Genomic DNA, 57,671 nt, shown 5'->3' with positions numbered 1-57,671 from the left:
TGCTAGTAGGCCTCCAACAGCAGCAAGGTCGTCGCCAGAGGTGTTGGAAACTGGCCAAGCACCAACGGGTCATGTCTACCGTGGGTCCATGGCGGGGCTATCTGCTGCGCTTCCACCAGCTTCGGTCACTGCTGCCCCAAGCGCACCGGCAATGCCGGTGAGTCCGATAGGCTCGCCAATGTCTTCGATCGTTGGCGGTCGTACTGTTCTTCCCGAAGCGGCCGTCGCCCCATCTCCCCCCACGCCAACCATCTCCCCCACCGAACTAGCCCAAAGCTTCAACAAAGGCATGGAGTCGGGCGCGCCATTCTCGGCAGCCGCGCACGCAACGCCGTCTGTCCCGATCACATCGACCGAACCGCAGATTTCCCATGCCGCGCAGACAATCCCGTCCGCGGTCGCGAGTTCACAGGTGCACGTTCCAGTAGTTGATTCTCCGCCGCCGGTACACCACGCGCCGGCCGCTGAAGCACCGCCTACCCCGATAGTCGCTGCACCACAACAAATTTCGCCGCCCGTATCGCCGCAGGCCGTAGGTCCGTTGCCGACCTACGGCTCCGATTTGCGGCCTCCCGTCGCAACGACGATCACCGCGCCGACACCACCGAGCACGCCGCTCCCCCCGTCGGCCACGCCAACCTCCGCGCCGGTGACGCCCTCTGCCGGCCAATCCCCCACCAACCAGCCGGCTGTCGTGCGTCAAACCGTCCCCGCCAATACCCCGCTGCCCACTTCAGCGCAAGGAACCCAGGCCGTCACCGCCACCGCAACCGGAGCCGCGATCGGAACTGCTTCGGCCGATTCCACTGCGCGAAAACGATTGCAGCGCTTGATCAACGCCGTCGCCCGTCAACAACCTCGGCTGGCCTGGGCCGCCGGAGACCGCGCCGATAAGACGACCCTGCTGGTGACCGATCTGGCCAGCGGATGGATCCCTCCCGGCATCGACCTGCCGTCGGCGGTAACCCTGCTACCGCCTGCACGGCGCCGCGGCAACCTGGAAGCCCTACTCGGCGACGCCACCGTCATCGCCAGCTACACCCCAATCCATCTCCTGCCCGACGACGCTGAACCGAACCCCACCTCACCGCGACCTCGGTCCGTCCCAGACGTCAGCGACCTCGGCTGGGAACTCAGCCAAGCCACCCAGTGGCGCGACGGCTTACCACGATTGGCACACACCCTCGCGAAAGCGACCTCCGCCGGCACCGGCGTGCTGGACTCAGAGATCGACCTTCTGCGCGAGCATCTGGCGACAACAAGCAAGTGCGTCCTGGACAGTTATCCCGACCATGTCGACGCACACCAAGTGGGCAACTGGCAACTGCTCGCTGCTATCGATGCGCTGGTGGGCGGCGACAAGGCGACCGCCAACTACCACCTCGCGTGGTTCCTTCAGGCGCAGATCTAAAGCCCGTGATATCGCATGCGATATCGCTTTTCAGCCGGAGTCATGCCCCGGAATTCCGGTACAGATGTGACGGCTGAGGCCTACGAGACCGGCACCACGACAAGCTCATGCGGCTGGTTGTTGACCGACACCGCTCCGTCCGGCGTCACCACCACGATGTCCTCGATGCGGGCACCCCACCGCCCCGGAAAGTAGATGCCCGGTTCGATGGAAAACGCCATACCCGTGGCCAGCGGCAGTTCGTTGCCGGCAACGATGTAGGGCTCCTCATGCACGCCCAATCCGATGCCATGCCCGGTGCGGTGCACGAAATACTCCGCCAGGCCGGCCTGGTCCAACACGTCGCGGGCCGCAGCATCGACCTGCGCCGCCGTCACACCCGGGCGGACCATTTCGACCGCGGCGCGCTGAGCCCGCTGCAAAACCGAATATTGTTGAGCAACAGTAGAATCCGGGTCACCAAGACTATAGGTGCGGGTCGAATCCGAGTGATAACCGGGCGCATACACGCCGCCGATGTCGACGACGACGATGTCGCCCTGCGCCAGCACACGATCCGAATACCCGTGGTGCGGGTCGGCGCCGTGCGGGCCCGACCCGACGATAACAAACGCCACCTCTGAATGTCCCTCTGCGACAATCGCTTCCGAGATATCAGCGGCGACCTCGGCCTCGGTCCGGCCCGGCACCAAGAACGAGGGCACCCGCGCGTGCACGCGATCAATCGCGGCACCGGCCGCCCGCAGCGCGTCAATCTCGGCCGTCTCCTTGACCATCCGCAACTCACGCAACACTTCGGTGGCCAACACCGGCAATACACCCAACTCGGCAGCCAACGGCAACAGGTGCAAGGCCGGCATCCCATCGGCCACCGCCACCGCGCCGACGCCGCCCAGAGCACCGGAAACCAACGCATACGGGTTTTCCCCGTCGACCCAGTCCCGCACGCTCAGACCCAGTTCGAAGGCCGCGGAATCCTTCAATGACGCCAGCTCGAGCCGCGGCAGCACCACCGTCGGCTCGCCGACGGCAGGGACCACCAAGGCAGTCAACCGCTCGAACGTCTCCGCGCGTGACCCGAGCAGATAACGCAGGTCATAGCCCGGCGTGATCACCAGCCCGGCCAGGCCGGCGCGGGCCGCCAGCGATGCTGCGGCACCCAGCCGTCGGGCGTACACCTCGGCCTCGAATCGGTCAGCGTCCATGGCAGCCAGGCTAACCGGACGGCCTGGCAGGATTGGCAGCATGCCCGCACCCCTGTTGTTGCTGGACGGCGCCAGTATGTGGTTTCGCTCGTACTTCGGCGTGCCGTCATCGATCAAGGCTCCAGACGGCAGACCGGTGAACGCCGTGCGCGGATTCATCGATTCGATGGCAGTGGTGATCACCCAGCACAAACCGAGCAGGCTGGCCGTGTGCCTGGACCTGGACTGGCGCCCACAGTTCCGGGTGGACCTCATCCCCTCCTACAAAGCGCACCGCGTCGCCGAAGAAGAACCGGCCGGCGAACCTGACGTGGAAGAAGTTCCCGACGACCTCACCCCCCAGGTCGACATGATCATGGAGTTGCTGGACGCCTTCGGAATCCCCACGGCCGGCGCCCCGGGCTTCGAGGCGGACGACGTGCTGGGAACCCTAGCCGCCCAGGAACGCAACGACCCGGTAGTGGTGGTCAGCGGAGACCGCGATCTGCTGCAGGTGGTCGCCGACGAACCCGTCCCCGTGAAGGTGCTCTACCTGGGCCGCGGCCTGTCCAAGGCCACCTTATTCGGACCCGCCCAGGTCGCCGAACAGTACGGGGTCCCGGTCGACAGGGCCGGACCGGCCTACGCCGAACTCGCGTTGCTGCGCGGTGATCCGTCCGACGGCCTGCCAGGCGTGCCGGGAGTCGGCGAGAAGACCGCGGCCACGCTGCTCGCCCAGCACGGCTCGCTGGAGCAGATCGTGGCGGCGGCCGAAGACCCAAAGTCCAAAATGGCCAAAGGGTTACGCACCAAATTGAAGTCCGCGACCGACTACATCGAGGCGGCTGAAAAGGTGGTGCGCGTAGCCACGGACGCGCCAGTCACCATCTCCACACCCACCGACGAGCTGCCGCTGCACGCGGCCGACCCGAAGCGCACCGCCGACCTTGCCACCCGCTACGGCGTCGGATCCTCCATCTCGCGCCTGCAAAAAGCGCTCGACGCCCTGTAACTTACTGAGGCCTGCCGACCTCGTACGTGCCCTTGTCGTCCTGGAAGGTCACCGTCACGTGCTTGTTGGCGCCGTCGATGCTCACGGTGCAGTCGAAGGTGCCGCCCTTCTTGACGACCGGGTCCGAACCGCCGTTGCACTTGACGTCCTTGACGTTCTTGGCGCCGTAGCCGTTGGTCTCGTCGGTCAGAATCGACTGCACATCGGTATTGGCCTTGTTGACGTTGAGCTTGGTGGTGACGAAAAACCCGGGCACGACGAAACCGAGCACCAGGATGACGATCACGAAAAGCAGCGCGATGCCGCCGATCACGGCGCCAAGGAAGGCTTTGGAACGATTCTTGCCCTGCGGCGCCTGAGCGTAAGGCTGCTGCGGGTACTGGCCCGGCTGTCCGGGCTGACCGTACTGCTGCGGCTGCCCGTATTGCTGCGGCTGACCGTACTGTTGTGGCTGACCGTACTGCTGCGGCTGACCGTACTGCGGGGTGGCGCCGTACTGGGTCGCCTGCGAACCGAAGTCTGAGCCATACCCGGGCGACTGCTGCGGGTATGCGGGATCAGCCGGCTGCTGGTAACCGGGATACTCGGCGGCGGGGTACGACTGGGCATGCCAGGTAGCGTCCTGACCCCCCGACTGCTGCTGCCATGGCGAGCCCGCCACGGTCGGGTCCGAGGAACCCCCTGGCGGCTGCCATGACTGGTTTGGCCCCTGCGGTCCACTCATCGTTGCTCCTCAGTCTGATTTATCCTCGCCACCGTCGGCCCCTGGTGGCCCCTGTACGCGTTCCGGATGTAACCGTAGCTCCGGCCTAGCCTACCCGGCGTCAACTGCGACGACGCCGCGCCGAATGTCATTGATAGCGCGCTTGGCCGTCGACCGCACGTCAGGGTCGGGCGCCGCGTTGCGCACCTGGTCCAGCAAGTCGAGCACCTGGCGGCACCAGCGCACGAAATCCCCCGCTGACAGCGGAGATCCCGACCCGTACGCATCGGCGGCCGCCAGCGTCGCGGCCAGGTCGCCGCTACGCGCCCAGCGGTAGATCACCTGGACGAAGCCGTCGTCGGGTTCGCGGGTCTGACCGATCCGATGGGTCTGCTCGTCGGCGCGTAACGCCGCGGACAACCGCGCGGTCTGCCCGAGCGCCTGCCGCAGCCGCGGCGTCGGCACATCAGTGCCGAGGGGGCCCCCGGACCGTCACCGCCGCGGGCCTCGTAGAGCACGGCCGACACCACCGCGGCCAACTCGGCGGGCTTCAGCCCCGCCCATGCGCCGGTGCGCAGGCACTCTGCCACCAAAAGGTCGCTCTCGCTGTAGATCCGGGCCAGCAACCGGCCGTCGTCGGTGACGTGCGGGTCCGTCGGCGGCCCCTGGATGAACTCGCGTTCGGTTAGCAGGCCGACGATCCGGTCGAAGGTGCGAGCCAGGGAATTGGTGGCAGCGGCCACCTTTCGCTGTAGCTGCGCGTTGTCGCGTTCGATGCGCAGGTAGCGTTCGGCCTGGCGGACCTGCTCCTCCAGACCGGGCGAATTGTGGGACGGGTGCCGGCGCAGCTGCTCGCGCAACGACGTCAGCTCCGGGTCGTAATGGGAATCGTCCTTCGGACGCCGGCCTGCCGGAATCGTCAGGCCCTCCACCGCTGAGCGCAGCGCGGAGGCCAGATCACGGCGCACCCGCGGCTGGCGGTGTTCGACCCGCTTGGGCAGCGTCATCGACCCGACCGGGGGCGTTGTACCCGAATAGTCGGCCGAGGAGATGCGGCCGGCCCAGCGATGTTCGGTCAGCACCAGGGGTCGCGGGTCGTCGCGGTCGCGTGCGGATTCCAGGACCACCGCCAAACCACCCCGCCGCCCGTGGTTGATGTTGATGATGTCACCGCGCTTGAGGGCAGCCAGGGCATCACTGGCAGCCTGCCGTCGGTGCAGTCTGGACGCGCGGGCCTGGGACCGTTCCACCTCGCTGATCTGTGCCCGCAACCGGGCATATTCGAGGACCGGAGCCTCATGCCCGCCCAGCTCGGCCGCGATCTCGTCGAGCATCGATTTGCCGCGGTCGATGCCGCGCACCAGACCGACGACGGAACGGTCCGCCTGATACTGGGCGAACGACTGCTCGAGCAGCCGGTGCGCCTGTTCCGGGCCCAGCTGGTGCACCAGGTTGATCGTCATGTTGTAGGACGGCGCAAACGAGCTGCGCAGCGGGAATGTGCGGGTCGATGCCAGGCCGGCGACCTCAGACGGCTCGACGTCCGGGTGCCACAGCACGACCGCGTGGCCCTCGATGTCGATTCCCCGGCGCCCGGCACGCCCGGTCAGCTGGGTGTACTCCCCCGGGGTCAGCGGCACATGCTGCTCACCATTGAACTTGACCAGTTTCTCCAGCACGACCGTGCGGGCCGGCATGTTGATGCCCAGCGCCAGCGTTTCGGTCGCGAAGACCGCCCGGATCAAGCCGGCCGTGAAGAGCTCCTCGACGGTGTGCCGAAAGGCCGGCAGCATGCCGGCGTGGTGGGCGGCGATGCCGCGCAGCAACCCCTCGCGCCACTCGTAGTAGCCGAGCACGGCCAGGTCGGCGTCGGCCAGATCGCCGCAGCGGTGCTCGATGACCTCGGCGATCTGCGCGCGTTCCTGCTCGGTGGTCAGCTTCAGCGGCGAGCGCAGGCACTGCTGCACCGCGGCGTCGCAGCCGGCGCGGGAGAACACGAAGGTGATGGCCGGCAGTAACCCGGCCGAGTCCAGGGCGGCGATGACGTCCGGGCGCGCCGGCGGCCGGTAGAAGCGCGGCCGGGCGGGGCGTCCGGGATTGCGCCGGCGCGGCTGCCAGTCCGACATCCGGTCGGCCTCACGGCGGTTTGCGATGTGGCGCAGGAGTTCGGGGTTGACGTGCGGCTTGTCCTTGGCGGCGCCGTCGGAGCGGTAGTCGAACAGGTCGAACATCCGCTTGCCGACAAGGACGTGTTGCCACAACGGCACCGGTCGGTGCTCGTCGACAACCACTGTGGTGTCGCCGCGCACCGTCTGTATCCAGCCGCCGAACTCCTCGGCGTTGCTCACCGTCGCCGACAGGCTGACCAGACGCACCTCTTCGGGCAGATGGAGGATGACTTCCTCCCAAACCGGACCGCGCATCCGGTCGGCCAGGAAGTGCACCTCATCCATCACCACGTGGGAAAGACCTTGCAGCGCAGCCGAATCCGCGTAGAGCATGTTACGCAGCACCTCGGTGGTCATCACCACCACCGAGGCTTCGGCATTGACCGACAGGTCACCGGTCAGCAGCCCGATCTTGTCCTTGCCGTAGCGCACCGTCAGATCTGTGTGCTTCTGGTTGCTCAACGCCTTCAGCGGCGTGGTGTAGAAACATTTGCCGCCACCCGCCAGCGCCAGGTGCACAGCGAATTCACCGACGACCGTCTTGCCCGCACCCGTCGGCGCGCAGACCAGCACCCCGTGACCGCCTTCCAGGGCGGCACAGGCCCGCCGCTGGAAGTCGTCGAGGGGAAACGCCAGCTCGGCCGCGAACCGGGCCAGCTCGGGCAGACCGACCTCAGGTGACGTCGTCATGCGTTCCGCCGATCACCGACGGCGCCGGTATCGGCGAAGGTGGTTCGATGACCGATGCCTCGTCATCGGGGATTGCGGCGGCTTCGCGCCTGGCTTTCCGCTTGTCGTGTATCCGGGCGATCTGAATGGCGAATTCCAGCAGCACGGTCAGGGCCAAACCGAGCGCGGTCATCGAGAACGGGTCGGACCCCGGCGTGAACACCGCGGCGAACAGGAACATCGCGAAGATCAGCCCGCGGCGCCAGGCTTTGAGCCGCTCGTAGGTCAGCATGCCGGCGACGTTGAGCATCACGATCAACAAGGGAAATTCGAAGCTGACTCCGAACACCACCAGCAGATTGATCAGGAAGCCGAAGTACCGGTCGCCCGACAGCGCCGTCACCTGCACGTCGCTGCCGACGGTCAGCAAGAAGCCCAGAGCCTTGGCCAGCACCAGGTAGGCGAGGACGGCGCCCGCGACGAACAGCAAAACCGCCGGGATCACGAACGCCACCGCAAACCGGCGCTCCTTCTTGTAAAGGCCCGGGGTGATGAACGCCCACAATTCGTAGAACCACACCGGGCACGCCAAGACGACGCCAGCGGTCATCCCGACCTTGAGCCGCAACATGAACTGGTCGAACGGCGCGGTGGCCAGCAGCCGGCACTGGCCGTCTGCGCTGATACTCGCCCGCGCCGACTGCGGCAACGCGCAATAGGGGTGCCGCAGCCACTCGCCGAGGCTCTCCATCCCGAAGACCGGGTGCGAATACCAGATGAAGCCGAACGCCGTGGTGACCACGATCGCGGCCATCGAAATCAACAACCGGGTGCGCAGTTCGGTCAGATGGTCGACCAGCGACATCGTCCCGTCAGGGTTGACCCGGCTGCGCCGATTGCGCGGGTTGAGGCGTTTGAGAGGACCAAAAGCGCGCGCTGAAACCCTGGGACCTTTCACGACATTCGGTCAGAAGTGGGGACGGACTACGCCGGCCGCGCTTCGGTGTGGCCCTGCTCGGCAGGGGCAGGCGGCTCGACACGCTGAGACTGCACCGGGGTGGGGGCCGCAGCAGGGGTCTCGATCGAGGAGTCGGTTTTGTTCTCGCTCTGCAGCTCACGGACCTCGGACTTGAAAATGCGCAGCGACTTGCCCAGCGAGCGCGCCGCATCGGGAAGCCGCTTGGCACCGAACAAAACGATCACCACGACAGCGAGGATCAGCCAGTGCCACGGTTGAAGACTGCCCACTTTGATTACCTCCAGACGTTCACCCGATGCTACCGCAGCACGAAGGCCTGTCCGGGACGTGCGAACGGTTGCTGCGCCGCGCGCCGCTCGGCCCGCGCCGTCAGGCCTGTTCAGAGCTGTTTTGCACAGCTTGGTAAGCCTCGACGCCCGCTACCGCGGCCGCGCGCACCCGCTGCGCAAGCGGTTCCGGCGCCAGGACCTGCACGGCCGAACCAAGACCGAGAATCAGCCGGGTCATCCAGTCCTCGGAGGCGTAGGTCATGGTGACATCGCAGGAGCCATCGGGCAGCTCCCTGGCCTCCCGCAGCGGGTAGTACTCGAACATCCACGACGCCGACGGGGCCAGTCGCAACGTCGCCGCCGGCAGCGCGGGGTCGCCGTCGAACAACGACGTATCGGGTGGCGACTGCAGCACCGGTTCCGGGGGCGCGGCCGGCTCGCCCAGTTCGGCGGCGTCGACGATCCGGTCGAAGCGGAAAAGACGAACCCCCTCCGCCTCGCGTGACCAGGCCTCCAGGTAGCTGTGGTCACCGACCAGCAGGACGCGGATGGGGTCGACGACGCGGCTGGTGAGCGAATCGTGCGAGGCGGCGTAGTAGTCGATGGTCAGGGCTCGCTTGTCGCGTACGGCGGCCCGCACGATCGCGATCGCCCGGCTCTCCAGCGGAGCGGGTTCGTCGACGGCGGACGCGACGTCATCGTGCCCGGCGGCACCGGCCGCCGCGGCGATCTTGGCGATCGCACTGCGCGCCGCTTCCGGGTCGACCACGCCAGGAATGTCCGCCAGCGCCCGCAGCGCAACGAGCAGTCCGGTGGCCTCCGGAGACGTCAGCTTGAGCGGCCGATCGATGCCGGCGGAGAACGTGACCTTTACCGTGTCACCGGAGAACTCGAAGTCGATGAGATCGCCGGGGTCGTAGCCGGGCAGGCCGCACATCCAGAGCTGCTCGAGGTCCTTTTGCAGCTGGTCTTCGGAGACGCCGAGTTCAGCGGCCGCCTCGGCCTTGGTGATCCGGGGGTTGGCCTGCAGGTACGGCACCATGTTGAGCAGCCGGACCAGTCGGTCGGAGACGGGTGTCATGAGCGCTCCCCTGCCGCTCCCCGCAGCCTGGTCAGCACGTCCTCACGCAACGACGCCGGCTCCAGCACGATCGCGTCGGCCCCGTAGGCCGCGATCTCGCGGGCCAGCCGGTCGTTGAATCCGATGTCCAGTTCGAGCACCTCACCGTCGCGGCCGGCCAACTGCCGCGGTCCGACGGATCGTCCCGCGCGGCGTAGTGCTGTGGCACGACCCTCGGCAACCCACACCGTGGCCAGCGCTCCGGTCGGCCCCTCGGCGACCGCGTCGGCGACGACCTGATGCAGGTCGACGTCGTCAGGGACGGTGACCGCGCCCGGTTCGCCGATCGGGGTGACGTCGGCGCCGATGCGGGAGAGCCGGAAGGTCCGGGTGGCGTCGCGGTCACGGTCATGGCCAACCAGGTACCAGCGTCCCTTGTCGGTGATGACGCCCCACGGTTCGACGGTGCGGGTGGCGTAGGGCGCCGAGCGCGATGACCGATGCGGGAACTGTACGGCCTGCCGAGAATTGATGGCGGACAACAGGATTCCGAGGACCTCTTCGGATTCGCGCAACCCCGGCACGCCGGTCGGCGACGCGATCGACACCGATGCCCCGGTATCGACGGGGTCGACATCCACACCGGCCGCGCGCAACTTGAGCAGCGCCCCCTGGGTGGCCGTGATCAACTCGGGCGACTTCCACAATTGGGTGGCTACCGCGACCGCAGCCGCCTCCTCCCGAGTGAGGTCGACGGGCGGCAGAGCGTAGGCGTCGCGGTTGATGCGGTATCCCTCGGCGGGATTCAGGTTGGAGACCTTGCCGACTTCCAGCGGGATGCCCAGGTCACGCAACTCGTTCTTGTCGCGTTCGAACATCCGCGAAAACGCCTCCGCCGACGGGCTATCGGCGTATCCCGCGACGCTTGACCTGATCTTGTCGGCGGTGATGTAGCCCCGGGTGGACAGCAGGGCGATGACCAGGTTGACCAGTCGCTCGACTTTGTTGATTGGCATCTGGTTCAGGTTAAGGGCTACATGCTCGCGATCAGTCGCTTGACCCGCTCGTCGACGGCCCGGAACGGGTCCTTGCACAGCACGGTGCGTTGCGCCTGGTCGTTGAGCTTGAGGTGCACCCAGTCGACGGTGAAGTCGCGCCCGGCAGCCTGCGCGGCGCTGATGAACTCGCCACGCAACCTGGCACGGGTGGTCTGCGGCGGACGGTCGACGGCGTCGGCGATTTCCTCGTCGGTGGTCACCCGGGCCGCCAGCCCCTTGCGCTGCAGCAGGTCGAACACGCCGCGGCCCCGCTTGATGTCGTGGTACGCGAGGTCCAACTGAGCGATCTTGGCGTCCGACAGCTCCATGTTGTATCGGTCCTGATAACGCTGGAACAGCTTGCGCTTGATCACCCAGTCGATCTCGGTGTCCACCTTCGCGAAATCCTGGCTCTCGACGGCGTCGAGCTGGCGGCCCCACAGGTCGACCACCTGCTCGATCTGCGCATTGGGTTCGCGGGTTTGCAGATGCTCGACGGCGCGGCTGTAGTACTCGCGCTGGATGTCCAGGGCGCTGGCCTGACGTCCGCCGGCCAGGCGGACCGGCCTGCGACCGGTGGTGTCGTGGCTGACCTCGCGGATGGCGCGGATCGGGTTGTCCAGTGAGAAGTCGCGGAATGCGACCCCAGCTTCGATCATCTCGAGCACCAGCGCCGCGGTGCCCACCTTGAGCATGGTGGTGGTTTCGCACATGTTGGAGTCGCCGACGATGACGTGCAACCGTCGGTACTTCTCGGCGTCGGCGTGCGGCTCGTCACGGGTGTTGATGATCGGCCGGCTGCGGGTAGTCGCGCTCGAGACGCCTTCCCAAATATGTTCGGCGCGTTGCGACAAACAGAAGGTGGCGGCCTTGGGAGTCTGCAACACCTTGCCCGCCCCGCAGATGAGCTGACGGGTGACCAGGAACGGCAACAGCACATCGGAGATGCGGGAGAACTCGCCGGCCCGCACGATCAGATAGTTCTCGTGGCAGCCGTAGGAGTTGCCCGCCGAGTCGGTGTTGTTCTTGAACAGGTAGATGTCGCCGCCGATGCCCTCATCGGCGAGGCGCTGCTCGGCGTCGATCAGCAGGTCTTCGAGGACCCACTCCCCGGCGCGGTCATGGGTGACCAGCTGGACCAGGCTGTCGCATTCGGCGGTCGCGTACTCGGGGTGGCTGCCCACGTCGAGATACAGGCGTGCGCCATTCCGCAGGAAAACATTTGAGCTGCGACCCCACGACACCACCCGCCGGAAAAGGTAGCGGGCCACCTCGTCCGGAGACAGTCGGCGATGCCCGTGAAAGGTGCAGGTGACACCGAACTCAGTCTCGATGCCCATAATTCGTCGCTGCACGTAATCGAGGGTACTTGTTGTCGAATTGCCGCGGTGCGCAAGCCACGCCAGTGGGTGGTGACCGGTCGCTGAGACCGGCAGCTGCCGGGGTGGGCTTTGGATATGATTGCCATGCCCCCCTCGGGCAATCGGGGCGTCAGATGATCCTCCGGTGTGGAATGTGACGAACCATTTCAGAGAACCTGCGCTTAGAAGCGCTCCAGCGCTATCGCGTGCTCGACATGCCGCCAGATCGGCTGGTGGCGCGGATACCCGGATTAGCGGCCCGGTCCCTCGGCATGCCGATGGCGGCGGTGTCAATCGTCGCCGAGGACGACATCTTCCTCATCGCCACACACGGCCCACCGGCCGTCGGGCACATACCGCGGGAGGAGGGGTTGTGCGCGTCAGCTGTGACGAACAGCGTGCCTTACGTCGTACACGACGCGTCCTCTGATCCCCGCACCGCCGACAACCGGTTTGTTCGCGCTCACCGGGTCAGGTTTTACGCGTGCGCTCCCATCGTGACCTTCGACGGATTCAGCCTCGGAACGGTCGCCGTGATGGATACCGATGTCCGCACGGTCTCGGACGAACAGCTGTCGGTATTGCAGGACCTGGCGGCGATCGTGATGGAGCAACTCGATTTGCGGCTGGCGTCGCTGGACGCACTCGGGGTGGAACGCGGTCTGCGCAGTGCCGCCGAAGATGCCCGCGACGACGCCCGGTTCCAGCGCTACCGCGCCCAGGAGGCGCGGGACGTTGCACAGCGCGAGCGCGATGACGCCCGGCAGGATCGCGATGTCGCGATCCGCGACCGCAACACCGCGGAGTACGACCGCGACCTGACGGAGGAATACGCCGCGGTGCTGCAGCAAACCTTGCTGCCACCGATGCTGCCGACCGTCGAGGGCGCTTCCCTGGCCGCCTACTATCACCCGGCGTCCCCGCGCCGGGTCGGCGGAGATTTCTACGACGTGTTCGCCCTCGGCGGCGACCGGTGGGCCTTCTTCATCGGCGATGTCGAAGGCCACGGGGTGGACGCCGCGGTGGTGACATCGCTGATCCGGTATACGTTGCGGTCTGCGGCTCTGCATTACAGCGACCCGATTGACGGGCTGGTGGAACTCAACGCGGTGCTGCTGCGCGAGCTGGATCCACGGCGCTTCTGCACGGTCCTGTTCGGGACTCTGCAGCGGCGCCCGGACGACCGGGGCTTCTCGATCACCATCGCGACCGGAGGTCACCCCCCGGCACTGTTGCTTGACCCGAGGAGCGGCACGGCGGCCGAGGTGCGCTCCGACGAGGGAACCCTGGTCGGGCTGCGAGCGGACGCGAAGTTCCACACCTGTGACGTCATCCTGCACCCGGGCCAGACGCTGCTGTTCTACACCGACGGCATCGTCGAAGCTCGCCGCGGCGCGAATCCGTTCAATGAGGGCAGCCTCGCCGCCTTCGCCGCCGAGCACGCCGGACCGGATGCCTCGAGCCTGATCGACGAACTGGCCACCCTGATCCCCAAGCTGGGGCCGCAGGACGACATCGCACTGCTGGCTATCAGCGCCCACTAGATCCCGCACACCCCTGGTATCGCCACAGCGAATATAAAAGTTAGGCTGTCCGAAACTTTCCCAGTCTTCGGAGGCCTGGCTGAATGACGGCGGCTATCTGGATGGCCCTCCCGCCCGAGGTGCACTCCGCGCTGTTGAGTCAGGGGTCAGGGCCGGGGCCGATGCTGGCGGCCGCGGCGGCGTGGCAGTCCCTGGGCGCCGAATACGCCGCCGCGGCTGACGTGGTCGGCGGACTGATCGCCATGCGGCCGGGCTGGTGGGACGGTTCCACCGCCGAAGCATGGACGGACGCCCACGCGCCTTTTGCAGCGTGGTTACTGCAGGCCAGCACGGACAGCCTGGCGCGCGCCGCGCAGCACCAGATGGTCGCGGCGGCGTACTCCGCGGCCTTGGCCGCCATGCCGACCCTGCCGGAACTGGCCGCCAACCACCTGACGCATGCCGCCTTGGTCGCGACCAACTTCTTCGGGATCAATGCGATCCCGATTGCGCTCAATGAAGCCGACTACGTCCGGATGTGGGTCCAGGCCGCGACCACGATGACCGTGTACGAAGCCGCTTCAGCCGCGTCGGTAGCGTCGACGCCAACTCCGGTGCCTGCACCGCAAATCCTGCGTTCTGCCGGGATGGCGCAAGCTCAACCCGCAGCGTCACTCGATCCGGTGCGAGTCGCGCTCAACGCGCTCGAACCGGTCCTGAACAGCTTCGGCATCAATCCGCTGATTCGCAATCCGTTGGTTTCCAACGTCGTCACCTCGTTCATCGCGGACATTCTGGAGTACTTCGGTGTGTACTGGGACCCCGCCGCCGGAATGCTGAACGGACTCGATTACGAGTACTACGCTGACGCCACCCAACCAATGTGGTACCTCGCTCGAGGCCTCGAACTGATCGGGGACTCCATGCAGATGTCGCAGAACCCAGCGCAGGCGCTGCAATACATGATGGCGCTCGCCATCTTCGACTGGCCCACTCACATAGCGCAGTTGGGCACTGCGATCAGCCAATCCCCGCTACTGCTGGCCGCGGCGGGCGGCGCGATGGTGGTACCGGCCGCGTCGGCCGGAGGGTTGGCCGGGTTGGCCGGGTTGACCGCGGCACCTCCATCGGCTTCCGCTCCCGTCGCACTGCCCGGGCCTGCTGCGCCCAGCGCCTGGCCCGCGGCCGGGATGAGTACTCCACCAACCGCTGTCAGTGCGGCACCGACGAATGCACCGGCGCCCAGTCCTGCTCCTACGACCGGTCCCGCATCCGTCGGCACGGCGGCCCCCACGCCGCCCGCGTCGGGAGCCGGCTTCACGCCTCCCTATGCGGTGGCGCCTCCTGGTATCGGATTCGGTTCCGGAATGGCGGCGAGCGCCAGCGCGAGCGCCAGGAAAAAGGCGTCCGAGCCGGAGCAGGCGCCGATGGCGGATGAAGCCCGCGCCGCAGAACGCCGTCGGGCGCGGGCGCGGCAACGCGCCCGCACCACCCAGCGTCAACCCGGCGACGAGTACATGGATATGGGCGTCGACGTCGACCCGGACTGGGACGAACCGCCCGGCAGCGTCGTCTCGACGGCGTCACGTCACGGTGCTGAGCGGTTCGGACTCGCCGGCACAGTCAGCCGGGATACAGCGACCGAGGCTGCCGGCTTGGCGAGGCTTAGCGACAGCGATTTCGGTGATGGCCCGACCACGCCGATGCTGCCGAGCAACTGGCGGTAGCGGAGGCTACGCCGACGAGTCGCCGTTCGGCTCGGCTTGTTTCTCCGGGGTTTCCGGCTGCTGCGCACCCTCCGACGACTCCTCGGCCTCCGCCTCGCCGGACTCCCCGTCCTGCAGCAGCGATTCCAGGGTCGCCCGGTTGATGCGGCGGAATGCCCGCCGCGGACGGTTGGCGTCCAGGATCGCGACTTCAAGACTGGCCACGTCCAGGGAGGGCTGGCCGTTGGTCGCGTTGTCGCTGCTGTTGGCCCGCAACGCGTTGACCGCCACCTTCAACGCATCGCCCAGGTGGGCGTTCTCGGTGTAGGACTCCTTGAGCGCGTTGATGATCGGCTCGGTAGTACCACCCATCACCACGTAATGCGGCTCGTCGGCGATCGACCCGTCGTAGGTGATCCGGTAAAGCTCAGGGGCTTTCGTCTCGCCGTAGTGCGCAACCTCGGCCACGCACAACTCGACCTCGTACGGTTTGGCCTGTTCGGTGAAGATGCTGCCCAGCGTCTGCGCGTAAACGTTGGCCAGTTGGCGCCCCGTGACATCGCGGCGGTCATAGGCATAGCCGCGGGTGTCGGCGAATTGGATTCCACCGCGGCGCAAGTTGTCGAACTCGTTGAACTTGCCGGCCGCGGCGAACCCTACCCGGTCGTAGAGTTCGCTGATCTTCTGCAGCGACCGCGACGGGTTCTCCGCCACGAACAGCACGCCGCCGGAGTAGGCCAGGACGACGACGCTGCGGCCGCGGGCGATGCCTTTGCGCGCGAGCTCGCTGCGCTCGCGCATCGCCTGCTCAGGCGAGATGAAATACGGGAAGCTCACTTCTCACCGCCATCAGGGCCGAAAGTGTCTGCGCGCGAACGACTTTCGATGACTCCCCGGGCCAGCTCGGCAATGCGCCGCTCCGGGATCTCCATCGCCCCGTCGGCGTCGATGGTGACAGCGGTCGGGTAGATACCGCGAACCAGGTCCGGCCCGCCGGTGGCGGAGTCGTCGTCGGCGGCGTCATAGAGCGCCTCCACCGCCACACGGAGAGCCGAATCCGCGTCGGACACTTGGGAATACAGCTTCTTGATCGACGACTTCGCAAAGATCGACCCCGACCCCACCGACTGATATCCCTCTTCCTCGATGTTCCAGCCGCCCGCGGCGTCGAAGGAGACGATGCGGCCGGCCGATTCGGCATCGGCGGCGTGAATGTCGTACCCGACCAGCAGCGGCAGCGCCACCAAGCCCTGCATCGCGGCCGGCAGGTTGCCGCGGACCATGATGGCCAAGCGGTTCACCTTGCCGGCGAAGGTCAGGGGTACGCCTTCGAGCTTTTCGTAGTGTTCGAGTTCGACGGCGTAGAGCCGCGCGAACTCGACCGCGATCGCCGCGGTGCCGGCGATGCCCGTGGCGGTGTAGTCGTCGGTGATGTAGACCTTGCGGACATCACGGCCGGCGATCATGTTGCCCTGCGTCGAGCGGCGGTCGCCGGCGATCAGGACACCACCGGGATACTTCAGCGCCACAATCGTGGTGCCATGCGGCAACTGGTCACCCACGGTTGCGCTGCTTAGGCTCGCGGGCAGCAGATCAGGAGCCTGGCGACGCAAGAAGTCAGCGAACGACGACAGGTCTACGGATCCGGGTTGAGCTGAATTGAGGGACAGGCGATCGGGAAACGACCAGGTCACTGGCCGCCCTTTTGGACGTAAGCGCGCACAAAGTCCTCGGCGTTCTCTTCCAGGACGTCGTCAATCTCGTCGAGCAGATCGTCGGTCTCCTCGGTCAGCTTCTCGCGACGCTCCTGGCCTGCTGCCGTCGCACCGGTGATGTCGTCATCGTCGCCGCCACCGCCACCGCGTTTAGTCTGCTCCTGCGCCATCGCCGCCTCCTGCTTCGTCGTGCGCCGCGGGCGTGTGTCCATTCGCCCGATGGCTTTTCTCTACCCTACCGGTCAGCACCGACGTTTCCCGGCTCAGCTGGTCAGTTGTTCCACCAGTTCGACCGCGCTGTCCACCGAATCGAGCAGCGCACCGACGTGCGCCTTGCTGCCCCGCAGCGGCTCGAGCGTCGGGATCCGCACCAGCGAGTCGCCACCGAGATCGAAAATCACCGAATCCCAGCTCGCCGCCGCGATGTCGGCCCCGAACCGGCGCAGACATTCGCCGCGGAAGTACGCCCGGGTGTCCGTCGGCGGATTGTCGACCGCGGCCAGCACCTGCGGCTCGGTAACCAGCCGCTTCATCGAGCCTCGCGCGACCAGCCGGTTGTACAGGCCCTTGTCCAGCCGGACGTCGGAGTACTGCAGGTCCACCAGGTGCAGGCGGGGGGCAGACCAGTTCAGGTTCTCCCGCTGCCGGAAACCTTCGAGCAGCCGCAGCTTGGCCGGCCAGTCCAGCAGCTCGGCGCACTCCATCGGGTCACGTTCGAGCAGGTCGAGCACCTCGGCCCAGGTCTCCACCACGTGCGACGCGCGTGGGTCCGGGTCCCGGCTGTCGACCAGCTTGGCCACCCGATCGAGGTAGATCCGTTGCAGCGCAAGCCCGGTCAGTTCCCGGCCGTCGGCCAGCGCCACGGTCTGACGCAGTGACGGGTCGCGACTGATCGCGTGCACCGCATGCACCGGGCGCGCCAACGCCAGGTCGGCCAGATCGATGCCTTCTTCGATCAGGTCGAGAACCAGCGCCGTGGTGCCCAGCTTGAGGTAGGTCGAAGTCTCAGCCAGGTTGGCGTCGCCGATGATGACGTGCAGCCGGCGGTACCTGTCGGCGTCGGCGTGCGGTTCGTCACGGGTATTGATGATGCCGCGCTTGAGAGTGGTCTCCAGGCCGACCTCGACCTCGATGTAGTCCGAGCGCTGCGAGAGCTGGAAGCCGGCCTCGTCCCCCGATGCGCCGATGCCTACCCGCCCGGAGCCGGTCACCACCTGCCGGGACACCAGGAAGGGGGTGAGCCCCGCGATGATGGACGAGAACGGAGTCTGCCGCGACATCAGATAGTTCTCGTGCGACCCGTAGGACGCGCCCTTGCCGTCGACGTTGTTCTTGTAGAGCTGCAGCTTCGCCGCGCCGGGGACGCTGGCCACGTGCCGGGCAGCGGCCTCCATCACACGCTCGCCGGCTTTGTCCCAGATCACCGCATCCATCGGGTCCGTGCACTCGGGCGCGGAATACTCCGGGTGCGCGTGGTCGACGTACAGTCGCGCGCCGTTGGTGAGGATCATGTTGGCCGCGCCGACCTCGTCGGCGTCGACGACCGGGGGCGGCCCGGCCGAGCGGCTCAGATCGAAGCCGCGGGCGTCGCGCAGCGGCGACTCGACCTCGTAGTCCCAGCGGGTCCGCTTGGCGCGCTGGATACCCGCGGCGGCCGCATACGCGAGCACTGCCTGTGTCGAAGTGAGGATCGGGTTGGCGGTCGGGTCCGACGGCGAGGAGATGCCGTACTCGACCTCCGTCCCGATAATCCGTTGCATGAGTTAAAGACTACGGTCCCGCCACGACCCCCGATCAGCAGTGGGTGCCTCGCACCGAAATCGACCCGGCCATTCCCGGTTAATCTGAGCCGCCATGAGCCCTTCACTGCGCTCGCGGACACGCCGGGCGACGGTTACCGACGACGCTGAGAGTTGGTTTCTGCAGCGCGGTCTGCCCTCGGTGCTGACGACGCGAGGCAGGTGGCGGCGGCTGTGGTCGCGGTCGGCGCCCGTCCTGGCGGCCTATGCGGGCCTGCACTGCTGGAGCCTGCCAATGTTTTTCCTCACCGACGGCAGGCAGGACATCGTCATCGAGGGGACTCCGTCAGCCCGTGAGTGGGCGCTACTCGGGCTCATCGGACTGGCACCCGTGGCCATGGCCGCTGCCGGGTGGTCCGTGTCCCGCATCGCCGATCGCCGGTACCGGGCGTTGGCGGCGACGGCGGCGGTCACCATCGTGGGCATCGTCGTCGTCATCGAATCCGGCGCGGCCCATCTTCCGGACACGGTGATCACCGCGGTCGTGTTCATGGTGTTGACCGGCTGCGGCGTCGGTTCCGTAGTCGGCTGGACGACACGGATGACGCTGTCGCACCTTGCCTCGATCGGCAGCCTCGCGGTCCGGGCCTTGCCCGTGGTGTTGTTGACGACGCTGGTGTTCTTCAACGGAAACGTCTGGTTGATGTCGGCGACGATCAGCGGCGACCGTCTGGCCTTGGCGGTGCTCTTCCTCGTCGGCATCGCCGCCGCGTTCGTGGTCTCCGCGACCGCGGAGCGGGTGAAACCTATGCTTCGGTCGTCGGCGGTGGCGCCCAAAGACGCCGAGCGTCTTGCCGGTACGCCCTTTGAGACCATGGCCGACCCGCCTGGCCGGCCCCCGCTGACCCGGGCCGAACGCGTCAATGTGATCTTCGTACTTGCTGCGTCGCAGCTGGCACAGATCGCTGTGGTCGCGGCCCTTACCGCTGGGATCTACGTGCTGCTCGGCCTGATCGTGCTGACGCCCGCCCTGCTCAAAGAGTGGGCGCACACCACCGACTATGACGCGACCATGCTGGGCCTGACGGTGCCGGTGCCCGATTCGCTGATCCACCTGTGTCTGTTCCTGGGCGCGCTGACATTTATGTACATCAGTGCCCGTGCGGCCGGCGACGACGATTACCGCTCGAATTTCGTCGACCCGCTGATCGACGATCTGCACGCGACGCTGACCGCGCGCAACCGCTACTGCAATAGGGTGGCAAACCCGCCGGTGACCAGTGTTGACGCCGCTGACCTGGGTGATTAGGTTCACCCTGGTGTCAGCCCCTCAATCTCCCTCAGCAGCCCACCAAGATTCGGGCGACCTTTCCGGAAAACGTTACGGCGAAGTGCTTCTCGTAACGCCTGGCGAGGCAGGCCCCCAAGCCACCGTCTACAACAGTTTTCCGCTCAACGACTGCCCCGCCGAGCTCTGGTCGGCGTTGGATGCCCACGCCATCGCGACCGAGCACGGTGCCGCCACGGCATTGCTGAACGGCCCGCGCTACTGGCTGATGAACAGCATCGAAAAGACTCAGCAGGGTCCGCAGATCATCAAGAACTTCGGCGGCATCGACATGATTCTGCAGGCCACGGTGCTGCTGGCCTCTATGAATCCGGCGCCCTACAGCGTCAATCAGGTCAGCCGCAACACGGTGTTCGTCTTCGACGCCGGCCAAGAGGTCTACGAACTTCAGGACCCGCACGGGCGGCAGTGGGTCATGCAGACCTGGAGTCAGGTCGTCGACCCCACGCTGTCGCGGGCCGACCTCCCGAAGCTGGGCGACCGTCTCAACCTGCCGGCGGGATGGACCTACCACTCGCGGGTGCTTCCCGAGACACTGCGCGTGGACACCACCACGCAGGCCGCCGAGGTGCTGCAGGACGACCTGACCAATAGCTACTCGCTGATCTCGGCCTGAGCCGCGTCGCCGAGTTAGCTGGATGCGCGACCTAGGCGGATTGCCACAGCCGACCGAGGCTGAAGAAGCCTGCTAATCCGGTGCCCATATTGGCCAAACCGGAAAGCGACCCGCTGAACAACGGGCTGATGCTCCCCGGGAAAGCATTGTTGAAGAAGCCCGACATCTGTCCGTTAAGAACTGTTCCGCCGCTGGCCGTGTTGCCAATGCCCGAGATGATGCCGTTCGTGCCGCTTCCGCCGCTGGCCGTGTTGAAGAAGCCCGATACCGAGGTTCCGACGTTATTGAAGCCCGAGCGGGTCAGGCCGGTGTCGGTGATCGCACCAAAACCCGTGTTCACGTCGCCCGAGTTCCACATGCCCGTGTTGACGATGCCGGAGTTTCCAATCCCCGTATTTGTGAAGCCGGAGTTCCAGAAGCCCGTGTTGTAGCTGGCGGCATTCCCCGCACCCGTGTTCAGCACGCCCGCATTACCGAAACCGGTGTTCAGCTCTCCTGCGTTTCCGAAGCCGAAGTTTGCACCTCCCGAATTCCCGATGCCGAAGTTGTCAACGGAGGAATTTCCGAAGCCAATATTGTTGGGGGCGGGCTCACCGACGAATGCGCCGGTATTGAAAATACCGATGTTGCCGCTGCCGGAGTTGAAGAAGCCGATATTGTTGGTGCCCGAGTTTCCGAAGCCGATGTTGCCGCTGCCCGAGTTCAGCAAGCCGGCGAGGTTGATGCCCACCTGATTGTCGCCGGTGAGTCCGATTCCGATGTTTCCGTTACCGGTGTTTCCGAAGCCGAAGTTGTTGTTGCCGGTGTTGCCCGCACCAGTGTTGCCGTTGCCGGCGTTACCGCCGCCCTGATTGAAATTGCCGGCGTTGCCGAAGCCGACGTTGTTATTGCCACGGTTGCCCAGGCCCACGTTGCGGCCGGGATCCGAGCCGAGACCGAAATTGCCGAAACCGACGTTCGCGTTGCCACGGTTTCCGGAGCCGAAGTTGTCGCTGCCGTAGTTTCCGCTGCCGATGTTGTTGTTGCCGAGGTTGCCGCCGCCCAGGTTGGAGCTGCCGGTGTTGCCGTCACCGACGTTGCCGCTTCCGGTGTTGCCGCCGCCTAGGTTGGCGTTACCGATGTTGCCCAGGCCCAAGTTGGGCAGGGTGTTGAGGAATTGCTGCAGACTGGCCGGTATCGGGAAGAGTTGAGCGGCTGCCATCGACGCCCCGGCGTGATAGCCCGTCATCGCCGTCACGTCGGCAGCCCACATTTCTTCGTATAGGCCCTCGACTGCCATGATCGCCGGTGTGCTGAGACCCAGCCAATTCGATCGGACCAGCTGTACAAACGCGCTGCGGTTGGCCGCCACCTCCAGTGGGTGAACCATTGCAGCGCGTGCCGTCTCAAACACGCTGGCTACCGTCTCGGCCTGCGCGGCGGCCCCCTGAGCTTGGCCGGAGGCGGCGCTCAAGAATCCCGCATACGGTGCCGCCGCAGCCGCCATTGCCGCCGCCGCCGGGCCTTGCCACGCCTGACTTACCAGTCCCGAGGTAACCGATGAAAACGACGACGCGGCCGAACCCAATTCCGCCGCCAACCCGTTCCAGGCCGCCGCGGCCTCCAGCATCGGCGCCGAACCCGCACCGACATACATCCGCAACGAATTGATCTCCGGTGGCAAGATCGCGAAATTGACCATCGTGGTTCTCCTATCGATTCACACAGGCGAATTCCTCGCAGAATCGGACAGATATTACGACCACAGCAGTACTGACGCGTCGTTTTTGGCCAAGCACATGTCGGGCTCAAATTGTCGTCTACGTAAAAATTGCCCGTTCGTCGTCAGCTAGTCTCGCCAGTCGAAATCGCGCGATCGCAGTGCAATGCGAACGCCCTTAGACGTTCTTAGTGCTCGTCGCGGCCAGCCGACGGTGGCCGACGATTACAGGTACTGGCCCAGGTTCGACTCGGTGTCGATGGCCCGCGACGCACTCGAAGACTTGCCGGTGACCAGGGTGCGGATGTAGACGATCCGCTCGCCCTTCTTGCCCGAGATCCGCGCCCAGTCGTCGGGGTTGGTGGTGTTGGGCAGGTCCTCGTTCTCGGCGAACTCGTCGACGATCGAATCGAGCAGATGCTGGATGCGCAGACCCGGCTGGCCCGTCTCCAACACCGACTTGATCGCGTTCTTCTTCGCGCGGTCGACCACGTTCTGGATCATCGCCCCGGAGTTGAAGTCCTTGAAGTACATGACTTCCTTGTCGCCATTGGCGTAGGTGACTTCCAGGAACCGGTTGTCGTCGATCTCGGCGTACATGCGCTCGACGACCTTTTCGATCATCGCCCTGATGCAGGCACCGCGGTCATCGTTGAACTCGGCGAGGTCGTCGGCATGCACCGGCAGCGTCTCGACCAGGTACTTCGAGAAGATATCCTGTGCGGCTTCGGCGTCCGGTCGCTCGATCTTGATCTTCACGTCCAGACGGCCGGGCCGCAGGATGGCCGGGTCGATCATGTCCTCACGGTTGGATGCGCCGATCACGATGACGTTCTCGAGCCCCTCCACCCCGTCGATCTCCGAGAGCAGCTGCGGGACGACCGTCGTCTCGACATCGGAGGAGACGCCGGTGCCGCGGGTGCGGAAGATCGAGTCCATCTCGTCGAAGAACACGATGACCGGGGTGCCCTCGGAGGCCTTCTCGCGGGCCCGCTGGAAGATCAGCCGGATGTGCCGCTCGGTCTCGCCGACGAACTTGTTGAGCAGCTCAGGGCCCTTGATGTTCAGGAAGTACGACTTCGCCTCCCGGGCGTCGTCGCCGCGCAGGTCGGCCATCTTCTTGGCCAGGGAGTTGGCCACGGCCTTGGCGATCAGGGTCTTGCCGCAACCGGGCGGGCCGTAGAGCAGCACGCCTTTGGGCGGACGCAAGGCGTACTCGCGGTAGAGCTCCTTGTGCAGGAACGGCAACTCGACGGCATCGCGGATCTGCTCGATCTGGCGGGTCAGACCACCGATGTCCTCGTAGCTGACGTCGGGCACCTCTTCCAGCACCAGGTCCTCGACCTCGGCCTTGGGAATGCGCTCAAAGGCGTAACCGGCCTTGGTGTCGACCAGCAGCGAGTCGCCTGGGCGCAGCCGGCGCGGCCGGGTGTCGTCGTTGAGCGCGTCGGGGTGGCCTTCCGGCAGATCCTCGGCGACCAGCGGCTCGGCCAGCCACACGATGCGCTCCTCGTCGGCGTGGCCGACCACCAACGCACGGTGACCGTCGGCCAGCAACTCGCGCAGCGTGGAGATCTCGCCGACCGACTCGTATGTCCCGGCCTCGACCACCGTCAGCGCCTCGTTGAGCCGGACCGTCTGGCCCTTCCTCAAGAGGGAGGTGTCGATGTTGGGTGAGCACGTCAGCCGCATCTTGCGGCCCGAGGTGAACACGTCGACGGTTTCATCGTCGTGAGTCCCCAACAGCACCCCGTAGCCGCTCGGCGGCTGTCCCAGCCGATCGACTTCCTCCCGCAGCGCCAATAGCTGCTGGCGGGCCTCTTTAAGAGTTTCCATCAACTTGGAATTGCGAGCCGCGAGCGAGTCGATCCGGGCTTCGAGCTGATGCACGTCGCGCGCCGAACGCGCGGGGCTCTGGTGGCCGACCGCGTTATCGAGCTGCTCCCGCAGGGCTGCGGCCTCACGCCGCAGCTGTTCAAGTTCGGCAGCGTCGTCGCTGGACAGGGGGATATCGCGAGGGGTCTTGAATGCTTCAGAACGCTCTGAGTCACCCATGTTGCGCTCCTTTCCCGCACCAGGAATAGGTGTGGCGGATACCCCCAACGCTACCGGTCAACCACGATCGATGTGCGCAGTCAAATGCCGTTTGAAAGTTACAAGTTGGGTCACGCTGGTAATCTCGGCTTCTATTCGGGCCGAGCGAAAGGACTTCTGTGACCACGAAATCCCTAGCCACAGCCGTTCTGACCGCCACGTTCGACCCTGTGGTGGCCCCCGATGTGAATTGCACCGCAGTCGGCTCCACAGCCAGCGATTGAGCCTGTCCCGGATGTCCGGCAACATCTGCGTAACGCTGCGCACCGCCGTCACGGCGGCGGTGGTGGTGCTGGCGACCGCCTGCTCGCACAACACAGCGCGGCAGCTGGACTCGTCCCAGACGCCGGGGCCACCACCGTCCTCGATCACCGTTGCGGCTCCACCGAGCGCTCCCCTGCCGGCGCCCGAAGCCCTTACCGATGTGCTGGTCCGCCTCGCTGACCCGGCCGTCCCGGGGAGCAACAAACTCAACCTCGTGCAAGGTTCGACGCCCGAGGCGGCCGCGGCGCTGGACAGGTTCACCAATGCCGCGCGCGACGGCGGCTACCTGCCCATGACGTTCACCGCGAACAACGTCGCGTGGTCGGCCACCGATCCGTCTTGCGTCATGGCCACCGTCGTCGTCACGACCGCGAATCCGGACCGCCGGGAATTCACCTTCCCGATGGAGTTCGTGCCCAACCAGGGAAATTGGCAGCTGTCCCGCAAGACCGCGGAGATGCTGTTGGCTTTGCAGAACTCCCGCAGTTCGACGGCCTCGTCGTCGGCTCCGCCCCCACCGCCGGTCCCGTCATCGAGTTCTCCTGCGTCCCCGAGTCCGGCGGCAGGGCCAACACTGACGCCGTCGCCGACGCCCTGAGAGCATGTGGATCGGCTGGCTCGAATTCGACGTGCTCTTGGGCGACGTGCGCTCCCTCAAGCAGAAGCGGTCGGTGATCCGTCCGGTCGTCGCCGAGTTGCAGCGCAAGTTAAGCGTCTCGGCGGCGGAGACCGATTCACACGAGCTGCACCGGCGGGCCGGCATCGGCGTCGCCATGGTGTCGCGGGACCGGGCCCACGCGGTGGACGTCCTCGACGCGGCCGAGAGGTTGGTCGCGGCGCATCCGGAGTTCGAGTTGCTGTCGGTGCGGCGGGGGTTTAGCCGCAGCGACGACTGACCAGATGACTGACTAGCCGTCCCGTCCCTCACGCTTGCGGCCCAGCGGCGCCGGCGCGACCGCACCCGGGGCCAGCCGGCGAGTGGCCACCAGAAATGCGGTGTGCCCGCGCATCGTGTGCTGAGGCCGCACGGCCAGACCGACGACGTTCCACCCGCGCTGCATCGTCTCCCAGGACCGCGGTTCGGTCCAGCACTGCTGGGCCCGCACCGCTTCCACCACTTTCGAGAGCTGGGTGACCGTGGCGACGTAGATCAGCAGCACCCCGCCGGCAACGACCAATCGGGATACCGAGTCCAGCACCTCCCACGGCGCCAGCATGTCCAGCACCGCCCGGTCGAAAGAGGCGTCAGCCAATTCTGAATCGGCGACGTCGCTGATGATCAGCTGCCAGTTCTCCGGCGCCTGACCGTAAAAATTCGAGACATTGCGCCGCGCGTGTTCGGCATGGTCCGCGCGCGCTTCGTAAGAAACCACCTCGCCCTGCGGCCCGACGGCACGCAGCAGGGAGAGGGTCAGCGCACCGGATCCGGCGCCGGCTTCGAGCACCCGGGCGCCGGGGAAGATGTCTCCCTCGTGGATGATCTGCGCGGCGTCCTTGGGGTAGATCACCTGCGGTCCACGCGGCATCGACATGACGTAGTCGACCAGCAGCGGCCGCAGCACGAGAAAGTGGGCGCCGTTGCTGGATTTGACGACACTGCCCTGCTCCAGGCCGATCAGGACGTCGTGCGCGATCCGGCCGCGGTGGGTGTGGAACTCGGCGCCCGGCGTCAGGGTGATCGTGTAGTGGCGCCCCTTGGCGTCGGTGAGCTGGACGCGCTCTCCGACGGTGAACGGACCGGTTGCTGACACGGCGTACAGCGTGCCAGCCGACGCGCCGAAGCCAGTGGTCGGGGTTGACCGTGATTTGTCGTAGCCCAGTCCTAGGCTGCGAATATGACGGACTACCCGGAGACACGCGCCAGGCCGGCGCTGTCGCCGTCGCGGGCCGCCGACTTCAAGCAGTGCCCGCTGCTGTACCGGTTCCGGGCGATCGACCGGTTGCCGGAAGCGCCGTCGACGGCACAGGTGCGCGGCTCGGTCGTACACGCCGCCCTCGAGCAGCTGTACGGGCTGCCCGCGCCGCAACGCGGCCCGGACACCGCCTATGCGCTGCTCGACGGCGCATGGGAGCGGGTGGTCTCCGGCCAGCCGGAGCTGGCGGCCGACCTGCCCCCTGAGCTGCGCGCCGAGCTGCTGAGCGAGGCAAAGGCGCTGCTGTCGGGCTACTACCGGCTGGAAGACCCGACTCGGTTCGAGCCGCAATGTTGTGAACAGCGGGTGGAGGTGGAACTCGCCGACGGGACGCTGCTTCGTGGCTACATCGACCGGATCGATGTCGCGGTCACCGGCGAACTGCGCGTAGTGGACTACAAGACCGGCAAAGCGCCGCCGGCCGCACGGGCTGGGTTCGATTCCAGGGCTGAGTTCAAGGCGATGTTCCAGATGAAGTTCTACGCGGTGGCGCTACTTCGTTCCCGGGGCGTGCTGCCCGCCCGGCTGCGCCTGATTTATCTGGCCGACGGCCAGGTGCTTGATTACGCGCCCGACCACGACGAACTGCTGCGCTTCGAGAAGACGCTGATGGCGATCTGGCGTGCGATTCAAACCGCCGGACAGACCGGTGACTTCCGGCCCAGCCCGTCGCGATTGTGCGACTGGTGCCCACACCAGGCGCACTGCCCGGCCTTCGGCGGAACACCCCCGCCCTACCCGGGCTGGCCGCAGTTCACGCCCCAGTCGGCCCGGCGGTCGACCGAGCCGGCGGCGTGAGCCGACAGCCGTCCCCAATTTGATTGCCGGGCAGAGCACTTCGCGTCCGTGAGCGATGTCCATCAAATGATGGAGAATCAGTCGAGCGGTGACATCTCCTGCAGCACCGTGGGAATCAGCTCACTGACCGTGGGATGGATGTGCATGGTGCGCGACAGCGTCGTGTAGGGCGCCTTGGCCGACATCACGTCCAGTACGCAGTGCACGGCCTCGTCGCCGCCTACGCCGAAAATGGCGGCACCCAGGATCTCGTCGGTGTCGGCGTCGACGACGACCTTCATAAACCCTTGCGTTTCACCCTTTTCGACCGCTCGCCCGACACGTGTCATCGGCCGCTTGCCCACCAGCACCTTATGGCCGGCGGCACGGGCCTGCTCGACGGTCATGCCCGCCCGCCCCAGCGGCGGGTCGATGTAGAGCGCATAGGTGGTGATGCGGTCACTGACCCGGCGCGGATCGTCATCGAGCAGGTTGGCGGCGACGATCTCGAAATCGTTGTAGGAGGTGTGGGTGAAGGCGCCTTTGCCGTTGCAGTCACCGAGTGCCCAGATGTGGTCGACATTGGTCTTGAGCTGATCGTCGACCACGATGTAGCCCCGCGCGTCAGTTTCCACGCCGGCCGCCGCCAGGCCCAGGTCGTCGGTGTTCGGCAGGCGCCCCACCGCCAGCAGCAGGTGGCTGCCCGCGACAGGCTCCGCCCCGGGAGTCGGTGTGAGCTCAAAACCCTTATCGGTCTTGGCGATCCGCACGTCGTCAGCGCCGGTGAGGACGTCGATACCCTCACCCTCCAGGATCTCCCGGATGGTGGCCGAGACGTCCTCGTCCTCACGTGAGGCGAGGCGGGGCCCCCGCTCGACGACGGTGACGCGCGCACCGAACCTGCGGTACATCTGGGCGAACTCCAGCGCGATGTAGCTTCCGCCCACCACGACGAGATGCTCGGGCACCGTGTCGAGATCCATGATCGTCACGTTGGTCAGGTAGTCGATTTCGTCGAGGCCGGGGATGTTCGGTATCACGGCCCGGCCGCCGACATTGAGGAAGATCCGGTCGCCCCGGAGAAGCTCGTCACCGACCCTGATGGTGTGCGGGTCCTCGAAGCGGGCGTGCCCGCGAAAGAACGTGGTGCCGTCCATGCCGTCCAGCCATTTCTGGACGCCTTCACGGTCCTTGAGCATGATGTCGTCTTTGCGGGCCTTGACTTTGGCCATGTCGACGGTGACCCGCCCGGTCCCGACGCCGTACTCGGCGCCCCGGCGTGCCAGGTGCGCGGCGTGCGCACTCGCGACCAGCGTCTTGGTCGGGATGCAGCCGTAGTTGACGCAGGTTCCGCCGACGTGCTGGCGCTCGATGACCGCGACCCGCTGCCCTGCAGCGCTGAGCCGGCCGGCGAGCGGCGGCCCAGCCTGACCGGCCCCGACGACGATTGCGTCGAATCGCCGGGTTTCTGTCACAGTGCGGCTGCCCCGGCGACGATGGCGAACGCGCCCAGCACCGCGACGGCGTCCTCCAGCAGCGCGATCGGCAGGTCATGGCCACCGTTCTTGGCGACCAGCGCGCGGCGAGCCTGGAACCCACCTATCGTGCCCAGCACCGCGCCGACGATCCCGGCGCCCAGCGCAGCCCACTTGTGTCCCCAGGCGGTGCCGATGACCGCCGCCGCGAACCCACCCATGATGAGGCGGACGGCGAAGACCGGCGGGGCGGTGCGCGGCGGCGTCTTGGGCAGCTTGTCGTTCACCAGTTCAGCGACCGCAAGCAGGCTCAGGATCACCACCGTCACTAGGTTTCCCACCCAGGACGCCCAGGTGCCGTGCAGATTGAGCCAGCTGAGGAAGACCGCCCAGGAGACCGCGGCCGGAGCGGTCAGCGACCGCAACCCGGCGACGACACCGATCAACAGAGCGAGAAGAAGAACGAGAACCTGCGTCACAGCGATCCCTCCTGGGACAGACGTACAGCCTGGCGACGATAGCGGGAAAGCCCTTGTCCATCACAGCTGTCCCAGCGGGACGCTAACACAGCTACGGCTGAGGCACCGGGTCAGAAACGGCAGAACCTGATGTCGGATGCCAGGATCGCTTTGGCTCCGATGGCGGCGAGTTCGTCCATGATGCCGTTGACGCCGCGGCGCGGCACCAGCGCGCGCACGGCAACCCAGTCCGGGTCGGCGAGCGGCGCGATCGTCGGCGACTCGAGTCCCGGCGTGATCGACGTGGCCTGGTCCAGCGCCGAACGCGGGCAGTCGTAGTCGAGCATCAGGTACTGCTGGCCGAAAACGACGCCCTGTACCCGGGCCACTAATTGGTCGCGGGCCGCGCTGGTGTGGTCCTGCGCGCGTTCGATCAACACCGCCTCCGAATCACACAGCGGCTCCCCGAAGGCAACCAGATCGTGCAGGCTCAGCGTGCGGCCCGAACCCACGACGTCGGCGATGGCATCGGCGACCCCGAGTTGCACCGAAATCTCCACCGCGCCGTCGAGTCTAATCACCGTGGCGTCAATTCCTTTGGCGGCCAGGTCTTTTCGTACCAAATTGGGATAGGCGGTGGCGATCCGTTTGCCCGCCAGGTCGCCGACAGTCCAGTCCCGCCCGGCCGGTCCGGCGTAACGGAATTTGGAGGACCCGAAGCCCAACGCCAGCCGCTCGCGAACCGGCGCATCGGAATCCAGCGCCAGATCCCGTCCGGTGATCCCGAAGTCGAGTTCCCCGGACCCGACATAGATGGCGATGTCTTTGGGCCGGAGGAAGAAGAACTCGACGTTATTGAGCGGGTCGATGACGGTGAGGTCTTTGGGATCGGTGCGACGGCGGTAGCCGGCCTCGGAGAGGATCTCGCTGGCCGGTTCGCTCAGCGCGCCCTTGTTGGGCACCGCGATGCGCAACATGCTCACAGCTTCCGGTAGATGTCGTCGAGTGACAGCCCGCGGGAGATCATCAGCACCTGCGTCCAGTACAGCAACTGGCTGATCTCCTCGGCCAAGGCGTCGTCGGGTTCGTGCTCGGCGGCCAGCCACACCTCGCCGGCCTCCTCCAGGATCTTCTTGCCCAGTGTGTGCACGCCCGCGTCCAACGCGGCGACGGTGGCGCTGCCGGCCGGCCGGGTGCGGGCACGTTCACCGAGTTGGGCGAACAGCTCCTCGAAGGTCTTCACGACCAGCGATTGTTTCAGACGTCGGCGCAACCGGCCGCGGGTAGGGCTCAGTCCTCCGGGTTGTAGCCGAGGTTGGGGGCGAGCCAGCGCTCGGCTTCCTGCATGGTCCAGCCCTTGCGCTTCGCGTAATCGGCGACCTGGTCCTGCGCGATCCTGCCGACCACGAAGTACTGCGACTGCGGGTGGGAGAAGTACCAGCCGCTGACGGCGGCACCGGGCCACATCGCCATCGACTCCGTCAGCTCGATACCGGTCCGCTCCTGGACGTCCATCAACTTCCACAGCGTCGCCTTCTCGGTGTGCTCCGGGCAGGCCGGGTAGCCGGGGGCAGGGCGGATCCCCCGGTATTTCTCACCGATGAGCGCCTCGTTGTCCAACTCCTCGTCCGGTTGGAATCCCCAGAACTCCTTGCGGACCCGTTGGTGCATCCGTTCGGCGAACGCCTCTGCCAGCCGGTCGGCGATCGACTCCAGCAGAATCGCGTTGTAGTCGTCGAGGGCAGCCTTGAACTCCACGATCTTCTCCTGGCTGCCGAGCCCGGCCGTGACGGCGAACGCGCCGACGTAGTCCGCCAGACCGGTGTCCTTGGGTGCAATGAAGTCACCCAGCGACCGGTTCGGGATGCCGTCGCGGTGCTCGCCCTGCTGGCGCAGGTTGTGCAACGTGGTCAGCACCTCGGTGCGGGTGTCGTCGGTGTAGACCTCGATGTCGTCATCCACCGCATTCGCCGGGAAGAACGCGATCACCCCGTTGGCAGTCAGCCACTTCTCCTTGATCAGGGTGTCGAGCATCTCCTGGGCGTCGTCGTACAACTTGCGGGCAGCCTCGCCGGTGGCCGGGTTGTTGAGGATGTCGGGGAACCGGCCCTTCATCTCCCAGGCGTTGAAGAACGGCTGCCAGTCGATGTACTCGCGCAGCTCGGCCAGGTCGTAGTCGTGAAACTCCCGCACGCCGAGCCCCTGAGCGGGCACCGGCGGCGTGTAGCCGTCCCATTCGATCGGCGTCCGGTTCGCGCGGGCCTTCCCGAGCGGCAACATCGGCCGCTCGTTCTTCTGGGCGTGCCGCTCGCGAAGCGATGCGTAGTCCTTCTCGGTGGCCTCCAGCAGCGCCGGACGCTGCTTGTCGTCGAGCAGCGCGGCAGCAACCGGCACCGAGCGGGAAGCGTCCTTGACCCAGACGACAGGACCGCTGCGACGCGGCGCCACCTTGACCGCCGTGTGGGCGCGCGAGGTGGTCGCGCCACCGATCAGCAGCGGGATCTCCAATCCCTCGCGTTCCATTTCGACGGCGAAGTTGACCATCTCGTCCAGGGACGGGGTGATCAGGCCGGACAGCCCGATGATGTCGGCGTTGTGCTCCTTCGCCGCGTCCAGGATCTTGCTCGCGGGCACCATCACCCCGAGGTCGATCACTTCGTAGTTGTTGCACTGCAGGACGACCCCGACGATGTTCTTGCCGATGTCGTGGACGTCGCCCTTCACCGTCGCCATCACGATCGTGCCGTTGGTGTCCTTCGTGGTGACGTTGGATTCTTCCTTCTCCGCCTCGATGAACGGCAGCAGGTAGGCGACAGCCTTTTTCATCACCCGGGCCGACTTCACGACCTGGGGCAGGAACATCTTGCCGGAGCCGAAGAGATCACCGACGACGTTCATGCCGTCCATCAGCGGGCCCTCGATCACCTCGATCGGGCGGCCGCCCGCGCCGGCGATCTCGGCGCGCAGTTCCTCGGTGTCGGCGTCAACGTGGGCGTCGATGCCCTTGACCAGGGCGTGGGTGATCCGCTCGCGGACCGGGAGGTTGCGCCATTCCTGGACGACCGCGTCATCGGTCGTCTCCTTGCTGTTGAATCGTTCGGCGATCTCCAGCAGACGCTCGGCCGCGTCCTCGCGACGGTTCAGGACGACGTCCTCGATCCGGTCCCGCAGTTCGGGGTCGATCGAGTCGTAGGGCACCAGCGCACCCGCGTTGACGATGCCCATGTCCAGGCCGGCCTTGATGGCGTGGAACAGGAACACCGCATGGATCGCCTCGCGGACCGGGTTGTTGCCCCGGAACGAGAACGACACGTTCGAGATACCGCCGGAGATGTGCACCCCGGGCAGGTTCTCCTTGATCCAGGCGCAGGCCTCGATGAAGTCGATCCCGTAGGTCGCATGCTCCTCGATGCCCGTCGCCAGCGCGAAGCAGTTCGGGTCGAAAATGATGTCCTCGGGCGGGAAACCGACCTCCTCGGTCAGGATCCGGTAGGCGCGCCCGCAGATCTCCTTGCGGCGCTCCAGGTTGTCCGCCTGCCCCTGCTCGTCGAAGGCCATCACGACGACGGCGGCGCCATATTTGCGGCACAGCCGCGCCTCGCGGATGAACTTCTCCTCGCCCTCCTTCATGGAGATCGAGTTGACGATCGGCTTGCCCTGCACGTTCTTCAGGCCCGCCTCGATGACCTCCCACTTGGAGGAGTCGATCATCACCGGGACGCGGCTGATGTCGGGCTCGGCCGCGATCAGCTTGGTGAACCGGTCCATCGCGGCGACGCCGTCGATCATGCCCTCGTCCATGTTGATGTCGATGACCTGCGCACCGACCTCGACCTGCTGCAGGGCGACCGACAGGGCGGTGTCGTAGTCCTCGGCCTTGATCAGGTTGCGGAACCGGGCCGAACCGGTGATGTTGGTGCGCTCTCCGATGTTCACGAACAGGGAGTCGTCAGTGATGTTGAGCGGCTCGAGGCCCGAGAGCCGGGTGGCCACCGGGATCTCCGGCAACTTGCGCTGCGGCTTGCCCTCGACGACCTTCGCGATCTCGGCGATGTGCGCGGGCGTCGTGCCGCAGCAACCACCGACCAGGTTCACCAGGCCGGCTTCGGCGAAATCAGCGATGTAACCGGCTTGACGCTCCGGGGACTCGTCGTACTCGCCGAAGGCGTTGGGCAGGCCGGCGTTCGGGTAGCAGGAGACGAAGGTGTCCGCGATCCGTGCCACCTCGGCGATGTAGGGCCTCATCTCCGGCGCCCCCAGGGCGCAGTTCAGGCCTACCGCGAGCGGCTTTGCGTGCCTGATCGAGTTCCAGAACGCCTCGGTGACCTGACCGGACAATGTCCGTCCGGACGCGTCGGTGATGGTGCCGGAGATGATGATCGGCCAGCGCCGTCCGCGGTCCTCGAACAGGGTCTCGACGGCGAACACCGCCGCCTTGGCGTTGAGCGAGTCGAAGATCGTCTCGATGATGATGATGTCGGCGCCACCGTCGACTAGGCCGTTGGCGGCTTCGAGGTACGCGGCGACCAGTTGGTCGTAGGAGACGTTGCGGGCCCCGGGGTCGTTGACGTCCGGGGAGATCGATGCGGTCCGCGTCGTCGGTCCGAGCGCGCCGGCGACGTAGCGGGGCTTCTCCGGAGTGCTGTACTCATCGGCGGCCTTGCGGGCCAGCGCGGCGCCGGTGTAATTGAGCTCGTAGCTCAGTTCCTGCATGTCGTAGTCGGCGAGTGAGACCGCGTTCGCGTTGAACGTGTTGGTCTCCAGAATGTCGGCGCCCGCCTCGAGGTACTCGCGGTGGATCCCCTCGATGATGTGCGGCTGCGTCAGGCTGAGCAGGTCGTTGTTTCCGACCAGATCGCTCGGCCAGTCCTTGAACCGCTCACCGCGATACCCGGCCTCGTCCGGGCGGTCGCGCTGGATCGCCGTGCCCATCGCACCGTCGATCACCACGATCCGCTGGCTTAGCGCGGCCGTCAGCTCATCGGTGCAGTCGGGGCGGATGTTCGGCACGAAGGTGTCGGTGTCAGAGGCACTCACATACGTTCCTTCCATAGCGGAAGGCGTCCTTAACTCTGCCGAGCGTGGCGGATGCCGGGTTAACCGGATATCCGTTGCAACGCCTCTCGACCAGAAAAGTCTACGTCGTCACCCGACCCCTGGACGCCCAGATCGACTCGACCCGCTCGCCGAACGCGGCATCCTTGGGCGCCAGCCAGCGAATCTAGTCGGCAATCTCGTAATTACCACGGTAAACGAGATTCCAACCAGACCTATTTCACATCCGGCTGCCGTCACACAAAATTTAGGCGGACTATGGATATGCGGGTTTCGGGCAGCCCAGCGAGATTGCCACCACGGTTGCCAGCAGGACTTCAGGCACGACCACTGCGGCGAAGTCGACGACGTGACGCTTCCGGCAGCCACACCCGCATTGGTGCCGCTTCACCACGCCGTAGGCTTACTGGGTGACTTTGCCGGATCGCGGGCCGGGTGACGACGACATGCTGCCCCAGCTGCACAACACCGTCGTCGTCGCGGCTTTCGAGGGCTGGAATGACGCCGGCGACGCGGCCAGTGACGCGGTGACCCACCTGGCCGCGATCTGGGACGCGCTGCCGATCGTCGAGATCGACGACGAGGCGTACTACGATTACCAGGTCAATCGCCCGGTCATCCGTCAGGTCGACGGCGTCACCCGGGAGCTGGAGTGGCCGGCGATGCGTATCTCGCACTGCCGACCGCCGGACAGCGACCGCGATGTGGTGTTGATGCACGGCGTGGAGCCGAACATGCGCTGGCGTACCTTCTGCGACGAGCTGCTGGCGGTCATCGACAAGCTCAACGTCGACACCGTCGTCATACTCGGGGCGCTGCTGGCCGACACACCGCACACCCGGCCGGTGCCGGTCTCCGGCGCGGCCTATTCCTCGGACTCGGCGCGCATGTTCGGCCTGGAAGAGACCAGGTACGAGGGCCCGACGGGCATCGCCGGGGTGTTCCAGTACGCCTGCGTGGCCGCCGGCATCCCCGCGGTGACATTCTGGGCGGCGGTGCCGCACTACGTCTCGCACCCGCCCAACCCGAAGGCGACCGTGGCGCTGTTGCGGCGCGTCGAGGAAGTGCTCGATGTGGAAGTGCCGCTGGGCGATCTGCCGACCCAGGCCGAGGCGTGGGAGCAGGAGATCACCGAAATGGCCGCCGACGACGAGGAGCTGGCCGAGTACGTGCAGTCCCTCGAGCAGCACGGCGACGCCGCGGTGGACGTCAACGAGGCGCTCGGCAAGATCGACGGCGACGCGCTGGCCGCGGAGTTCGAGCGTTATCTGCGGCGCCGCCGGCCCGGGTTCGGGCTTTAATCCTGCTGGGTCTGCCAGCCAGGCGCGGGTGAGCGCCCGCGTTTTGCCGACGACACGCCGGTCCGGGCGGCATTTTGCGGACTTTCGGGACTAGGGAAGCTCCTCCGAGCCGGTGCGCAACATGGCGACCACGGGTGACGGCGGGCCTACCAAGGCTGCGGTGATCCGCCGGTTAACCGATCGAAGCCATCCCAGCCGCAACATGGTGCGGCGTTTCCATAGCTGAAAAGGCGACGACGGCAGGTAGCGGCTGGCCGCGTCACGGGCCGCTTTCTGCGTGAACTCGATCTCCGGGCGCCACAGCTGTTCGTAGAAGTCCAGCGCCCGGTCCACCGATGACGTGCGGCGGAACTGCTCGGCCAGCACGTAGGCGGCGCCGACGGCCAGCGAGGCACCCTGACCGGCCAGCAGCGACACCGCTGAGCAGGCGTCACCGATCAGCACCACCCGGTTCTTGCGCCACTGCGGCATGACGACCTGGGCGACCTCGTCGTAGTAGATCTGCTGCGGGGGTGGGCAGCGCTGCAATGCCTCGGGCACCACCCAGCCCATGTCTGCGTAGGCGGCACGTATCGCGGCCCGCGCGTCCTCCGGCAGTTGCCGATCCGGCGCGCGGTGCACGGCGAAAACGGCCACCTTCCCGTTGCGCAACGCGACGAAGCCGATCTGCCGATCCATGGTGTCAGTCAGGGCGACGTCGTCGCCGACCGCTTCGCGGATGGTGGGAGCGTCGAAAACGAAAGCGGCGGTGTGGAATCCGAGGTAGCGGACGTAGTCCGCTTCGTCGCCGAACACCAGAGAACGCACGGTCGAGTGGATTCCGTCGGCGCCTATCAGCAGATCGGCCTCCAGCGTTTCCCCTCCGTCCAGCGTCACGGTGACACCGTCGCCGTGATCATCGACGCCGGTGACCGTGGCTCCGTACCGCAACTCGACGTCGTCGGGCAGGTTGTCCCGCAGAATCTTTTCCAGGTCGGGGCGCAGCACGCTGACCAGACGGCCGCGCAGCGCACGGTCGATCTTGACGTATGACACGGCGGCGCGGCGGCGGCCCTGTTGGTCGACCAGGCCGGCCTCGTCGAAGTTGTAGCCGGCATCCCGGATGGCCGGCAGCACGCCGATCGCCTCGGCCGCGTCAAAGCCGGCCCCGAAGAAGTCGATCAGGTAGCCGTGGGCGCGGGGACCGGTGGCGCGTTCCAGCAGCACCACCTCGACGCCGAGGGAGGACATGCGTTCCGCGGTGGCCAGTCCGGCAATGCCCGCGCCGCAAACGACGACTTTCACGCCGGCTGCTACTTCTCCAGTTCCTGGGTATATGCGCTGGTGGAACGGCCGAGCGCGAGAACCTGGGCGTCCATTTTCGGCATGATCTCGGCCGCGGTCTTGAGGATCGCGGACTCGCCGATGCGGGTCGACAGCACCGGCTTGAGCCAGCGCATCGCCGCCACCCAACCTGGGCAGTACACCCGGGTCTTGCGGCCCTCGATCCCCTTGACGAACGCCGCGGCGCACTTGTTGACCGAAGTGGTCCTGTTCAGCGGCGGAGGCAGCTTGGACAACAACTCGTCGAAGGCCGGCAGGTCGCCCTTGGTGTCGCGCACCAATGCGGTGTCGATCCAGGACATGTGCGCCGACCCGACGGTGACGCCCTGGTGCGCCACCTCCAGCCGCAGCGCGTGAGCCAGATGCTCGACCCCGGCCTTGGACATGTCGTAGGGCACCATTCCGGGCGCGGCGGCGTAGGCAGCCAGCGAGGACACGATCAGCACGTAACCGCGGCGGTCGATGATCGAAGGCAGCGTGGCGCGGACGGTGTAGAAGACGCCCATCAAGTTGACGTCGATGACCCGCTTGACCGCCTCGGGATCGACCGTGAGCACCGAGCCGTAGCTGGCGATGCCGGCGTTGGCGACCACCACGTCGATGCCGCCGAACTTCTCGACGGCCTGGTCCGCGGCGGCCTGCATTGCTTGCAGGTCACGCACGTCGGCGACGACGGTCAGCACGCGGCCGTCTCCGCCGAGTTCGGCTGCGATCGACTTGAGCTCGGCTTCGCCGAGGTCGGTCAGGACGAGCTTGGCGCCCTTGTTATGCAGCCTGCGGGCGACCTCGGCGCCGATACCGCGCCCGGCGCCGGTGATGAAAACGACCTTGTCCTGCACCGATGTCATGGCGCAAAAGGTACCACCGCAGGCTTACAGGCCGATTCCCAGCAGTGCGTCGACGGCGGTGGCCACCAACCCTGGCGCCGTCTCGTCGTGGCCGCCGTATTCCAGCGCGTCCGTCGTCCAACCATCCAGCGCCGCAATCGCTTTCGGTGTGTCGAGGTCGTCGGCCAGGTAGCGGCGGACCCGGGCCAGCGCGTCGCTGGCGTCGGGTGCGGCAGGTAGCGACGTCGCGGTACGCCAGCGGTCCAGGCGGGTGTGCGCCTCGTCGAGCACCTGCCGGCTCCAGAACCGGTCAGCCCGGTAATGCCCGGCGAGCAGACCCAGCCGCACCGCCGACGGGTCGACGCCCTGGGAGCGCAACTGCGATACCAGCACCAAGTTGCCCCGGCTCTTGGACATCTTGTGCCCTTCCCAGCCGATCATCCCGGCGTGCACGTAGTGGCGGGCGAATCTGCGCTCGCCACTGACACATTCGGCATGGGCGGCGGTGAACTCGTGGTGTGGGAAGATCAGGTCGCTGCCGCCTCCCTGGATGTCGACTTCGCTGCCGATCCGGCTGAGCGCGATGGCGGCGCATTCGACGTGCCAGCCCGGGCGACCGGCTCCGAACGGGGACGGCCAGCTGGGCTCCCCGGGCCGGTTGACGCGCCACAGCAGCGCGTCGAGTCCGTCGGTCTTGCCGGGCCGGTGCGGATCACCACCACGCTGTTCGAACAGGTCCAGCATGGTTTCGCGGTCGTAGCCCGATTCGTAGCCGAACTGCAGGGTGGCGTCGGCCCGGTAGTAGACGTCCGGATATTCGCCGTCGACGACGTAGGCCGCCCCGGAGGCGACCATCTTTTCGACGAGCTCCACCATTTCCGGGATCGCCTCGGTGGCACCGACGTACTCGTGCGGCGGCAGCACCCGCAGCGCCGTCATGTCCTCGCGGAACAGCGCGACCTCCCGGTCGGCCAATTCGCGCCAGTCGACTCCGTCGCGGTCGGCACGTTCGAACAGCGGATCGTCGACGTCGGTGACGTTCTGCACGTATTGCACGTCATGGCCGAGATCCAGCCACAGGCGGTGGATGAGGTCGAATGTCAGGTAAGTGGCGGCGTGGCCGAGATGCGTTGCGTCGTACGGCGTGATGCCGCAGACGTACATCGTGGCCTTGCGGCCGGGGGTGACGGGACGGATCTGCCGGTCGGCGGTGTCGTAGAGCCGCAATTCGGGGCCGCGTCCGGGTAACGCCGGGACCGGCGGGGAAGACCACGACCGCATGCGTCGACTTTAGGCCCGGTGACGATGCGCCCCGCGCAGCGGGGCGCGGTGGGGGTCCCCCCAGCCGCGAAGCGGCGAGGGGGCGAGGCGGGCAATCCAACTCGAGCCCGGTGACGATGCGCCCCGCGCAACGGGTGTGCGCCCACGGCTTCGCGTGTGCGTGTACCGCGGCAATCGAGGCGATTTTCCGCCGTGGGCGCACGCCCGATGTCCCCGATCACCACCAGGACTGCCGGATGGCGTCCAGCAGAATCGGCGCCAGCTCGGCGCGGCACATCACGAAGTCGGGCAGGTAGGGATCGAGCTGGTTGTACATCATCGGCGACCCGTCCAGACGCGACACGTGCATCCCCGCGGCCTGCACCACGCCCGCCGGCGCGGCCGAATCCCATTCCCACTGGCCCCCGGCGTGCAGGTAGGCGTCGGCGACCCCGTCGATGATCGCCATGGCCTTCGCGCCTGCCGAGCCGATGCGCACCAGTTCGATGTCGAGGATCTGGCGGATGCGGTACAGGATCGCCGGCGGCCGGTTGGCGCTGACCGCGATCCGGATGACGCCGGGGACGCCGACGGGTGCAGCGCTCGCGGTGACGGTGTCGCTGCGGTAGACGATGTTGCCGCGGGCCGGCAGCGAGACCGCAGCGTCGGTGATCTGCCGCCGGCCATTGCTGGGACGCTGCCACAGCGCGATATGTACCGCCCAGTCGTCGCGCCCGCGGGTGGAGAACTCGCGGGTGCCGTCCAGCGGGTCGACGATCCAGACCCGGTCGGACTTGAGCCGGACCAGATCGTCGTGCGCCTCCTCGCTGAGCACCGCGTCTCCTGGCCGCTCGACCTGCAGGCGGCGCAGGATCAGGGCGTTCGCCAGACGGTCTCCGGCGTCGCCCAGCTCCCACGGGTAGTCGAAGCCGACCTCGTCGCGCACTTTGAGCAGCAACTCCCCCGCCTCGGCGGCGAGGTCGGCGGCCAGCGCGGCATCAGTCTGGTCACGCGCGGCCGGGTTCACCGCCCCAGTATCGCCGACGGCGGACGCTGGCTCAGAACGCCGGCCAGGGAATGGGGCGACTGCGGTTGGGTCCGGGCATCACCGGGTCCTCGAGTAACGCCTGGGTACGCCGGATCAGCGCCGCGACCTCAGCGCTCGTGATCAGGCCTCTGAGCTCGGCGGCCAATGGGCCGCGCAGGGCGGCGGCCAGCTCGGCCACCGGCTCCATGGTGGAGTCATCGATGGGCTTGCCCGCCCACCCCCACAGCACGGTGCGCAGTTTGTCCTGAACGTGCAGGCTGACCCCGTGGTCGACCCCGTATACGTTGCCGTCGAGACCGTAGAGGATGTGTCCACCCTTGCGGTCGGCGTTGTTGACGAGGATGTCGAACACCGCCATCCGGCGCAGCCGGCCGTCGTCGGCGTGCATCAGGACGACCTCGTCGCCGGCGTAGTCGTAGGCGCGCAGCACCGGCAGGTAGCCGGGCTGGGGTTTGCCGGTGGGGAACAGATCGACCAGGTCGGGGCCCGGCCGCGGATCGGAGTCCGCGGCGTCACCCGGTTGCTGCACCCACAGCTGCAACATGCCCGGACCCGCCGGTCCGTCGCGAATGATGGTGTGCGGCACTATGTTCCAGCCAAGTTGCCGCGACACCAGATACGCCGCGAGTTCACGGCCGGCCAGCGTACCGTCGGGAAAGTCCCACAGAGGCTGCTCGCCGGAGACGGGTTTGTAGACGCAGTGCACGCTCTGGGAGCCCAGCGCTGCCTCGCACAGGAAGGTGGCGTTGCTCGCCGAACGGATCCGTCCCAGGACAGTCAGCTCGCCGTTGCGCAGCGCCTCGTGTCGGTCATTCCTCGACGTCATCGCTGGACCCGAAGAGCGCCTCGCGCCGATAGCCGTTGGTGCGTGCGCAGATGTGCCCTTCGGGATCCAGCGGTTCCTCGCACAACGGGCAGGGCGGGCGGCCGGCCGAGATGACGCGGTTGGACCGGGTGGCGAACTGCCGTGCCGACTCCGGAGTGAGGAACACGCGCACCGCGTCGGGGCCCTCGTCGGTGTCGTCGAGCACCACCGAGGCGTCGAACTCCGCATCGGTGACGGCCAGGAGTTCCACGACCACCGTCTGGGCCTCCGAATCCCAGCCGAGCCCCATTGTCCCGACCCGGAATTCGGCGTCGACGGGCATGATCAGCGGACTGAGGTCATCGACCTCGGTGGGCTCCGGCGGCACCGGGGTGCCGAATCGGCGGTTCACTTCGAGCAGCAGCGCACCGATACGTTCGGCCAGGACCGCGACCTGCTGCTTCTCCAGGACCACCGAGACGACCCGGGCGTCGTGCACCGCCTGGATGTAGAAAGTGCGATTTCCGGGCTGCCCGACGGTCCCGGCCACGAAGCGGTCGGGTGTACGGAATACGTGGATTGCGCGGGCCATGGCACTTCCAAAATACCGTGCAGCTGACCCCGGCGTACTACTCGTACTCCGTTGGCCGCCCCGCGAAGGTGCGCGGAAGTACGCAATCTTCGGCGTGTCGGCGTGCCGGAGTGCACGTTCGCGCCGAAAGCCTCAGTCGGTCGACCCGCCGACCACTGCGTCGCCGGACGACTGCTCCTTGGCCTCGGGCGGCGCGGGTGCGGGTGCGGCGCGCAGGCCGGCCGACAGCCGCGAACCGGTGTGGTTGACGTGCAGCACAAATGGTCGCAACGGGGTGTAACGGATCACACTCACCGAGGCGGGGTCGGCGTTGACTCGCTGGAAGCTGTCCAGGTGCATGCCGTACGCATCGGCGATCAACGACTTGATCACGTCGCCGTGGGTGCAGGCCACCCACAGCACGTCGCCGCCGAACTCCTCGCTCAGTCGCCGATCGTGCTCGCGAACCACCGCGACGGCGCGGGCCTGAACCTGCGCCAGGCCCTCACCGCCGGGAAACACCGCGGCGCTCGGGTGTGCCTGCACCACCCGCCACAGCGGCTCGTTGACCAACTCGCTGAGCTTGCGGCCGGTCCATTCGCCGTAGTCGACCTCGGCGAGCTGATCCTCGATTACGGGCTCGATACACAGCGCCTGCGCCAGGGGTTCGACGGTGCGACGGCACCGCAACAGCGGCGAGGACACCACCGCGCGGATCGGCAGGTCACCGATCCGGTCGATCAGGCCGGCGGCCTGCTCGCGACCTTTGTCATCGAGGTCGACACCTTCGGACCGGCCGGCCAGTGTGCCCGCGGTGTTGGAGGTGGACCGGCCGTGACGCAACAGCAGGACGGTCATGTCGCCGCGACCGTCCCCGTCGCCAGCAGGATCAGTACCGCGCTGCCGACGATGACGCGGTACCCGACGAACCAGAACATGTTGTGCCGGACCAGGAAACGCAGGAACCACGTCACCGCCGCCAAGCCGATGACGAACGCGATCAGGATGGATACCAGCAGTTGCGGGCCGGTGGCGCTCATCCCTTCGGTGACCGGCTTGAACGCGTCCGGCAGGGAGAACAACCCCGAGGCGAACACCGCCGGGATGGCCAGCAGGAAACCGAAGCGAGCGGCCAGTTCGCGTTCCAGTCCGAGAAACAGCCCCGCGCTGATCGTCGAACCCGAGCGCGACACCCCCGGCACCAGCGCCAGGCACTGGGCGCTGCCGACGACGACGGCGTCGCGCCAGTTCAGCTGCTCGATGTCGCGGTTGCGGCGCCCGACGTACTCGGCGAGCGCGATCACCGCCGAGAACACCACCATCGCGGTGGCGACCACCCACAGGTTGCGCACCTCGGAACGGATGACCTCCTTGAAGAGCAGCCCCAGCACACAAATGGGAATGGTGCCGATGATGACGTACCAGCCGAGCCGGTAGTCGGCGTCGCGGTGCGATCTGACGAACAGGCCGTTGAACCAGGCGCGCAGAATGCGCACGATGTCGCGCGCGAAGTAGACCAGGACCGCGGCCTCGGTGCCGAGTTGGCTCACCGCGGTGAACGACGCGCCGGCGTCCGCGCTGAAGAAAATCCTCGACACGATGTTCAGGTGCCCGGAGGAGGAAACCGGCAGAAACTCGGTCAGACCCTGCACCACGGACAAGACGACGACTTGCCCCCAGGACATCGGTGCTACCGCAGACACGACGACGACCGTACCCCGTCGGACTGCGGGGCGGCCGGGCCGCGCTGGCGCTAGCGCGAGACGGGCACCGCGCGGGCCACCGCGTCGCGCACCGCAGCAGCTAGGCTGCGCTCATCGGTCAGGTCGATGTCGCGAACGCCGCGAACAGCGCGTGCGACGACGTCTTCGGCCTGGGGAACCGGCGCCACCAGGCGCGGCCGGTAAATTTCTACGACGAGTGATCGGTGTTCGATGTGAAAGGAAAAAGTGCGCCCATCTCCGACGTGTCCATAACCGCTGGCGAAAATGCCGGGAGTCATGTCCTCGACAGCAAACTCCTGGTCTACGGTATGCCGGTCATCGGTGACGGTCATGTGGTGAGAATACCTCCGCTGCACCGGTTTACACGTCAACATGGCGAAATTGAGCGCGATAACGTTCCTTAGAGTCTGATATGGGCCTGGTAGATACGGGAGAAAAGAGTTGCTGACAGCGCGCCTGACTGCGCTTCATAAGTGCCTTGTCGCAATTGTGAGTTTGCTCGCCCTGGCTGCGCCCGTTTCGGGGTGTTCATCGAACCCGCTTGAGTCCGCACCGCCCACGATCGAACCCGCCCAGCCGGCAGTCTCGCCTCCCGCCCAGAACCCCGCGGGCATCGTGCGGCCGCTGGGGGGCCGCCCGCAGAGCGCACTGTTCGACGCCGGCTCCCGGCAACTGGTAGTCCTGTCCCCTGCCGTCGACGCTGCGGGACCGGCGAGCATCGCCGTGCTGGGTGCGCAGGGTGCGGCGCGGGTGATCACCCTGCCGGGGCCTGCCACCGCAGTGACCGGCGACGGGCAGGGCACGGTCTACGTGGCGGGGCGCGGCGGCTACGTCACGGTCAATCTGGCCACCGGCCAGAGCACCGGGACGACGGTCTCCGGCGGTCAGGACTTCACGGCCATCGCGCGCCGCGCCGACGGCAGGCTGGTTTTGGGCAGTGCGGACGGGGCGGTGTACTCGCTGGCCCCCGACGGGACGGTGGCCAACCGCAACAAGATCTTTGCGCGCGTGGATGCCCTTGCGGCCCAGGGAAATACAACGGTGGTGCTGGATCGCGGGCAGACTTCGGTGACCACTATCGGCGCCGACGGCCGCGCCGCGCAGTCGTTGCGGGCCGGCGAAGGCGCCACCACCCTGGCCGCCGACCCCCAGGGCAGGGTTCTGGTCGCCGACACCCGTGGGGGCCAACTGCTGGTGTACGGGGTCGACCCACTGATCCTGCGCCAGGCTTTTCCGGTACGACAGGCGCCCTACGGCCTGGCGGGGTCCCGTGAACTGGCCTGGGTGTCCCAAACGGCAACCAACACCGTCATTGGTTACGATCTGAGCACCGGAATACCCGTGGAAAAGGTGCGTTACCCAACCGTGCAGCAACCGAACTCCCTGGCCTTCGACGAGGCGTCGGACACCTTGTACGTAGTGTCGGGGTCGGGTGCGGGGGTGCAGACCATCGAGCATGCGGGAGGCAGGCCGTGAACCCGGGGCCCGCGCCACGGTGGAGCCGGCTGCCGGCGGGCTGGGAAGCCGACATGTCCGACGAGTACGAGTGGGTGCCGTTGCGGCTACCGCCGGACGTCACCCGGCTCAGCGCGTCCACCCGGCTGTCCATCGAGGCCGAGTACCGCGGCTGGGAGTTGACCAGGGTCCGGCTCTATACCGATGGAAGCAGGCGAGTATTGCTGCGCCGCAAGAAGGCTCGTATGGAAAACCGGTTGTCTGAGCAGCCGGGATCGTGACGTCGATGTATGGGCTGCTGCGCAGCCTGCTGTTCGCGGTGCCGGCCGAGCGCGCCCACACCCTGGTCTTCGCGGGGTTGCGCGGCGCCACGGCGGCGGGGCCGGTGCGCCGCCGGATGGGCCGGTGGCTGGGACCGACGGACCCGGTGCTGGCCAGCACGGTGTTCGGCGTGCGCTTCCCCGGACCACTGGGGCTGGCCGCCGGCTTCGATAAAGACGGCACCGGCTTGTCCGTTTGGGGCGCAATGGGTTTCGGGTACGCCGAGATCGGCACCGTGACCGCCTACGCGCAACCGGGCAATCCGGCGCCGCGCTTGTTCCGGCTGCCCGAGGACCGGGCGTTGCTGAACCGGATGGGCTTCAACAATCACGGCGCGGGCGCCCTGGCGGCACGGCTCGCACAACACGTCCCCGAGATCCCCCTGGGCGTCAACATCGGCAAGACCAAGAAGACCCGACCCGAGGACGCGGTTGACGATTACCGTTGGAGCGCACGGCTATTGGCTCCGTTGGCGTCGTATCTGGTGGTGAACGTCAGTTCGCCGAATACGCCCGGACTGCGCGACCTGCAGGCAGTCGAGTCGCTGCGGCCGATCCTGTCCGGCGTCCTGGCCGAAGCGTCCGGCACACCGGTGCTGGTCAAGATCGCCCCGGATCTGTCGGACTCGGACGTCGACGAGATCGCCGACCTGGCCGTCGAACTGGGCCTGGCGGGCATCGTGGCGACCAACACCACCGTCTCGCGCGACGGCCTGCGGACTCCCGGCGTCGACGCGCTGGGTGCCGGCGGAATCTCCGGACCACCGGTGGCCCGTCGCGCCGTGCAGATTCTGCGCCGGCTTCACGACCGGGTCGGCGATCGCCTGGTGTTGATCAGCGTGGGCGGCATCGAGACCGCAGACGACGCCTGGGAGCGCATCACCGCGGGCGCCTCGCTGCTACAGGGATACACCGGCTTCATTTACGGCGGAGGCTTGTGGGCCAAGGAGATTCACGACGGAATCGCCCGCCGGTTGCACGAGGGCGGGTTCGCGTCGCTCAGCGAGGCCGTCGGGTCCGCGGTGGGCAACCGGGAGACGCCCCCGGGCTGACTAACCGGCGGGGGCGCCCCCACCGCCGCCGGCCGGGCCCGCGGAGCCGGACGGACCGCCTGCCCCACCCGTGCCGGCGCTGCCGCCGGATCCGCCCTTGCCCCCGGTAGTGCCGACGGCGGGACTTCCGGGGCTTCCGTTGCCCCCGCCGGTGCCGGCACTGCCGAAGGTGTTGCCGAAGCCGCCGGTGCCGCCCTGGCCGCCGCTGCCACCGGTCCCACCCGTGCCGCCGGCCCCGGAGACCGAGTTGGCGCCGGTTCCGCCGATTCCCCCGACTGCGGCATCACCGCCTTTGCCGCCGGCACCGCGGCTGTTCTTGGTGCCGTCGCCGTGCCCGCCGTTGCCGCCGCCGCCGCCGTCACCACCGGTGCCACCGATCCCGCCGTTTCCCGCGGCGCCGCTGCCGGCACCCGACCCGCCGACCCCGCCCGCGCCGGCCGCTCCACCTGCTCCGCCGGTGGCGCCGGCGCCGCTGACGCTGCCGTTGCCGCCGGTACCACCCGTGCCGCCGGTGCCGCCCTGCCCGCCGGCACCGCCGCCGCCGTCGCCGGCTCCGCCCACGCCACCAGCACCGGCGATACCGCCCGAACCGCCCTTCCCACCCACGGCCCCGCCGGCCGAGATGTTGAGGGTGTTGCTGCCGCCGCTGCCACCGGTGCCGCCGTGGCCGCCCAGACCACCCAGGCCGCCCTGACCACCCCGGACACCGCCGATACCCGCGCCACCGTCGCCGCCCTGACCGCCGGCGCCGCCGGCACCGCCCTGATTGCCCGGAGTGGGCGCGGAGCTCGAGACGCCGGCCTGGCCGGTGCCGCCGGTGCCCCCGGCTCCGCCGGTGCCGCCGGTGCCTCCGCTGCCGGTCACCCCGGCAGCGCCGCCATCGGTTCCGGTCCCCGCGGCGCCGGCGACGCCGCCGGTTCCACCCTTGCCGCCGGCGGCGCCGGTGGTGTTCGCCCCTGTGCCGGTATTGCTACCGCCGGCGCCACCGCTGCCACCCTGGCCGCCGACACCGCCCTGGCCACCCTGACCACCGCCGAGGCCGTGGAAACCCGCACCTCCGTCGCCGCCCTGGCCTCCGGCACCGCCGGCGCCACCCTGACCGCCCGCGGTAGGTGTGGTGTCGGCGACCCCGGTCTGGCCGGTGCCGCCGGTGCCGCCGGTTCCCCCCACACCGCCTTTGCCTCCGCTACCGGTCACCCCGGCAGCGCCGCCGTCGGTTCCCGTCCCCGCGGCGCCGGCGATGCCACCGGTTCCGCCTTTGCCGCCGGTGGCTCCGTTCGCGTTCACGCCGGTGCCGGTGTTGCTGCCGCCGGTACCGCCGTTACCGCCCTGGCCGCCGACGCCGCCCTGGCCACCCTGGCCACCGCCGAGGCCGTTGATCCCGGCGCCTCCGGCGCCGCCCTGCCCGCCGGCGCCACCCTGGCCACCCTGCACCCCGGCGGTAGGCGCGCTGCCGGATGTGCCCGCCGGCGCGCTGCCTCCGGCGCCGCCGGTACCCCCGGTGCCGCCCTTTCCGCCGAGACCGTTCGACCCGTCGGCTCCGCCGTCGGTGCCGGCTCCACCTGCGCCCGCGGTGCCGCCGGTGCCGCCTTGACCGCCCGCAGCGCCCATGCCGGCTTTGCCGCCTATATTGGCGCCACCGTCACCCCCGGTGCCGCCCTGGCCGCCGACACCGCCCGTGCCACCCTGGCCACCGCCGACGCCGCCGATCCCGGCGCCTCCGTCACCGCCGCGCCCGCCGGCGCCACCCTGGCCGCCGTGGGCGCCGGCTGAGGGCGTGGAGCCCGACGGGCCGGGCTGCGCGCCACCACCCGCGCCGCCGGTACCCCCGGTGCCGCCCTTGCCGCCGACACCGATGGAACCGTCCGCTCCGCCGTCGGTGCCGGTACCGCCGACCCCTGCGGCACCACCGGCACCGCCCTGACCGCCCGCAGCACCCGTGCCGGTCTTCGTTCCGGTGTTGGCCCCGCCGTCACCCCCGGTACCGCCCTGGCCGCCGACACCACCCTGGCCACCCTGCCCACCCCCGACCCCGTCGATACCCGCACCGCCGGCACCACCCTGGCCGCCGGCGCCGCCGAGACCGCCTTGCAGGCCGGCGGTGGGTGCGGTGGCGCTGCTGGTCCCCTCGATGCCGTTGCTGCCTACGCCCCCGGTGCCCCCGGTCCCGCCGACACCGCCCCGGCCGGCGTTGCCGGCCGCAACAAGTCCGTTGGCGCCCACACCGGCCGCACCTCCGACGCCGCCGGTGCCGCCCTGCCCGGCCTGCGCCCCGGCGCCCACCGCGGCGCCGCCCGCTCCGCCCGTGCCTCCGGTTCCGCCAGTTCCACCCTGGCCGCCGATGCCGATCAGCGCCTGGCCGCCGGCTCCGCCGGCGCCTGCGGCGCCGCCGGTAGCTCCACTGCTGCCCTGCTGACCGGCGGCGCCCGCGCCACCGGCTCCGCCGTCGCCGCCGGCCCCGCCGTGACCACCGAAGCCGAACACGCCTCCGCTGCCGCCCGAACCGCCGGTCCCGCCCGTACCGCCGGTCATGCCACCCGCACCCGCCGCTCCGGCGCCACCGGTGCCACCGGCGCCACCGACGCCGACCAGGGCGGCCGTGCCGCCGTCTCCGCCGGTACCCCCTACCGCGCCGACCCCGCCGGCACCGCCCGCGCCGCCGACACCGAAGAACGCCCCAGCCCTGCCACCGCCGCCACCGTGCCCACCGCTGCCCAGGGGATCCGCACCTCCCGTGCCGCCCTGGCCCCCGTTGCCGACAAACATTGCCGAACCGCCCTGGCCGCCGTACCCGCCCGCCCCACCGGTTCCGCCCGCACCACCAGATCCGAGCAGCCAGCCACCGGTACCGCCCGTCCCGCCGATCCCACCGGTGCCGCCGGTCCCGCCGGTGCCACCGCGGCCGATCAACCCGGCCGAGCCGCCCGCTCCGCCAGCTGCGTTCACGTCGCTGCTATCCCCGCCGTTGCCGCCATTGCCGATCAAGATGCCGCCGTCCTGGCCGGGCTGACCGAGCGGACCACTGGCCCCGCCTGCGCCGTTACCGATCAAAGGCCGTCCCAGCAGCGCCTCCGTCGGTGCATTGATCACGTCAAGCACGGTGTGCAGCGGCGCCACGTTCGCCGCTTCGGCCGCGGCGTATGTTCGGCCGCTCGAGCTCAGGGCTCGCGCCAGCACGTCGTGAATGTCGGTCAGATGGGCACTGAGGCGTTGGTAGTCCCGGCCATGGTCGGCGAAGAACGATGCCACGGCGACCGAGACTTCATCGGTGGCGGCGGCCAGGATGCGAGTCGTCGACGCGGCCGCCGCGGCGTTCGCCGAGCGCAGTTCAGAGCCTATTGACAGCGCATCGGATGCCGCCGCGGCCAACGCCTCTGGACTGACGATCGTGAAGGACATCATTGAATCCCTTGTTGTTGGTTGCGTTTCGCCGGCGAGCCCGTGCTCCACTGATCACCTTCGACCGATTCGGGCCGCACTACCCTCGGTCGGCTGGTCGATTTGCGGGATGAACTTTCCTCCTCCTATTGGGGGAGGATCAGCCGCGGTGTCCCACTACTTCAGCCGCCTCGTCCGGTGTCGATGTCAAGTTCAAAGTGACTGTGCATGAACATTTTTCGGTTCAGCTCGACATCACTGCATAAGCCGTTCGGCCGCAGGGTCAGGTGCTGACAACCGCGCGAGAAGCCGTTTGCGGATTGCGCCGGATTCGCCTCGAATTGCGGTGATTCCGCTCGGCGCAGCTGCGGTTTAGGGAGATGTGATGGATTTCGCGAGGTTTCCGCCGGAGCACAATTCCTGGCGGATATTTGCCGGTCCCGGACCGAGCCCCATCCTCACCGCCGCGGCCGCCTGGCAGGGTCTCGGCGCGGAATTGCGTTCCTGCGCAGTGGCGATGTCCACTCTGACCTCCGGGCTGACCGGGTCCTCCTGGCAAGGTGTGGCAGCCGCGGCGATGCTGGACGCGGTGGCGCCCTATGTAAGCTGGCTGAGCGGGGCGGCGGCGGACGCCGAGCAGGCAGCGACTCAAGCCCGGCTGGCGGCAGGCGCTTTCGAGGCCGCGCGAGCGGCAACCGTTCACCCGCAGATCATTTCGACGAACCGTGCCGCGCTCGTCCGACTCGTGACCTCGAACGCACTCGGGCTGAACGCGCCGGCGATCGCTGCGATCGAGGCCGACTACGAGCAGATGTGGGCGCAGGACGTGTCCGCGCTGTTCGCTTACCATGGCGAGGCTTCGACCATCGCCGCGGCGCTGAATCCTTTCGCGCCAACGCGTTCGGGAGGTGCGGCCGCGGCCGCCGACCCGCGCTTTGCGAACCTGGGCTTCGCCAACCTGGGCCGGGGCAACGTCGGGCGCGCGAACATCGGGAACTTCAACCTGGGATCCGCGAACATCGGCAACGCCAACATCGGCAGCGGGAACGTCGGTGACGGAAACCGGGGCCTGGCAAGCGTCGGCGTCGGCAACTTCGGGCTGGGCAACATCGGTGACCGCAATATCGGGCCCGGCAATGTCGGCACCGGCAACCGGGGCTGGTGGAATGCCGGCAGCGCCAACGTCGGCTTCGCGAACGCCGGGGACTCCAACATCGGTTTCGCCAACACCGGCAGCAATAATCTGGGCGTCGGGCTCACCGGCGACGGCGAGATCGGCTTCGGTGCAATCAATTCCGGCGCCGGCAATCTCGGGCTGTTCAACTCCGGCACCGGCAACATCGGCCTGTTCAACTCCGGCACCGGCAACGTCGGCGTCGGAAACTCGGGCACCGGGAACTGGGGCATCGCAAATCCGGGTGCCGGCAACACCGGCACCGGAAACACCGGCGGCTATAACACGGGCTTCTTCAACACGGGCAACGTGAACACCGGGCTGAGCAACACCGGCAACTACAACACCGGGTTGTTCAACGCGGGCAACACCAACACCGGCAGCTACAACTCGGGCGGCTTCAACACCGGCGGCCTGAACTCCGGCAATTACAACACCGGCTACTACAACACCGGAAACGTCAACACCGGCGCCTTCATCCGCGGCAATTACAGCAACGGCCTCTTCGTCACCGGTGACAACGAGGGCCAGATCAGCGCCCACATCGCGATCGACATCCCGACCATTCCCATCGACATCGCATCGAACAATCCGGTCGACCAGACCCTGGTGGTGGGCGGCCAGGACTGGACCATCCCCGGCTACAAATATCCCCTCACATACTTCGCCGACGGCGCCTTCTACGTAGGACCCGTCGAGATCTCGCCGTCGACCCTCACGGCCCCGACGGTCACCGTGGTCATCGGCGGCCCGACCACCTCGATCGGCGCCGCTGTCGTCGGCGCCCTGCAGGGCGGGACCATCGAAATCCTCGATATCCCGGCGGCTCCGGGGTTCGGCAACTCGACCACCACCCCGTCTTCGGGATTCTTCAACTCCGGCACCGGCGCGGTCTCCGGGTTCGCCAACACCGGCACCGACACCTCCGGCTTCCGCAACCAGGCCACCACCACCGTCTCGGGCTACCGCAACGCCGGAACCCTGCAATCCGGCCTGGCCAACTACGGCACCACCGTCTCCGGCCTCTACAACACCGCCACCGGCCACGTCTCCGGAGCCCTCAACACCGGCACCAACCTCGCCGGCATCCTGCGCGACAGCACCACCGGCACCGCCATCAACGCCGGCCTGGCCAACACCGGCATCTACAACACCGGCTTCGGCAATACCGGAAACCTCAACTGGGGCAACGGCAACCTCGGCGACCAAAACCTCGGCAGCGGCAACACCGGCACCCACAACATCGGCAGCGCCAACACCGGCACCCACAACATCGGCTTCGGCAACACCGGCACCGGCAACATCGGCATCGGCCTGACCGGCACCAACCAACTCGGCCTCGGCCCACTGACCAACGGCACCAACAACATCGGCCTGTTCAACACCGGCACCAACAACATCGGCTTCTTCAACTCCGGCGACGGCAACTGGGGCATCGCCAACTCCGGCAACCACAACACCGGCATCGCCAACCCCGGTGACACCAACACCGGCCTGTTCAACACCGGCAATAACAACACCGGCATCGCCAATATCGGCAACAACAACACCGGCCTGGCCAACACCGGTGACACCAACACCGGCAACTACAACCCCGGCCACCACAACACCGGCCCCGCCAACCCCGGCAACTACAACACCGGCCTGGCCAACCCCGGCAACACCAACACCGGCGCCTACAACACCGGCACCAACAACAACGGACTCCTCTGGCGCGCCGACAACCAAGGCCAAACCGGCGCCTACTACGCGATTCACGTCCCCGAGATCGCGTTGAATCTGACCACCAGCATTCCGGTGAATGTGCCGGTCAGCGGCAGCTTCACGACCACCGTCTACCACGGCATCACAATCGAAGACATCCCGTTCGGCACCACCGTCGCGCTCGGGCCCATCCCGGTACTCGAGGGCACCGTCAACTCCCTCACCATTCCGCCCGTGTACGCGACCGGTCCCACCCCGGCGATTCGGATCGGAAACGCCGACGGCTCCACCGTGATCGTCATACCGGCCTACGCCAGTCTCGGGCCCGCGGACCTGACACTCATCGACTTCGGCGGCGCTCCGGGATTCGGCAATTCCACGACCAGTCCGTCGTCGGGCTTCTTCAACTCCGGCACTGGGGCCGCATCGGGTTTTGCCAACGTCGGCGCGGGCAGTTCCGGCTTTCGAAACTTCGCGTCGGGCGACGTATCGGGCTTCCGGAACGTCGGCTCGTTGTTGTCCGGCGTGGCCAACCTGGGCGACACCATGTCGGGCGTCGTCAACACCGGCGTCGGGTCGCCGGCTGACGTTTCAGGAGTGGCCAACTTCGGCACCGACGTCGCCGGCTGGTACCGCGACAACGTCACGGGGACAACGTCATACAACCTGGGCCTGGCCGACGTCGGCTCGCTCAACGCGGGCTTCGGCAACGTCGGCGGCTACAACCTCGGCGTCGGCAACCGCGGGGACGTCAACCTCGGCGGCGGCAATGTCGGCAACCTCAACGCCGGTTTCGGCAACCTCGGCGCACACAACTTCGGTTCGGCCAACCTGGGTCAGCACAATATCGGCCGGGCCAACATCGGCGACCACAACCGCGGATTCGCCAACTGGGGCAACTCCAACAGTGGCATCGCCAACAGCGGCGACTTCAACATCGGCATCGCCAACACCGGCAACGACAACATCGGCATCGGGCTCACCGGCAACGGTCAAATCGGTTTCGGTGCACTGAATTCCGGCAGCGCCAACAACGGCCTGTTCAACTCGGGAACCGGCAACTCCGGGTTGTTCAACTCCGGCACCGGCAATGTCGGAATCGGCAACTCGGGCAACGGCAACTGGGGAATCGGCAACAGCGGTCACCTCAACACCGGCCTGCTCAACGCCGGCGACATCAACAGCGGCGTCGTCAACGCCGGTGCGGTCAACACCGGTTTCGGCAACGCCGGCGACTACAACTCCGGCAGCTTCAACACCGGCAGCTTCAACACGCTCGGCTTCAACCCCGGTTCCTACAACACGGGCCTGGCGAACACCGGCCACTACAACACCGGCGCGGCCAACGCGGGCGACGTCAACACCGGAGCGTTCATCGCCGGGAACTACAGCAACGGGCTGCTGTGGCGCGGTGACTACCAGGGGCTGATCGGTTACAGCTACACCATGTCATTGCCCGACACCGCCATTCCGGTCGACGCCGGCATCACCATCCCGATCAACATCCCGGTCAGCGCAACCCTGGGCACCCTGACCGTCCAAGGCTTCACCATCCCCAAATACACCGCCGACATCAACGTCCTGAGTACCGGAGAAACGCAGGCTCTGAGCGTCGGCCCGATCACGTTCGGCAATATCGCGATCTCCCTTCCCGCCATCGAGGTGACTCTCGGCGGGCCGACCACCGCCATCAGCCTGAACGGGACGGGTTCGATCGGCCCCGTCGTCATCCCGCTGATCGACATCCCGGCGAGCCCGGGATTCGGTAACTCGACCGGCGTCCCATCGTCCGGCTTCTTCAACTCCGGCACCGGCAGCTCCTCGGGACTGGCCAACATCGGCGCAAACAACTCCGGTTTCTTCAACGTCGGATCCGGCGGCGCCGGCATCTCGGGCGTCAAGAACGTCGGCGACCTGATCTCGGGCATGGCGAATCTCGGAAACACGATGTCTGGCCTGCTCAACACCAGCACGCTGGACCTCAACACGGCCGCCGGCATTTCGGGCGTGGCCAACCGCGGCAGCGACCTGGCCGGACTGTTCGGCGAATTCGCAGTCTCGAACCTCGGCTTCGCCAACGACGGCAGCATCAACCTGGGCAGCGGGAACGTCGGCGACTACAACGTCGGCAGCGCAAACATCGGCAGCCACAACGTCGGCAGCGCGAATATCGGCAACGTCAACCTGGGCTTCGCAAACCACGGGATGCACAACGTCGGCCCCGGCAACCTGGGCGAGCACAACTTCGGTGCCGGCAACGTCGGGGACCACAACCGCGGGTTCGCAAACGCGGGCGACCGCAACCTCGGTTTCGCGAACACCGGCAACGCCAATGTCGGCTTCGCCAACTCCGGCGAGGGCAACATCGGCATCGGCCTGACCGGCCACGGCGAAGTCGGGTTCGGTGCGCTGAACTCGGGCACCGGAAATCTCGGGCTGTTCAACTCCGGCACCGGCAATGTCGGCCTGTTCAACTCCGGCACCGGCAACATCGGAATCGGCAACTCCGGCAACGCAAATCGCGGCATCGGGAACGCGGGCACCGGCAACCACGGCATCGACAACGCCGGCAGCTACAACGCGGGCCTGTGGAATCCCGGCAGCGGCAACACGGGCATCGGTAACCCGGGCGACTACAACACGGGGGTGTTCAACGCCGGCACCGCCAACACCGGGCTGGCCAACCCAGGCAGCTATAACACGGGCAGCTACAACCTCGGCAGCGCGAACACCGGCGGCTTCAACTCGGGCGACTACAACACCGGTTTCGTCAACCCCGGCAGCTACAACACGGGCCTGCTGAACACCGGCGACGTCAATACCGGGGCGTTCAATGCCGGCAACTACAGCAACGGATTCTTCTGGCGAGGCGATTACCAAGGGCTATACGGTTTCCACGCGGGCATCCACATACCCGAATTCTCGCCGCTGGACCTGGATTTCGAGATTCCAGTCAATATCCCCATCACTGTGGGACTCGCAGACGTCGTCGTCAATCCCGTTACCATCAAACCGATCACGATCAGCGTCCTGGGATCGTCGTATCTCAGCGTCACCTTCAGCACCATTTCCGTGCCGGCGATCACCGGAGTCCTGCCGGTCGTCACTGCCTCGATCGGCGGTCCGGGCACCTCCATTCCGATCGCCATCAACAGCGGAATCGGACCGATCGACATCACTTTCATCGATATCCCGGCGGCTCCGGGGTTCGGCAACTCGACCACCACCCCGTCCTCGGGATTCTTCAACTCCGGCACCGGCGCGGTCTCCGGGTTCGCCAACACCGGCACCGACACCTCCGGCTTCCGCAACCAGGCCACCACCACCGTCTCGGGCTACCGCAACGCCGGAACCCTGCAATCCGGCCTGGCCAACTACGGCACCACCGTCTCCGGCCTCTACAACACCGCCACCGGCCACGTCTCCGGAGCCCTCAACACCGGCACCAACCTCGCCGGCATCCTGCGCGACAGCACCACCGGCACCGCCATCAACGCCGGCCTGGCCAACACCGGCATCTACAACACCGGCTTCGGCAATACCGGAAACCTCAACTGGGGCAACGGCAACCTCGGCGACCAAAACCTCGGCAGCGGCAACACCGGCACCCACAACATCGGCAGCGCCAACACCGGCACCCACAACATCGGCTTCGGCAACACCGGCACCGGCAACATCGGCATCGGCCTGACCGGCACCAACCAACTCGGCCTCGGCCCACTGACCAACGGCACCAACAACATCGGCCTGTTCAACACCGGCACCAACAACATCGGCTTCTTCAACTCCGGCGACGGCAACTGGGGCATCGCCAACTCCGGCAACCACAACACCGGCATCGCCAACCCCGGTGACACCAACACCGGCCTGTTCAACACCGGCAATAACAACACCGGCATCGCCAATATCGGCAACAACAACACCGGCCTGGCCAACACCGGTGACACCAACACCGGCAACTACAACCCCGGCCACCACAACACCGGCCCCGCCAACCCCGGCAACTACAACACCGGCCTGGCCAACCCCGGCAACACCAACACCGGCGCCTACAACACCGGCACCAACAACAACGGACTCCTCTGGCGCGCCGACAACCAAGGCCAAACCGGCGCCTACTACGCGATCACGGTGCCGGAAATCCCTGCGTACCTCACGGTCGATGTCCCGCTGAACATCCCAATGACATTGAGCCTCAACGATATTCAAATCAACCCGGTCACCATTCCAAAGATCTCCTTCAGCGGCCTGGACGACGGCCTGGGTGGCGAGGTCGTCGGCTACATCGGCCCGATCAGTGTCTACGGCGCCGAGAAGGGCGACCCGATTCTCATCAGCTTCGGTGACCAGCCCGCGATCGCCATCAACGTCGGCAACCCGGACGGTTCGACGGTGTTGGGGCTCAACGCATCCGGCGGGGTGGGTCCCATCAGCATCCCGTTGATCAACGCACCCGCCGGGCCTGGGTTCGGCAACTCGACGACCAGTCCGTCGTCCGGATTCTTCAACTCGGGCACCGGCTCCGCATCGGGTTTCGGCAACGTCGGCGTCGACAGCTCCGGCTTCCGCAACCTCTCGTCCGGGGATGTCTCCGGCTACCGCAACGCCGGCGCGCTGCAATCGGGTTTGCTCAACTTCGGTAACACCGTCTCGGGCGTCTTCAACACCGCGGCACCGGCCAACGTCTCCGGCATCGCCAACGTCGGCACCGACCTGGCAGGCATGTTCCGCGACGGCCCTACCGGCACGGTGCTGAACGTGGGACTGGCCAACGGCGGTCAGCTCAATGTGGGCGGGGCCAATCTCGGCGACTACAACCTGGGCTTCGCCAACGTCGGCAATCTCAACGTCGGCAACGGCAACCTCGGCGACCACAATCTGGGCGGCGGCAACCTCGGCAGCCACAACCTGGGCAGCGGCAACATCGGCACGGGCAACGCCGGATTCGGCAACACCGGCCAGGGCAACATCGGCATCGGGCTCACCGGTACCGGCCAGATCGGTTTCGGCTCACTGAACTCCGGCGGCGACAACGTCGGCCTGTTCAACTCGGGCGACAACAACGTCGGCTTCTTCAACTCCGGTGACGGGAACTGGGGCATCGCCAACTCCGGCAACTACAACACCGGCCTGTTCAACACCGGCACCGCCAACACCGGCGTCGCGAACATCGGCAACTACAACACGGGCAGCTACAACGCCGGTTCCACCAACACCGGCAGCTTCAACCCCGGCAACTACAACACCGGCCTGTTCAATCCCGGCAGCTTGAACACCGGATTGTTCAACACGGGCAACTCCAACACCGGCCTGGCCAACGCCGGCAATGTCGACACCGGCGCGTTCATCACCGGCAGCTACAGCAACGGCCTGTTGTGGCGAGGCGATTATCAGGGCCTGGCCTCCGTCGGCTACTCCTCGACCATTCCCGCGATCCCCTGGCACTATGACGTGAACGCGCCCCTCGAGGTACCGGTCACGGGCCACATCAACG

Annotated in this window: 43 protein-coding genes and 1 pseudogene (2 of these 44 only partly in view); 14 read left to right on the top strand and 30 right to left on the bottom strand. The window is 67.2% G+C overall.

What is annotated here, in order from left to right; genetic code table 11:
- Positions 1–1,411: the 3' portion of a DUF5631 domain-containing protein gene (locus ACNQS7_RS33135; protein WP_418015839.1), read on the top strand. It extends 752 nt beyond the left edge of the window; only the last 1,411 of its 2,163 coding nucleotides appear in the window; its start codon lies beyond the left edge, outside the window; the stop codon is at positions 1,409–1,411.
- An 80-nt stretch (positions 1,412–1,491) separates the two neighbouring features.
- Here the strand turns inward: ACNQS7_RS33135 and ACNQS7_RS33130 are convergent, their stop codons facing one another.
- Positions 1,492–2,616, bottom strand: a complete 1,125-nt coding sequence (locus ACNQS7_RS33130) for a M24 family metallopeptidase (RefSeq protein WP_418015838.1) — start codon at positions 2,614–2,616, stop codon at positions 1,492–1,494.
- 40 nt (positions 2,617–2,656) lie between these two features.
- On the opposite strand from ACNQS7_RS33130, the gene ACNQS7_RS33125 reads away from it, so the two are divergent.
- Positions 2,657–3,607 (top strand): 5'-3' exonuclease, encoded by a 951-nt coding sequence (locus tag ACNQS7_RS33125; RefSeq protein WP_310767383.1) that lies wholly within the window; start codon positions 2,657–2,659, stop codon positions 3,605–3,607.
- A gap of 1 nt (position 3,608) precedes the next feature.
- Here the strand turns inward: ACNQS7_RS33125 and ACNQS7_RS33120 are convergent, their stop codons facing one another.
- The 7 genes and pseudogenes from ACNQS7_RS33120 to pafA all read right to left on the bottom strand — a co-directional run bounded on the left by ACNQS7_RS33120 (position 3,609) and on the right by pafA (position 11,847).
- Complete coding sequence (locus ACNQS7_RS33120) at positions 3,609–4,331, bottom strand: DUF4333 domain-containing protein (RefSeq protein WP_418015837.1); 723 nt, start codon at positions 4,329–4,331, stop codon at positions 3,609–3,611.
- A 90-nt stretch (positions 4,332–4,421) separates the two neighbouring features.
- Positions 4,422–7,168, bottom strand: a pseudogene (locus ACNQS7_RS33115) (DEAD/DEAH box helicase).
- Positions 7,152–8,105: a twin-arginine translocase subunit TatC gene (tatC, locus tag ACNQS7_RS33110; RefSeq protein WP_418015836.1), complete on the bottom strand. Its 954-nt coding sequence runs from the start codon at positions 8,103–8,105 to the stop codon at positions 7,152–7,154. The pseudogene ACNQS7_RS33115 and the gene tatC overlap by 17 nt, the downstream one beginning before the upstream one ends.
- 26 nt (positions 8,106–8,131) lie before the next feature.
- Positions 8,132–8,395 carry a Sec-independent protein translocase subunit TatA gene (tatA, locus tag ACNQS7_RS33105; protein WP_055579724.1) on the bottom strand — a complete coding sequence of 88 codons (264 nt, stop codon included), beginning with the start codon at positions 8,393–8,395 and terminating at the stop codon, positions 8,132–8,134.
- A 100-nt stretch (positions 8,396–8,495) separates the two neighbouring features.
- Entirely contained in the window at positions 8,496–9,476 is a 981-nt protein-coding gene (locus tag ACNQS7_RS33100) for a helix-turn-helix transcriptional regulator (RefSeq protein ID WP_418015835.1), read from the bottom strand.
- Entirely contained in the window at positions 9,473–10,471 is a 999-nt protein-coding gene (locus ACNQS7_RS33095; protein WP_418015834.1) for a helix-turn-helix transcriptional regulator, read from the bottom strand. The genes ACNQS7_RS33100 and ACNQS7_RS33095 overlap by 4 nt, the downstream gene beginning before the upstream one ends.
- A gap of 17 nt (positions 10,472–10,488) precedes the next feature.
- The gene (pafA, locus tag ACNQS7_RS33090; RefSeq protein WP_120793091.1) at positions 10,489–11,847 is read right to left on the bottom strand and encodes a Pup--protein ligase; all 1,359 of its coding nucleotides are present in this window, start codon (positions 11,845–11,847) and stop codon (positions 10,489–10,491) included.
- A gap of 221 nt (positions 11,848–12,068) precedes the next feature.
- Here pafA and ACNQS7_RS33085 point away from each other — a divergent pair, with 221 nt between their 5' ends.
- Together ACNQS7_RS33085 and ACNQS7_RS33080 are read left to right on the top strand one after the other, a co-directional pair.
- Positions 12,069–13,397 carry a SpoIIE family protein phosphatase gene (locus ACNQS7_RS33085; protein ID WP_418015833.1) on the top strand — a complete coding sequence of 443 codons (1,329 nt, stop codon included), beginning with the start codon at positions 12,069–12,071 and terminating at the stop codon, positions 13,395–13,397.
- Positions 13,398–13,480: 83 nt separating this feature from the next.
- Positions 13,481–15,103, top strand: a complete 1,623-nt coding sequence (locus ACNQS7_RS33080; protein ID WP_418015832.1) for a PPE family protein — start codon at positions 13,481–13,483, stop codon at positions 15,101–15,103.
- A 6-nt stretch (positions 15,104–15,109) separates the two neighbouring features.
- On the opposite strand, the gene prcA is transcribed toward ACNQS7_RS33080, so the two are convergent.
- The 4 genes from prcA to dop form a co-directional block, all read right to left on the bottom strand.
- Positions 15,110–15,919 carry a proteasome subunit alpha gene (prcA, locus tag ACNQS7_RS33075; protein ID WP_418015831.1) on the bottom strand — a complete coding sequence of 270 codons (810 nt, stop codon included), beginning with the start codon at positions 15,917–15,919 and terminating at the stop codon, positions 15,110–15,112.
- Positions 15,916–16,776 carry a proteasome subunit beta gene (gene prcB, locus ACNQS7_RS33070; RefSeq protein ID WP_418015829.1) on the bottom strand — a complete coding sequence of 287 codons (861 nt, stop codon included), beginning with the start codon at positions 16,774–16,776 and terminating at the stop codon, positions 15,916–15,918. The genes prcA and prcB overlap by 4 nt, the downstream gene beginning before the upstream one ends.
- Complete coding sequence (locus ACNQS7_RS33065) at positions 16,773–16,967, bottom strand: ubiquitin-like protein Pup (protein WP_055579756.1); 195 nt, start codon at positions 16,965–16,967, stop codon at positions 16,773–16,775. Before ACNQS7_RS33065 ends, prcB begins: the two co-directional genes overlap by 4 nt.
- Before the next feature lie 93 nt (positions 16,968–17,060).
- Complete coding sequence (gene dop, locus ACNQS7_RS33060; RefSeq protein ID WP_055579731.1) at positions 17,061–18,557, bottom strand: pup deamidase/depupylase; 1,497 nt, start codon at positions 18,555–18,557, stop codon at positions 17,061–17,063.
- A gap of 94 nt (positions 18,558–18,651) precedes the next feature.
- On the opposite strand from dop, the gene ACNQS7_RS33055 reads away from it, so the two are divergent.
- Together ACNQS7_RS33055 and ACNQS7_RS33050 are read left to right on the top strand one after the other, a co-directional pair.
- Complete coding sequence (locus ACNQS7_RS33055) at positions 18,652–19,845, top strand: hypothetical protein (protein WP_418015828.1); 1,194 nt, start codon at positions 18,652–18,654, stop codon at positions 19,843–19,845.
- A gap of 10 nt (positions 19,846–19,855) precedes the next feature.
- Positions 19,856–20,500 carry a hypothetical protein gene (locus ACNQS7_RS33050; RefSeq protein WP_418016258.1) on the top strand — a complete coding sequence of 215 codons (645 nt, stop codon included), beginning with the start codon at positions 19,856–19,858 and terminating at the stop codon, positions 20,498–20,500.
- 31 nt (positions 20,501–20,531) lie between these two features.
- Here the strand turns inward: ACNQS7_RS33050 and ACNQS7_RS33045 are convergent, their stop codons facing one another.
- Positions 20,532–22,181 (bottom strand): PPE domain-containing protein, encoded by a 1,650-nt coding sequence (locus tag ACNQS7_RS33045; RefSeq protein WP_418015827.1) that lies wholly within the window; start codon positions 22,179–22,181, stop codon positions 20,532–20,534.
- Positions 22,182–22,424: 243 nt separating this feature from the next.
- Positions 22,425–24,254, bottom strand: coding sequence for a proteasome ATPase (gene arc, locus ACNQS7_RS33040; RefSeq protein ID WP_418015826.1), 1,830 nt, complete (start codon positions 24,252–24,254; stop codon positions 22,425–22,427).
- A 274-nt stretch (positions 24,255–24,528) separates the two neighbouring features.
- On the opposite strand from arc, the gene ACNQS7_RS33035 reads away from it, so the two are divergent.
- The gene (locus ACNQS7_RS33035; protein WP_418015825.1) at positions 24,529–25,155 is read left to right on the top strand and encodes a hypothetical protein; all 627 of its coding nucleotides are present in this window, start codon (positions 24,529–24,531) and stop codon (positions 25,153–25,155) included.
- Between the two features lie 4 nt (positions 25,156–25,159).
- Positions 25,160–25,453, top strand: a complete 294-nt coding sequence (locus ACNQS7_RS33030; protein ID WP_418015824.1) for a DUF503 domain-containing protein — start codon at positions 25,160–25,162, stop codon at positions 25,451–25,453.
- Positions 25,454–25,465: 12 nt separating this feature from the next.
- Here ACNQS7_RS33030 and trmI read toward each other — a convergent pair whose 3' ends face one another.
- Positions 25,466–26,308 (bottom strand): tRNA (adenine(58)-N(1))-methyltransferase TrmI, encoded by an 843-nt coding sequence (gene trmI / locus ACNQS7_RS33025; protein ID WP_418015823.1) that lies wholly within the window; start codon positions 26,306–26,308, stop codon positions 25,466–25,468.
- Between the two features lie 84 nt (positions 26,309–26,392).
- Here trmI and ACNQS7_RS33020 point away from each other — a divergent pair, with 84 nt between their 5' ends.
- Positions 26,393–27,268 carry a PD-(D/E)XK nuclease family protein gene (locus ACNQS7_RS33020; protein ID WP_418015822.1) on the top strand — a complete coding sequence of 292 codons (876 nt, stop codon included), beginning with the start codon at positions 26,393–26,395 and terminating at the stop codon, positions 27,266–27,268.
- Between the two features lie 77 nt (positions 27,269–27,345).
- Here the strand turns inward: ACNQS7_RS33020 and ACNQS7_RS33015 are convergent, their stop codons facing one another.
- The 5 genes from ACNQS7_RS33015 to metH form a co-directional block, all read right to left on the bottom strand.
- On the bottom strand, positions 27,346–28,722 hold the full coding sequence (locus ACNQS7_RS33015; RefSeq protein WP_418015821.1) for an FAD-containing oxidoreductase: 1,377 nt from the start codon (positions 28,720–28,722) through the stop codon (positions 27,346–27,348).
- Positions 28,719–29,201 carry a DUF4126 domain-containing protein gene (locus ACNQS7_RS33010; RefSeq protein ID WP_418015820.1) on the bottom strand — a complete coding sequence of 161 codons (483 nt, stop codon included), beginning with the start codon at positions 29,199–29,201 and terminating at the stop codon, positions 28,719–28,721. Before ACNQS7_RS33010 ends, ACNQS7_RS33015 begins: the two co-directional genes overlap by 4 nt.
- Before the next feature lie 110 nt (positions 29,202–29,311).
- The gene (hisG, locus tag ACNQS7_RS33005) at positions 29,312–30,157 is read right to left on the bottom strand and encodes an ATP phosphoribosyltransferase (RefSeq protein WP_055579741.1); all 846 of its coding nucleotides are present in this window, start codon (positions 30,155–30,157) and stop codon (positions 29,312–29,314) included.
- A 2-nt stretch (positions 30,158–30,159) separates the two neighbouring features.
- The gene (locus ACNQS7_RS33000; RefSeq protein ID WP_418016257.1) at positions 30,160–30,441 is read right to left on the bottom strand and encodes a phosphoribosyl-ATP diphosphatase; all 282 of its coding nucleotides are present in this window, start codon (positions 30,439–30,441) and stop codon (positions 30,160–30,162) included.
- Between the two features lie 29 nt (positions 30,442–30,470).
- The gene (gene metH / locus ACNQS7_RS32995) at positions 30,471–34,232 is read right to left on the bottom strand and encodes a methionine synthase (RefSeq protein WP_418015819.1); all 3,762 of its coding nucleotides are present in this window, start codon (positions 34,230–34,232) and stop codon (positions 30,471–30,473) included.
- Between the two features lie 449 nt (positions 34,233–34,681).
- Between metH and ACNQS7_RS32990 the strand changes: the two genes are divergently transcribed.
- Positions 34,682–35,536 carry a PAC2 family protein gene (locus ACNQS7_RS32990; RefSeq protein ID WP_055579759.1) on the top strand — a complete coding sequence of 285 codons (855 nt, stop codon included), beginning with the start codon at positions 34,682–34,684 and terminating at the stop codon, positions 35,534–35,536.
- A gap of 90 nt (positions 35,537–35,626) precedes the next feature.
- On the opposite strand, the gene ACNQS7_RS32985 is transcribed toward ACNQS7_RS32990, so the two are convergent.
- The 9 genes from ACNQS7_RS32985 to ACNQS7_RS32945 all read right to left on the bottom strand — a co-directional run bounded on the left by ACNQS7_RS32985 (position 35,627) and on the right by ACNQS7_RS32945 (position 43,426).
- On the bottom strand, positions 35,627–36,820 hold the full coding sequence (locus ACNQS7_RS32985; RefSeq protein WP_418015818.1) for an FAD-dependent monooxygenase: 1,194 nt from the start codon (positions 36,818–36,820) through the stop codon (positions 35,627–35,629).
- 8 nt (positions 36,821–36,828) lie between these two features.
- The gene (locus ACNQS7_RS32980) at positions 36,829–37,707 is read right to left on the bottom strand and encodes an SDR family oxidoreductase (protein ID WP_418015817.1); all 879 of its coding nucleotides are present in this window, start codon (positions 37,705–37,707) and stop codon (positions 36,829–36,831) included.
- Positions 37,708–37,731: 24 nt separating this feature from the next.
- Entirely contained in the window at positions 37,732–38,967 is a 1,236-nt protein-coding gene (mshC, locus tag ACNQS7_RS32975; RefSeq protein ID WP_418015816.1) for a cysteine--1-D-myo-inosityl 2-amino-2-deoxy-alpha-D-glucopyranoside ligase, read from the bottom strand.
- A 217-nt stretch (positions 38,968–39,184) separates the two neighbouring features.
- Positions 39,185–39,973 carry a 3'(2'),5'-bisphosphate nucleotidase CysQ gene (locus tag ACNQS7_RS32970; RefSeq protein WP_418015815.1) on the bottom strand — a complete coding sequence of 263 codons (789 nt, stop codon included), beginning with the start codon at positions 39,971–39,973 and terminating at the stop codon, positions 39,185–39,187.
- Between the two features lie 31 nt (positions 39,974–40,004).
- Positions 40,005–40,820 (bottom strand): SCO1664 family protein, encoded by an 816-nt coding sequence (locus ACNQS7_RS32965; protein ID WP_418015814.1) that lies wholly within the window; start codon positions 40,818–40,820, stop codon positions 40,005–40,007.
- Entirely contained in the window at positions 40,804–41,391 is a 588-nt protein-coding gene (locus ACNQS7_RS32960) for a DUF3090 domain-containing protein (protein WP_055579748.1), read from the bottom strand. The genes ACNQS7_RS32965 and ACNQS7_RS32960 overlap by 17 nt, the downstream gene beginning before the upstream one ends.
- A 132-nt stretch (positions 41,392–41,523) precedes the next feature.
- A complete protein-coding gene (locus ACNQS7_RS32955; protein WP_418015813.1) occupies positions 41,524–42,228 on the bottom strand; it encodes a histidine phosphatase family protein in 705 nt (234 codons plus the stop codon).
- Entirely contained in the window at positions 42,225–43,055 is an 831-nt protein-coding gene (locus tag ACNQS7_RS32950) for an undecaprenyl-diphosphate phosphatase (protein ID WP_418016256.1), read from the bottom strand. Before ACNQS7_RS32950 ends, ACNQS7_RS32955 begins: the two co-directional genes overlap by 4 nt.
- A 68-nt stretch (positions 43,056–43,123) precedes the next feature.
- Entirely contained in the window at positions 43,124–43,426 is a 303-nt protein-coding gene (locus tag ACNQS7_RS32945; RefSeq protein WP_418015812.1) for a hypothetical protein, read from the bottom strand.
- Positions 43,427–43,535: 109 nt separating this feature from the next.
- On the opposite strand from ACNQS7_RS32945, the gene ACNQS7_RS32940 reads away from it, so the two are divergent.
- Genes ACNQS7_RS32940 through ACNQS7_RS32930 form a run of 3 tightly spaced genes read left to right on the top strand, consistent with a single transcriptional unit; the run spans position 43,536 to position 45,921 of the window.
- The gene (locus tag ACNQS7_RS32940) at positions 43,536–44,570 is read left to right on the top strand and encodes a YncE family protein (RefSeq protein ID WP_418015811.1); all 1,035 of its coding nucleotides are present in this window, start codon (positions 43,536–43,538) and stop codon (positions 44,568–44,570) included.
- A gap of 53 nt (positions 44,571–44,623) precedes the next feature.
- Complete coding sequence (locus ACNQS7_RS32935) at positions 44,624–44,830, top strand: DUF5703 family protein (protein ID WP_418016255.1); 207 nt, start codon at positions 44,624–44,626, stop codon at positions 44,828–44,830.
- Positions 44,831–44,835: 5 nt separating this feature from the next.
- Positions 44,836–45,921, top strand: coding sequence for a quinone-dependent dihydroorotate dehydrogenase (locus ACNQS7_RS32930; protein WP_418016254.1), 1,086 nt, complete (start codon positions 44,836–44,838; stop codon positions 45,919–45,921).
- On the opposite strand, the gene ACNQS7_RS32925 is transcribed toward ACNQS7_RS32930, so the two are convergent.
- Complete coding sequence (locus ACNQS7_RS32925) at positions 45,922–49,320, bottom strand: PE family protein (protein ID WP_418015810.1); 3,399 nt, start codon at positions 49,318–49,320, stop codon at positions 45,922–45,924.
- Positions 49,321–49,684: 364 nt separating this feature from the next.
- Between ACNQS7_RS32925 and ACNQS7_RS32920 the strand changes: the two genes are divergently transcribed.
- A protein-coding gene (locus ACNQS7_RS32920; RefSeq protein ID WP_418015809.1) for a PPE family protein crosses the window boundary here: on the top strand, positions 49,685–57,671 show its 5' portion. It continues 554 nt past the right edge of the window; 7,987 of the gene's 8,541 nt are visible here — the first part of the coding sequence; it begins with the start codon at positions 49,685–49,687; its stop codon lies off the right edge, out of view.

Source organism: Mycobacterium sp. 23, from assembly GCF_048287075.1.
Classification (GTDB): domain Bacteria; phylum Actinomycetota; class Actinomycetes; order Mycobacteriales; family Mycobacteriaceae; genus Mycobacterium; species Mycobacterium gordonae_B.
Note: the sequence above shows the minus strand (reverse complement) of the source record. Positions and strands in the feature narration are given on the sequence as shown.

What these genes read in the sequence shown, in the direction of transcription:
- ACNQS7_RS33130 (WP_418015838.1), bottom strand. Translation starts at nt 2,616, where the DNA reads ATGGACGCTGACCGATTCGAGGCCGAGGTGTACGCCCGACGGCTGGGT.
- ACNQS7_RS33125 (WP_310767383.1), top strand. Translation starts at nt 2,657, where the DNA reads ATGCCCGCACCCCTGTTGTTGCTGGACGGCGCCAGTATGTGGTTTCGC.
- ACNQS7_RS33120 (WP_418015837.1), bottom strand. Translation starts at nt 4,331, where the DNA reads ATGAGTGGACCGCAGGGGCCAAACCAGTCATGGCAGCCGCCAGGGGGT.
- ACNQS7_RS33100 (WP_418015835.1), bottom strand. Translation starts at nt 9,476, where the DNA reads ATGACACCCGTCTCCGACCGACTGGTCCGGCTGCTCAACATGGTGCCG.
- ACNQS7_RS33095 (WP_418015834.1), bottom strand. Translation starts at nt 10,471, where the DNA reads ATGCCAATCAACAAAGTCGAGCGACTGGTCAACCTGGTCATCGCCCTG.
- ACNQS7_RS33085 (WP_418015833.1), top strand. Translation starts at nt 12,069, where the DNA reads ATGCCGCCAGATCGGCTGGTGGCGCGGATACCCGGATTAGCGGCCCGG.
- ACNQS7_RS33080 (WP_418015832.1), top strand. Translation starts at nt 13,481, where the DNA reads ATGACGGCGGCTATCTGGATGGCCCTCCCGCCCGAGGTGCACTCCGCG.
- ACNQS7_RS33065 (WP_055579756.1), bottom strand. Translation starts at nt 16,967, where the DNA reads ATGGCGCAGGAGCAGACTAAACGCGGTGGCGGTGGCGGCGACGATGAC.
- dop (WP_055579731.1), bottom strand. Translation starts at nt 18,557, where the DNA reads ATGCAACGGATTATCGGGACGGAGGTCGAGTACGGCATCTCCTCGCCG.
- ACNQS7_RS33055 (WP_418015828.1), top strand. Translation starts at nt 18,652, where the DNA reads ATGAGCCCTTCACTGCGCTCGCGGACACGCCGGGCGACGGTTACCGAC.
- ACNQS7_RS33045 (WP_418015827.1), bottom strand. Translation starts at nt 22,181, where the DNA reads ATGGTCAATTTCGCGATCTTGCCACCGGAGATCAATTCGTTGCGGATG.
- arc (WP_418015826.1), bottom strand. Translation starts at nt 24,254, where the DNA reads ATGGGTGACTCAGAGCGTTCTGAAGCATTCAAGACCCCTCGCGATATC.
- ACNQS7_RS33035 (WP_418015825.1), top strand. Translation starts at nt 24,529, where the DNA reads ATGTCCGGCAACATCTGCGTAACGCTGCGCACCGCCGTCACGGCGGCG.
- ACNQS7_RS33030 (WP_418015824.1), top strand. Translation starts at nt 25,160, where the DNA reads ATGTGGATCGGCTGGCTCGAATTCGACGTGCTCTTGGGCGACGTGCGC.
- ACNQS7_RS33020 (WP_418015822.1), top strand. Translation starts at nt 26,393, where the DNA reads ATGACGGACTACCCGGAGACACGCGCCAGGCCGGCGCTGTCGCCGTCG.
- hisG (WP_055579741.1), bottom strand. Translation starts at nt 30,157, where the DNA reads ATGTTGCGCATCGCGGTGCCCAACAAGGGCGCGCTGAGCGAACCGGCC.
- metH (WP_418015819.1), bottom strand. Translation starts at nt 34,232, where the DNA reads ATGGAAGGAACGTATGTGAGTGCCTCTGACACCGACACCTTCGTGCCG.
- ACNQS7_RS32990 (WP_055579759.1), top strand. Translation starts at nt 34,682, where the DNA reads ATGCTGCCCCAGCTGCACAACACCGTCGTCGTCGCGGCTTTCGAGGGC.
- ACNQS7_RS32980 (WP_418015817.1), bottom strand. Translation starts at nt 37,707, where the DNA reads ATGACATCGGTGCAGGACAAGGTCGTTTTCATCACCGGCGCCGGGCGC.
- mshC (WP_418015816.1), bottom strand. Translation starts at nt 38,967, where the DNA reads ATGCGGTCGTGGTCTTCCCCGCCGGTCCCGGCGTTACCCGGACGCGGC.
- ACNQS7_RS32965 (WP_418015814.1), bottom strand. Translation starts at nt 40,820, where the DNA reads ATGACGTCGAGGAATGACCGACACGAGGCGCTGCGCAACGGCGAGCTG.
- ACNQS7_RS32960 (WP_055579748.1), bottom strand. Translation starts at nt 41,391, where the DNA reads ATGGCCCGCGCAATCCACGTATTCCGTACACCCGACCGCTTCGTGGCC.
- ACNQS7_RS32955 (WP_418015813.1), bottom strand. Translation starts at nt 42,228, where the DNA reads ATGACCGTCCTGCTGTTGCGTCACGGCCGGTCCACCTCCAACACCGCG.
- ACNQS7_RS32950 (WP_418016256.1), bottom strand. Translation starts at nt 43,055, where the DNA reads ATGTCCTGGGGGCAAGTCGTCGTCTTGTCCGTGGTGCAGGGTCTGACC.
- ACNQS7_RS32945 (WP_418015812.1), bottom strand. Translation starts at nt 43,426, where the DNA reads ATGACCGTCACCGATGACCGGCATACCGTAGACCAGGAGTTTGCTGTC.
- ACNQS7_RS32935 (WP_418016255.1), top strand. Translation starts at nt 44,624, where the DNA reads ATGTCCGACGAGTACGAGTGGGTGCCGTTGCGGCTACCGCCGGACGTC.
- ACNQS7_RS32930 (WP_418016254.1), top strand. Translation starts at nt 44,836, where the DNA reads ATGTATGGGCTGCTGCGCAGCCTGCTGTTCGCGGTGCCGGCCGAGCGC.
- ACNQS7_RS32925 (WP_418015810.1), bottom strand. Translation starts at nt 49,320, where the DNA reads ATGTCCTTCACGATCGTCAGTCCAGAGGCGTTGGCCGCGGCGGCATCC.